Below are 56,946 nucleotides of genomic sequence, written 5' to 3'. Positions count from 1 at the left end.
TGACCCGTGGTTATTCCAGCAGGGAGCGGCGACGCCTGGCCTGGAAGGTCGCGTTGGCGACGCTGGTGTCCAGCGTGCTGCTGTATCTGTTCGGAAGGGTGATCTTCAGCGTGTTCGGCATCACCGTGGATGCCTTCCGCATCGGCGCGGGCAGCGTGCTGTTTATTTCGGCGCTGGGCATGGCCCAGGGTAAATCGGCGGTGCAGACCGATAACCTGCAGCAGGACGTGACTATCGTCCCGCTGACCATCCCGCTGACCGTCGGCCCCGGCACCATCGGTGCCCTGCTGGTCATGGGGGTCAGCCAGCCGCACTGGGACGACAAGCTCTCGGCCATCGTCAGCATTGCGCTGGCGAGCCTGACCGTCGGCGTGGTGCTGTACCTGTCCCACCGGATCGAACGCATCCTCGGCGACCAGGGCCTGCAGATCGTCAGCCGCCTGATGGGGCTGTTCGTCTGCGCCCTGGCGGCGCAGATCATCTTTACCGGGGTGCGTGGGTATCTGGTGCCTTGAAGTCAGCGCTCGGTGCGGTTGCTCTTGAGCCCCTGGAGCAATCCCTCGCTTTCCAGAGCAGCGACGACGCTTTGCTCCTCGACGGCGTAGACCCCTCGTGCCGCGCGCCACACCAGCTTCTTCTCCTGCAACGCCACAAGCGCCTGTTGTACACCGGTGATTTCGGCTTTCGCCACATCAGGAGCAATGCCGGCCGCCAGCAGTGCAACATCGTAAAGCGCCATGGTCTGGCTCTCGAAGGGGGCGTAATCCGACCCTGCAGCCGCCATCACCCGTAACACCGCGGATTGAATCGGTGTGAGGCTATGCACCGCTCGCATCAATTCCTGATTCATACCCTGTGCCTGAATGAGCACTTCCTCGGCAAAGCGCGCCGGCCCGTCCTCATCGCTCAGATCGAACTCGTACTGTAAAACCCCTGCCGCCGCCGCGAGGACCTCGGGACGGCTCGAGGCCTGCCTGAACAATTCAAGAACCGACTTGGGCTCCAGAGCGAAGGGCAAAGCCACATTGGCACAGAACCACTCAATGTAATCAGCGCCCAATGGTGGGAACTTGATCAGGGGCGCGCCGAAGAATGCCTGGTCCTTGCTGTTGCGCAGCATCGCCAGCTTGTCACTGTTGGATCCGGTACAAACCACCCGTAAACCAAAGTGCCGGCTACTGTTGAGCTCGTCGCGGGCGGCCTTGAGGGCAAACATCGTCGCCACGCCCGCCTCGGTGGTGATCGCGTGCTGGGCTTCATCGATGATCAGCACAATCATCTTCCGAGTTTCATCCGAGAGTGCCGCCAGCGCGGCACTCAAGGAAATATCCTTGCCCAGGCCGATACGATCAAGGTCGAACGACAACCCGCCGACCTTGAGCCTGTCCATTCCGACCCCCTTGGCCAGGCGCTGGATAACCCCTTCATTTTTTGCCAGCTCGCCGCGAATGGCGCTCAGGATGACGGTGCCCGGATCGGCCGACATGTTTTCCCAGAGGTCGGCGTATACCACCAGGGTCCCTGCCGCCTCCAGCGCCGGGCGCAAGTCTTCACGCATGAAGGTGGACTTGCCGGTTCGACGTGGCGCGGCAAAAAACAGACCGGAGCTGGCGGCGCTGCCAACAGCCGTGCTGAGGATATTTTTGGTGTATGCCTGGGCCTGACCCGCGCGGTGGAAAAACGGCTGATGGGAGGACATGACAGGCTCCTTTATAGTCAATTATAGATGATTATAGTCAATTATAGATGATTATAGAAAAGCCGTTTTACAGCCAATTACATACGATTATAGAGAATTATAGACGCCGTCCTTTTTGAGCCCGAAGCCCCTCAAGACCGTGGCTTTTCACCGTACCAGCGCGGGGTGTAGACCCATTCGCCACCCTCGGCACGGGGAAAGACACAGGTGGTGGACGAACCGATGATGACCATGGTGCGCATATCCACCTGGTCCGGCGTCAACTCACCCAGGGTGGTCACCCGCAAGGTCTGTCCCGGCCGACCGATATCCCGTCCCAGTACCACCGGCGTCTGTGCCGTGCGGTGTCCGGCGACTATCTCCAGGGCCCGGCCCAACTGCCAGGGCCGCGAGCGCGAGATCGGGTTGTAGAAGGCCAGGGCCAGGTCGGCCCGGGCCGCCAGGTCGAGGCGCGTCTCGATGATGCTCCAGGGCTTGAGGTTGTCCGAGAGCGACATCACACAGAAATCATGCCCCAGCGGCGCACCAGCCTGGGCCGCCGTCGCCAGCGAGGCGGAAACCCCCGGCAGGATTTCCAGATCGACGCTGTGCCAGCGCGGGTCAGTGGACTCATGCAGGGCTTCGAGCACCGCCGCCGCCATGGCGAATACGCCTGGATCACCGGATGACACCACCACCACCGAACGCCCCTCGGCCGCCAGTTCAAAGGCGTGTCGGGCACGCTGCATCTCTTCGCGGTTATCGGTGCAATGCAACACCTGATCCGCACGGAACGGACCGGCCATGCGCACGTAGGTTTCATAACCCAGCACGTCGTTGGCCTTGGCCAATTCGGCCTTCACCGCCGGCACCATCAGTTCGGCGGCACCGGGACCGAGGCCGATCACCGCCAGCCGCCCGCGAGGACGACCGATGCGCTCCGGCTCCAGTGGCTGGCTGGCGACCGCGATCGCCAGGCCCTCGCCAACGGAGATCGGCGGCAGCAACTGCGGTATCGCCTGTTGCGCCATTTCAGCGACAGAACCGGTCGAGGCGACAAACCGCAACGGCACGCCCAGCTCGACAGCCGCTTCTCGCAACGCGGGATTGGCCATCTCGCTGTCCGCCGCCAACAGGCAGGCCAGCGACTGGCGGGCGATGTTTGCGCCGTGCAAGGCATCGCGCACTGCTCTGGCCAGTTCCGGTACACGGGCCGTCACCGCCACCAGCACGCTACGCGGATAAATCAGCAACTCATTGGCCGCCGGCGCACGCTCGGCGCTGCCGACATGAATCGACAGGCGCGCCTGATGGTCTTCCGGCAAATGCGCCTGCGCCAACCAGGGTGCCGCGCCTTCGATGCGCACGCTTTCACCGGCCAGCAGGTCCGAGACAAAACGCTTGCCCAGTTCCAGGTCGCCCAGGGCATAACCGCTCGGCGGGTTCAGCAGGCAGGTGCCGAAACGCAGCTCGCCGCTGGTGGTGATGGCCGCGGCCACACCGAGGCTGGCGGCCATTTCCCGGGCCATGACATTCACCCCGCCCAGTCCGCCCAGCAGCGGCACCACGGCGCTGCCGTCCTCGGCCACGGCCAGCACCGGCGGTTCGGCACCTTTCTCCAAGAGCACCGGGGCCAGCGTGCGGATCACGATACCGGCGGCGCACAGGGCAATGATCGGGGTGTCCTGCTGATAGAGCTGGCGCAGGGTCGCGCCAAACTCCTGATACAGCCGATCCGCGCCATCGACCCGCTCCGCCAGTCCGTAGACCAGCGCATCCGGATAAATCTGTTGCAGCCGTCGGGCCGTCGCCAGGCTGCCATTGCCGAGGATGACAATGGCCGGTTGCGCGCGGCTCATCCCTGCCACCGTTCGCCGGGCACGATAATCAGCGAGAAGTACGGCGAGGACATCGGCTCGACCTTATCGAGCGGGACGATTTTCTGGTTGGCCATGGTCGCGCGTTCCACATAGAGCGCCCGGTCGGCCAGGCCCAACTCTTCCAGCACCTGGCGAACCTTGGGGAAGTTGCGCCCCAGTTTCATGATCACCGCCGCATCGGCGTCGGCCAGGCGGCGCTTGAGTTCGTCATGGGGCAGCACACCGGACAATACCGACAGGCTCTGGTTGCGGTACACCAGCGGCACGCCGAGCACCGAGGCGCCGCCGAGCATCGAGCACACACCGGGAATCACTTCGGTCTCATAACGCTCGGCCAGGCGGTCGTGCAGGTACATGTAGGAACCGTAGAAGAACGGATCGCCTTCGCAGATCACCGCCACATCGCGGCCGGCCTCCAGGTGCGCGGCCACTTCCAGGCTGGCTTCGTCGTAGAAGTCGCTGATCACCTGCTCATAGGACAGGGGCGCGGGCAGTGCCTCGGTGGTCACCGGGTAGACCAGCGGCAGGAGGCCCTGGGCCTCCTGCAGGTGCGCCTCGATAATACCGAACGCGTTGCCTTTCTTGCCCTTGGCGACGAAGTACGCCACCACCGGCGACTCGCGCAGCAGGCGCAGGGCCTTGACCGTAATCAGTTCCGGGTCACCGGGGCCCACGCCGAGGCCGATCAGACGTCCAGGCTGCTGCATCATTCAATCTCCGTAGCGAGGGCATTCACGGCGGCGGCGGCCATGGCGCTGCCACCGAGCCGACCCTGCATGATCACGAACGGCACGCCGCGGCTGTCGGCCGCGAGCATCGCCTTGGATTCGGCGGCGCCGACAAAACCCACCGGGAAACCGAGGATCAACGCCGGTTTCGGCGCGCCGGCATCGAGCATTTCCAACAGGTAGAACAGCGCCGTCGGTGCATTGCCGATCACCACCACACTGCCTTCCAGATGGGGCCGCCACAACTCCAGTGCCGCCGCCGAACGGGTATTGCCCAGCTCCTGGGCCAACTCGGGCACGCGCTCGTCACGCAGGGTGCAGATCACCGGGTTGTTGGCCGGCAGGCGCGCACGGGTCACGCCCTCGCTGACCATCCGCGCATCGCAGAGAATCGCCGCGCCGGCCGCCAGGGCCTCGCGCCCGGCCTTGCCGGCACCTGGGGAAAACTGCAGGCCGTCGATGGCATCGACCATGCCGCAGGCGTGGATCACCCGCACCGCGAGCTTTTCCAGATCCGCGGGAATCCGTGCCAGGTTGGCTTCCGCGCGAATGATCGCGAAGGAGTTGCGATAGATCTCCTGACCGTCGCGGATGTAATCAATCATCGGTGTTGCTCCGTGAGCGGGCTGCCAGCAGGGCGCCCGCCGCATCAATAGTAAGGTGGCGGGCGTGCAGCCGGCCGAAGCCCGGGTGCGCGACATCGCGGAAATAGAGGTCGTAATGGCCGGGCGCAACCGCCAGCAAGGTGGCGGGCGCGACATGGGCCGCCGCGCAGGATCGCGTGCAGCCGGAAAGGTGCACGCCCTGGGGCTGGTCTTGCAGGTGCAGCGCCAGGCGGCGGGCGTCGGCCTTGGTGTCGGCCAGGCCCTTGCCGCAACCGGCCGAGCCGGTGCAGGCGATCAGTTGCGCCAGGGCGTCGGCGGCGTCGCATAACAGGCCGAGGTGTTGCAGCCGGGTGGTAACGGTGAGCGCATCTTCGGCCCGGATATTGGGCAGCAACAGGCTCTGCCAGGGTGTCAGGCGCAGGCTGGCATCGCCGAACTCACTGGCCAGTCGGGCCACGCCGTCGAGCATCGCAGCGTCGAGTCGGCCCAGGGGCGTCGCAGCCCCCACGTACACACGCCCCGGCTGGCGCTGTGGATAAGTGCCGATATGCAGCAGACCGGGAGAGGCTGGTCGGTGCCAGGACGGGACTGCCGCCGGTTCGAAGCCAAGGCGCAGGGTCAACCGAGCAAGAAACTCAGCGGGCACGACTTCAGCCAGCAGATGGCGCATGCGTGTCTGTTCGGGACGGGCCAGGTCGAGGAACAGCTCCAGCACCGCCACCACCAGCGAATGCCCTTCGGCCAGGGGCACGGCGGCCAGGGGCAGGTCATCGGCCGGACAGCCGGCCAGGCCGAATGCCAGGTATGGCTGATCGTCCAGCAGCAACGCCGACAGCCACAGGTCATGGGAATGCTCCAGCATCGCCAGGGCTTCGCCGCCATCCAGTTGCAGCGCGAACTTGGCCGACAGCTCATGAAAGCGTGAATGAGTCTGCAAGCTCGCCAGGATCTGCTCGGCCAGGGGCCGGGTATCGATCAATAACTGACGGTCGATACCCGCGCCCGGACTGAGCATCAGGTTGCGTACATCATCGCCCGCTGGCGTGGTCGGTCCGAGGCCTGCGGCCAGCAATTCGTCGATCAACGCTGCCTGTTGCTCGCCGATACCGCGAATCTGCAGGTTGGCCCGGTTGGTCGCCTCGATCACGCCACCGGCATAACGTGCGGCCGCCCGGGCCACGGCCTGGGCCTGGGCGCTGCCGATCACCCCGCCGGCCAGCTTGATCCGGCAGATACCGCCGTCCAGCGCCGGGACGATGCGCAGCAACCCCGGACAGGCCGAGGGGCGAATAGCAGTGGCGGGCGGGCGTGGGTTCAAGGGGCAACCGGCAGTAAAGGAAAGGTATAGGCTGTTATCGAAGAGCATTTCGCCCTCGAAGGCACGGTATTATGCCTGCTTTGTCCGATGGCATGAAAAGCCTGCCCGTCGGAACCGCTGTGTTTTGAGGATTTTAGATGGTGCCTTGGCTGACAATCGTGGGAATCGGTGAAGACGGCTTCAGTGGCCTGGGTCAGCAGGCCCAGGCAGCTCTGTCGGCAGCTTCGCGGGTATTCGGCGGCCAGCGGCAGCTTGACCTGCTGCCGGACTCCGTCCGCGCCGAGCGTCTGAACTGGCCGAGCCCGTTTTCCCTGGAGCCCGTGCTGGCCCTGCGCGGTGAGCCGACCTGCGTGCTGGCCAGTGGCGACCCGATGCTGTTCGGCGTCGGTGCCAGTCTGGCGCGGCGAGTGACCACCGAGGAAATGCAGGTGCTGTCCGCGCCGTCCTCCTGTTCACTGGCCGCTGCCCGACTGGGTTGGGCCTTGCAGGATGTGGTGACGCTCTCGGTGGTCGCCCGTCCGCTGGCGGCTCTGAATGCCCATCTGCACAGCGGTGTGCGTCTGCTGGTGCTGAGCAATGACGGCCTGAGTCCCGCCGCGATTGCCGCGCAGTTGCGCGAACGGGGTTTCGGTCCGAGCCGGATCAGCGTTCTGGAACACCTCGGAGGCCCCGTGGAACGGCGGATCGACGGACTGGCCGATGACTGGAGCGACCCGCCGGTGGCTGACCTGAACCTGGTGGCCATCGAATGCCTGGCCGCTCCAGGCACGCCACGTCTGTCGCGTATCGGCGGGCTGCCGGACAGCGCCTTCGAGCATGATGGACAACTGACCAAACGCGATGTCCGCGCCATCACCCTGGCCCGCCTTGCCCCGGTGCCCGGTGAACTGTTGTGGGATGTCGGCGCGGGCAGCGGCTCCATCGGTATCGAATGGATGCGCGCCCACCCCAGTTGCCGGGCCATCGCCATCGAGGCCGATACCGGGCGCCAACACTTGATCGAGCGCAACCGGGACAGCCTCGGTGTGCCGGGCCTGCAATTGATTCGCGGCAGTGCGCCCAAGGCCCTGGAAGGACTGGAGCCGCCGGATGCGATCTTTATCGGTGGCGGCGTTACCCGTCCCGGTGTGCTGGACAGTTGCTGGGCGCAGCTCAAGCCGGGAGGCCGACTGGTAGCGAATGCCGTGACCCTGCAAAGTGAAATGCTGCTGATGAACTGGCGCCAGGTCCATGGCGGCGAACTGACCCGCATTCACATCGCCCAGGCCCAGCCGCTGGGGGATTTCGACACCTGGCGCCAGGCCTTGCCGATCACCTTGCTCGACGTGGTCAAGCCTTGAACCCCTCAGACACTGTAGGAGCGAGCTTGCTCGCGATGGGCGTCAACGATAACGCGGGGAGCCTGATACCCAGCGGTGCCTGGACTACCATCGCGAGCAAGCTCGCTCCTACAAAGAGCAATCGTCATGCGCGATGAAACCGCCGAACAGTCCGCCCCTCTGCGCAGCGGCCTGACCACCGGCAGCTGCGCCACCGCCACCGCCCTGGCGGCGGCACGCCTGCTGCTCAGCGGCATCAGCTGCGATGCGGTGCAGATCACCCTGCCCAAGGGCAAGCGTGTGGATATGCGCCTGGAGTTCTGTCGCCGCCATGACGACGGCGCCGAGGCCGGCACTATCAAGGATGCCGGCGACGACCCGGATGTCACCCATGGCGCCCTGCTCTACTCGCAAGTGCGGCTGATCGCCGAACCCGGCGTACGTTTTCATGCCGGAAAAGGCGTCGGCACCGTCACCCGCCCCGGCCTGGTCCTGGCCGTCGGCGAACCGGCTATCAATCCGGTGCCGCGCCGAATGATCACTGACCACCTGCTACAACTGGCCGCTGAACTGGACTACACCGGCGGCTTCTCGGTCACCGTCAATGTCCGCGACGGCGAGACCCTGGCGCTGAAAACCATGAACCCGCGCCTGGGGATTCTCGGCGGGCTGTCGATCCTCGGCACCAGCGGTATCGTCCGGCCGTTTTCCTGCGCGGCCTATATCGCCTCGATCCACCAGGGCATCGATGTCGCCAAGACCAACGGTTACCTGCATATCGCCGCCTGCACCGGCAACGCCAGCGAAGACACCATGCGCCGCGTCTACAACCTGCCGGAAATCGCCCTGATCGAAATGGGCGACTTCGTCGGCGCCGTGCTCAAGCATCTGCGCAAGGTCCCGGTGGACAAACTGAGCCTGTGCGGCGGCTTCGGCAAGATCAGCAAGCTGGCGGCCGGGCATATGGACCTGCACAGCCGGCATTCGAGCATCGACCTGCCGCAACTGGCCGAATGGGCGGCCGAGGTCGGCGCCGACCAGGCCTTGCAGGACGCGATTGTCCAGGCCAATACCAGCCAGCAGGCACTGGCCATGGCCAGCGCGGCGGGTATCGCCCTGGGTGATGCGGTCTGCCGGCGCGCCCGCGACTTCGCCCGCAGCGTGGTCCCCAGGCAAGTGCAAGTGGAAGTCTTCGCCATCGACCGCCAGGGCGGTGTCGTCGGTCATGCCGGAGTGCAGTTATGAAACGCCTGTTGCTGCTTGGCGGCGTCACCGAGGCGCTGGCGATTGCCCGGACCTTGGGCCCCGAGCATATCTACAGCCTGGCGGGAGTCGGGCGGGTACCGACGGACTTGCAGTGCCAGGTCCGGGTCGGCGGTTATGGCGGCGCCGAGGGTCTGGCGCAATTTATTCAGGAAGAAGGCATCGACCTGCTACTGGATGCCACCCATCCCTACGCCGCGCAAATCAGCAGCAACGCCGCCACGGCCGCGCGCTTGAGCGGTATTCCCTGCTGGGCGCTACGGCGTCCGGCCTGGGTTGCGGAGCCTGGCGACGACTGGCGCGAAGTGGCCGACTGGGCCGCACTGGTCGAATCCCTCAAGCCCTTCCAGCGCCCACTGTTCACCCTCGGCCGCGAGCCGCTGCAACATCTGGAAGAAATTCCCTCCGGGCAATTCTGGACCTTGCGTGCCCTCGACGAGTACCCCGGCAATGCCCGCTGCGAAGTGATCGGCGCACGCGGCCCGTTCCTGCTGGAAGACGAGCGCGCCCTGTTCGAACGCCGCGCCATCGACGTGCTGATCAGCAAGAACAGCGGCAGCAGCGCAACCGAACCCAAGTTGCAGGTGGCCCGGGAACTCGGAATTCCGGTGCTGATTCTCCAGCGACCGGCATTGCCGCCGGTGGAGCGGGAGTTCCAGACGCTTGGTGAAACACTCGCGGCGTTGGCAAGCACTGCTCAATAGATCACGATCATCAGCTTGCAAATATAGTAACCTTTAGGTTACCTTGAGAGCACAATGATCGAGGTCGAAGAATATATTCGGGACAACCAGGCCAACCCATTCGAAAAGTGGTTCGCGTCATTGGATGTGCAGGCCGCCACGAAGGTATCCACTGCAATCCTTCGTATGCAGATGGGCAATACCTCCAATATCAAGTGGTTCGACGGCCTGGGTGAATACCGTATCGATTGGGGCCCGGGCTACCGGATCTATCTGCTACAGGAAGGCAAAAAGCTGATCATCCTGTTTGGCGGTGGTCACAAATCCAGCCAGACAAACGACATCAAGCAAGCCAAGGCGCTCATTGCCGAATACCAGCACCGTAAAAAAGCCGCATCGAAAACGAGGTAACACTGAATGGCCCTTACTCGTAGCTTCAAACAGACCATCGCCGAGCGGGCGCAGCGCGACCCGGCGTTCGCCCAGGCACTGCTGGATGAAGCCGCCACCCTGTTTCTCAATGGCGAACCCGAGATTGCACGGGTGATCCTGCGTGATCTGGTCAACGCTACCGTCGGCTTCGAGGGCCTGGCCAAGGAAACCGACAAGCCGAGCAAAAGCCTGCACCGCATGCTTTCGGCCAAGGGGAATCCGAGCATGGACAACCTGGCCGCTATCTTCAGTGTGATTCGCGCCACCCTGGGCGTGAAGATTGAGGTCCATGCCGTTCCGACCCTGTGACGGCATCCTGCTACGCTTGTGCACAAGGATCACCGACAAAGCCTACACAAGCTTGCGACCTTTCACCGCAGCTCGCGCTTTTACTTATGAAGGACGTTCAGGCTAAATAACCCATCTGTTTGAAAACACTCACGGAAATCCTTTCCATGCCCCGACAACGGCTAGCCATTGCCTGGATCGCCTGCTTTGCAGTGCTGTTCAATCTGCTCGCCATGCCGATGTCCGGAGCCATGGCGCAAGCCTCGCAAGACTCGATCGCGGAACAACTGTTGTGGGGCAGTTTCTGCTCGGCCAGTGGCACCCGCCTGGTGGCCATCGACCTCGGCAAGCTGGAACAGCAAACCCCGCAGAACGACGAGCATTCCAATATGCAGCACTGCTGGTGCTGTGCGGGCTTCGCCTCGTTGCTGGCGTTGCCCGGCCATGTTCCACAGTTGCCGGTGGCCCAGGACGAAACCCAGCCGGCACGCCCCGTCACCCAGATCGACCTCCCCACCCCGCGCCAGCAGTGGCCTTCGCTCAATCCCAGGGCTTCTCCGCTAGCCTGATTCACACCCACAGTCTGTGTGCGTCATGAATCGTTATGGAGAACCACCATGTTCAAGAATGCCCTGTTGCTGGCCGCCCTGCTGCTGCCCGCCTGCTTTGCCCATGCCCATGAATTCAAGGTCGGTGACCTGAGCATCACCCATCCCTGGTCCCAGGAACTGCCGCCCAACGCCCCGACGGTAGCGGCCTATTTCGTGATCCACAACCCGGGCACCACGGCCGACCGCCTGACCGGCGTCGACAGTCCCATCGCCGGCAAGGCCGAACTGCATGAACATGTGATGCAGCTCGACCTGATGAAAATGCAGCAAGTCGCCAGTGTCGAAGTACCCGCCGGCGGTGAAGTGAAGTTCGCCCCCATGGCCTTTCATGTGATGTTGCTGGACCTCAAGGACCGTAGCCTCTTGCAGGATGGCAAGCACTTTGCGCTGACGTTGCACTTTGAAAAAGCCGGCGACGTGACCGTCGAGGTATCGGTACAGAAACAGCCGCCTGCCGGGACCAATGAGATGAGCCACATGGATCACGCGCCCGTTCAATAATCGACGACGCCCGTGAACGCCATGCACGCCGCACGCCTCAGGTCACCCCGCTCCCGCGCCCAAGTACGCGGCAGTTGGCTAAGCCTGTTCGCCATGCTGATGATCTTTATCGGACCGCTGATTTCCCAGGCGATGCCGATGGATCACCGCATGCCCATGTCGATGGGCATGGACATGTCGATGGAGATGCCCGGGCAGGCAGGCGAGGCCATGGCGCCCAGCGCCGACGAGCACCACGCCCCCAGCGCCGAGCACCATGCGCTATGGGAAAAATGCGGCTATTGCACCCTGCTGTTCAGTTGCCCGGCCCTGCCGCAGAACCTGAGCTTCGCCGCCCTTGACGGCCCCAGGCCGACGGCCGCCGTCGCTACCCAGACCCGCCTGGGCCATGCCCGGCAAACCACCTTTCCCGGTGCTCGCACCCGCGCCCCGCCCGCGTTCCATTAAGCAGCGACCCACTACCCTCTCACCCGGCCCGCCTGAACTGTAACCCGCAGTTCCAAAGCGGCTGCCGTGTTGTATTCGCTTGAATGATGGAACGCTTATGTCCACTGCAAACACTCGCCTGCGCGCTGCCCGGGCGTCTTCCCCGTTCGCCCTGAACGAGGCCCGCGCCCGCCTGCGCCAGGGCACCGCGCTGATGTGCGGCGCCCTGCTCGCCCCTGCCGTCTTCGCCGCCGACGCGCCAGAGGAATCCGCCCGGGAAATCGCCCCGACAGTCATTACCGCCATCGCCCCCAGCTCGCCGCTGACGGTGATCACCGACCCCAAGGACCCGCGCCAGCCGGTCCCCGCCAGTGACGGCGGCGACTACCTCAAGACCATCCCCGGCTTTGCCCTGATACGCAACGGCGGCACCAACGGCGACCCGGTGCTGCGCGGCATGTTCGGCTCGCGGCTGAATATCCTCACCAATGGCGGCCAGATGCTCGGCGCCTGCCCGGGGCGGATGGACGCACCGACCTCCTACATTTCCCCGGAAACCTACGACAAGCTGACGGTGATCAAGGGACCGCAAACCGTGCTCTGGGGCCCCGGCGCCTCGGCCGGGACCATCCTCTTCGACCGTGAGCCGGAGCACTTCGGCGAACTCGGCACGCGGGTCAACGCCAGCGTGCTGGCCGGCTCCAACGGGCGTTTCGACAAAGTGGTCGATGCCGCCGCTGGCGGTCCGTCGGGCTATGTCCGGGCGATCGGCAACCAGGCCCGTGCGGGCGACTACAAGGACGGCAATGGCGACCGCGTGCCCTCGCGCTACGACAAGTGGAACGGCGACGTCGCCCTGGGCTGGACGCCGGATGCCGACACCCTGCTGGAACTGACCGCCGGCAAGGGCGACGGTGAAGCCCGCTACGCCGGGCGCGGCATGGACGGTTCGCAGTTCAAGCGCGAAAGCCTCGGCCTGCGTTTTGAAAGGTCGAACCTCGGCGAAGTGCTCGACAAGCTCGAGGCCCAGGTCTACTACAACTACGCCGACCATGTGATGGACAACTACAGCCTGCGCCAACCCTCCGGCACCGGGATGATGGCCGGCCCCATGGCCTCCAATGTCGACCGCCGCACCCTCGGCGCGCGACTCAAGGCCACCTGGCGCTGGGCCGACTGGCAACTGATCGGCGGCCTTGATGGGCAAACCGACGAACACCGCCAGCGCAGCAGCATGGGCATCGACACTTACGAGAGCCTGCCACGCAACCGGGATGCCGAGTTCCACAACTACGGCGTCTTCGGCGAACTGACCTGGTACGCCGCCGAGCGTGACCGCCTGATCAGCGGCGCGCGGCTGGACCGCGCCTCGGCCAAGGACTTTCGCCAGCGCATCGGTTCCGGGATGAGCGCCCAGCCCAATCCGACCGCCGGCCAGACCCGTGCAGACAGTCTGCCCAGTGGCTTCATGCGCTACGAGCATGACCTGGCCGACAGCCCGACCACGCTGTACGCCGGCCTCGGTCACGCCGAACGTTTCCCGGACTACTGGGAACTGTTCTCCCCCAACCAGGGCCCGAGTGGTTCGCTCAACGCCTTCGATGCCATCAAGCCGGAGAAGACCACCCAGCTGGATGTCGGCCTGCAGTACAAGACCGAGGACCTGGAGGCCTGGGCCTCGGGCTATGTCGGCCAGGTGCGCGACTTTATCCTGTTCAACTACCAGCCGGGAATGATGGGCACGACCTCCCAGGCGCGCAATATCGACGCGCGGATAATGGGCGGCGAGCTCGGCGCGGCCTATCGGCTGACGACCAACTGGAAAGCCGATGCCAGCCTGGCCTATGCCTGGGGCAAGAACACCAGCGACGGCAAGGCACTGCCGCAGATGCCGCCCCTGGACACCCGCCTGGGCCTCACCTATAGCCGCGACAACTGGAGTGCCGGAGGTCTATGGCGAGTGGTTGCGCGACAGAACCGCATCGATCTGAACGAGGGCAATGTGGTCGGCAAGGACTTTTCCAAAAGCGCCGGCTTCGGCGTGTTCTCCCTCAACGGCGCCTATCGGATCAACAGCCACGTGAAGATCAGCAGCGGCGTCGACAACCTGTTCAACAAGGCATACGCCGAGCACCTGAACCTGGCGGGCAACGCCGGGTTCGGCTACCCGGCCAATGACCCGCAAGCCATCAACGAACCGGGGCGCACGTTCTGGACCAAGGTGGATATGAGTTTCTAACCGTAACTTTGGCGAGCGGCGTCCTGACAAGCCCGCTCGCCGCACTGTCACCGTCTATCCAATGACTGATACCTTGCGGAGCGCTCCTGATGAGCCAACCTAAAATCTCCTTCTACAACCTGGCCTGGCGCTGGCATTTCTATGCCGGGCTGTTCGTTGCGCCGTTCATGGTCCTGCTGGCCCTGACCGGGATCATCTACCTGTTCAAACCGCAACTCGACCCGCTGTTGTACAGCGACCTGATGACGGTCCAGGCCGGTCATCACCGCCTCAACGCCGACGATCAGATGCGCCGCATCGAGATGGCTTATCCACAGGTGCTGATCAAACAGTACCTGCCGCCGATCAACGCCGAACGCAGCGCTCAGTTCGTGCTGATTCGCGACGGTCGCGAGCTCAACGTGTTCCTCGACCCCTATCGCGGCAACATACTCGGCGAGCAGGATGCCAAGCTCAATCTGCAAGCCGTCGCCCGCGCCCTGCACGGCGAACTGATGATCGGCACCCTCGGCGATCGCCTGGTGGAACTGGCCGCCGGCTGGGGCGTGATGCTGGTGGTGTCCGGCCTCTATCTCTGGTGGCCACGGGGCCGTTCCAGTGCCGGCGTGCTCTGGCCACGCCTGAGCCAGCGCGGACGCATCGTCTGGCGCGACCTGCACGCCGTCACTGGGTTCTGGGGCGCCGGGCTGCTGCTGTTCATGCTGCTCAGCGGCATGACCTGGACCGGGGTCTGGGGCAAGCAGTACGCCGAGGTCTGGAACAGATTTCCCGATGCCATGTGGAACAACATGCCCAAGTCCGACCTCAAGGCCCGCAGCCTCAACGACGCGACCCGCCAGACCGTGCCCTGGGCCCTGGAAAACACGCCGATGCCGATGTCCGGCGACCATGCCGAACACATGAACCACGGCGCCACCTCAAGCGGCCCGGCAGCACCGGGCATCAGCCTGCAACAGGTGGTGGACATCGCCGCCACGCGCCAGGTCGAACCCGGCTACAGCATCACCCTGCCGACCACCGCCGAAGGCGTGTTCACCATCGCCGTGTTCGCCGACGACCCGCGCAACGATGCCACCCTGCATGTCGACCAGTACAACGGCAGGGTCCTGGCCGATGTGCGCTGGCAGCACTACGGCAATGTCGCCCGGGCCACGGAAATGGGCGTGATGCTCCATGAAGGCAAGCTGTTCGGGACGATCAACCAGCTGGTCATGTTGCTGGTGTGCCTGATGATCCTGCTCAGTGCCGTCAGCGGCGTGGTGATGTGGTGGAAGCGTCGTCCGCAAGGTGGCCTCGGTGTACCGCCGCTGCGCCACGACCTGCCACGCTGGAAAACCGCCCTGGTGATCATGTTCGCCCTGGCGATCCTGTTTCCCCTGGTCGGGGTCTCGCTGATCGTCGTCTGGCTGCTGGATTGGGCGCTGCTGTCGCGTCTCAAGGGCCAACCTGAATCGGCCTCATCTTCAACCTGAACAGGTTGAGAGGCGCATTCCAGAGGAGTCTGTAGACTTTTGACGAGAATATGTTGCAATTGCATATTGTTATAGTATAACAATATGCAACATCCCTACTCGCAGTCCCTGGCTGCGGGTATCGCCTCTGAAGATAAGCGACTCCCTGTCCCGATGAACAAGTACCTCTTGCCCGGCCTCTGCCTGCTGGCGTTGAACCACGCCCAGGCCGACGGCACCCTGACCCTGCCCACCGGCACCATTACCGCACCCGCCGTCGACGACGAGCGCATCGACCTGAAGACCCCGACCACCGCCGGCTCACGTCTGGGCCTGACGGCACTGGAAACCCCCGCAAGCACCGACAGCCTGAGCGGTGAACAGATTCGCCAGCGCGGCGATATGAGTGTGCAGGATGCCGCATCGCGCAGCGCCGGGATCAGCCGTACCGGCAACCCGGGGGATGGCGGCACTTCGTTGCAGGCGCGGGGCTTTACCGGGCAGAACTCGGTGATGCAGTTGTATGACGGCACCCGGATGTACGCTGGTGCCGGCACCGTGACCTTCCCGGTGGACACCTGGTCGGTGGAGCGCGTCGATGTGCTGCGTGGGCCGGCATCGGTACTGTATGGCGAAGGGGCCACCGGCGCGGTGATCAACACCCTTCCGAAAAAGCCGTTCGAAGGCGAGATCGAAAACCATGTGCGCCTGGGCTATGGCTCCTACGGCAGTCAGCAAGAAGCCCTGGACAGCGGCGGTTCGCTGACGGATACCCTCAGCTATCGCCTCAATCTCAATCGCCTGAGCAGCAACGGCTGGGTCGACCGTGGCGAATCGAGCAGCAACTTCTTCAGCGGCGCCTTGCGCTGGCAGGCCAACGATGACCTGGTGTTCACCCTCTCCAGCGACTACGGCGACCAGGAGCCCACCGATTATTTCGGCGTGCCGCTGATCAACGGCCACTACCAGGAAAACCTGCGCTTCAAGAACTACAACGTCGGCGACGACAAGCTGCACTACAACGACCAGTGGACGCGCCTGCGCACCGACTGGCAGATCTCCGATACCGTCAGTTCCAGCAACGAGCTGTATTACCTCAAGGCCCAGCGTCGCTGGCAGAACGCCGAAAACTACAATTTCGACCCCGCCAGCCAGCAGTTGCTGCGGCAGAGTTTCCTGAGCATCGGGCACAACGAGGAACAGGTAGGCGACCGCCAGACCTTCACCTTCAAGCACAGTCTGTTCGGCCTCGACAGCCAGACCCTGACGGGCGTGGACGTCAACCGCATCCGTTTCAAGGACACCAGCAACTCGCCGTACAACGATGTGTTGCCCGATGGCCAGCCCATCGACATCAGCAATCCGCCCCCCGGGGTCTTTGAAAGCGCCGACCCATACCGTGACCAGTACAAGAGCACGACACGCCAGTTCTCGATTTTCGCGGAAAACCGCACCCAGCTGAATGAGCAGTGGTCGTTGGTAACCGGGGTGCGTCGCGATTATGTGCATCTGGAGCGTGACAACCTGGTCAATGGCAGCCAAACCGAAAAATCCCTGACCGGTAACAACTGGAAGGTCGGTCTGGTCTATGCCCTGACGCCAGACACGTCCTTGTACGGTCAGTACTCCACCAGCACTGATGGCCTCAATGGCCTGATCTCACTGAGCCCGGGCAACCAGCAATTCGGCCTGTCCACAGCCAAGCAGAGCGAACTGGGTCTCAAGCAGATATTCTGGGACCAGCGCGGCGAATGGACCCTGGCGGCCTACCACATCGTTAAAAAGAAGCTGCTCACCGTCGACCCGACCAACTCACAGAACCAACTGCAAGTGGGGCAACAATCGTCCGACGGACTGGAAGCCAGTCTCGACCTGAAGTTGGCCCACGACTGGCAGTTGCAGGCCAATGCGTCGATTGTCCGGGCTCAATACGATGATTTCGACCAAAACGTCGGTAACGCCGTCGTCTCCTACGCGGGCAACCGCCCTACGGATGTCCCGCGTCGCACCGCCAACCTCTGGCTGAGCAAGGCGATCACCGATGACGTGCGCGCCGGGGCGGGCGTACGTTATGTGGATGCGCGTTACGCCGACCTGGCCAATACCGTCGAGCTGCCGAGCTATACCGTGGTGGACGCCAATGTCTCGTGGAAAGCCTTGCGCAATACAACGCTGGGTCTGCAATTGAACAACTTGTTCGATCGCCAATACGCCCTGAGCCAATACAATGACGGCCAGCAATGGATCATGGGGCAGCCGCGGTCGGTCTTTGTGACGGCGGACTACACCTTTTAAAGACAGAACCGAGTGCAACAACAATGAGTAACGAATGACCTCGCTGACCCTCACCGACCTCGCCTGGGTACCTCCCGGCCATGACCGCTGCCAACACCAGTTCCAACTGCGTGATGCCAACCTGCGGGTGGCGGCCGGTGAGTTCGTCGGCCTGATCGGTCCCAACGGCAGCGGCAAGACCAGCCTGCTGCGTTGCGCCTACCGCTTCAGCCAACCGGGACACGGCGAGGTCCTGCTCGCACACCAGAACGTCTGGAAACAATCGCCACGCTGGTGCGCCCAGCGCATCGCCGTGGTGCTCCAGGAATTCCCCGATGCCTTTGGCCTGACCGTTGCCGAAGTGGTCGCCATGGGCCGCACCCCACACAAGAAACTCTTCGACGGCGACACCGAGGCCGACCGCCGACTGATTCGTCAATCCATTGAATCAGTAGGTATGCAGGGCTTCGAAGAGCACGCCTTCGCCACCCTCTCCGGTGGTGAAAAACAACGCGTGATCCTCGCCCGCGCCCTGGCCCAGCAACCGCAACTGCTGATCCTCGACGAACCGACCAACCACCTCGACCCGCGCTTCCAGTTGGAACTGTTGCGCCTGGTCAGGCAACTGAAGATCGGCACCCTGGCGAGCATCCACGACCTCAACCTCGCCGCGGCCTTCTGCGACCGGCTGTATGTGCTCCAGCACGGGCGCATCGTCGCCAGCGGCACACCCGCCGAGGTCCTGACCGTCGAGCTGCTGCGGGAAGTCTTCGGCGTCGAAGCGCTGATCGATACCCACCCACTCTCCGGCTACCCGCGAATCACCTGGATAACCCAACCATGAAGCTACGGCACCTGGCGCTCTGCCTCGGTTCACTGTTCACGTCCATGGCCGCCCTGGCCGAATCGACGCACTACCCGCTGACGGTCCAGAGCTGCAACCGCGAGGTGACCTTCAAGGAGGCGCCGAAACACGCGGTCAGCCATGACATCAACATGACCCAGATGATGCTCGCCCTCGGCCTCAAGCCACGCATGGTCGGCTATAGCGGGATCAGCGGCTGGAAATCAGTCACCCCGGAAATGGCGAAAACCCTCGACGGCCTGCCCGAACTGGCGGCCAAGTACCCGTCGGTGGAAACCCTGCTCAATGCCAACGTCGATTTCTTCTTCGCCGGCTGGGATTACGGCATGACGGTCGGCGGCGCCCTCACCCCGGCGACACTGACGCCCCTGGGCATCAACGTCTACGAGCTGACCGAGTCCTGTGCCTTCGTGATGAAACGCGCGGGTGCCAGCCTCGACGACACCTACAACGACCTGCGCAACCTGGGCAAGATCTTCGACGTGCAGGACCGCGCCAATGCCCTGATCGGCGAGATGCGGGCGCGGGTGGCCACGGTGCAGAAAACCCTGCCGGCCGACCGTCCACGAGTGTTCCTCTATGACAGCGGCGAAGACCGCGCCATGACCTCCGGCCGCCTGGCCATGCCCCAGGCGCTGATCGAAGCCGCTGGCGGGCGCAACGTCCTCGACGACGTCGATGCCAGCTGGACCCGGGTCAACTGGGAAAGCGTGGTGGAGAAAAATCCCCAGGTGATCGTGATCGTCGACTACAGCGAAGTCACCGCCGAGCAGAAGCAGCACTTCCTGGAAACCAACCCGGCGCTGCAGTCGGTGGACGCTATCCGCAACAAGCGCTTCGTGGTCATCCCTTATGTCGAGGCGACGCCGGGCATCGATAACGTCAAGGCCATCGAAACCCTCGCCAAGGCCTTCCACCCGCAATGATGAATCGCCGCTATGGCTCGTTGCTGGCCGCCCTCGGCGCCTTGTTGCTGCTGTCCTGCGTCCTCTCGCTGGGCTTCGGCCCGGCGCGGGTGCCGGTGGATGTCGTGTGGCGGATTCTCTCCTATAAGGCGCTGGGCCTGGGCGAGGTGAACTGGAGCGCCGGGCAGGAGCATATCGTCTGGCTGATCCGCGTACCGCGCATGCTCCTCGGCGTGCTGGTGGGCGCCGGGCTGGCGTTGATCGGCGCGGTCTTGCAGGCGGTCACGCGCAATCCCCTGGCCGACCCGCACCTGCTCGGGGTGACCTCCGGGGCGACTCTCGGCGCGGTGATCGTGGTCCTGCATGTGGGCGAGATCGTCGGCCTGCTGACCTTGCCCATCGCCGCCTTTATCGGTGCCCTGGCCAGTATGCTGGCGGTGCTCGCCATCGCCAGTCGCAACGGTCGGCTGGAGAGCGACCGGCTGCTGCTGTGCGGGGTCGCGGTGTCCTTCGTGATGATGGCGCTGGCCAACCTGCTGCTGTTTCTCGGCGATCATCGGGCCAGCTCCGCGGTGCTGTTCTGGATGCTTGGCGGCCTCGGCCTGGCGCGTTGGGAGCTGCTGCCGATCCCGGCGGCGAGCGTGCTCCTGGGGTTGGTGCTGCTGGTGAGCATGGCCCGGCCGTTGAATGCCCTGATGGCCGGCGAGCAGACTGCCGTGACCCTCGGCCTGAGTGCGCGCAATGTGCGCCTGAAGGTATTCCTGATCGCCTCGCTGATGACCGGCGTGCTGGTTTCCATCAGCGGCTCCATCGGTTTTGTCGGCCTGATGGTGCCGCATATCGCCCGCTACCTGGTGGGCGCGGAACACCGGCGCCTGCTACCGGTGTCGGCTCTGCTGGGGAGCCTGTTCCTGGTCTGGGTCGATGTCGCGGCGCGGACCCTGATCGCCCCGGAAGATCTGCCGATCGGGGTGGCCACGGCGGCCATTGGCGGGTTGTTTTTTATCGGGCTGATGCGGCGCCGGTGAGGGCCTCTTCGCGAGCAAGCTCTGCTCCTGCAGGTTCTGCGTCGTTCACAAATATAGTTGCTCGACACTGACACTGTAGGAGCAGAACTTGTCGGGGCCCCGGACCGTCGCGAAGACGGTATCAGCACCAATCTGGCACTCCCCGCGCACCGCAACGCCGATGTCGCCCCCGCTTGGTGCGACTGTTCAGACCAGTACCGCTCAAACACGACTGTTTAGTGCCTTTCCCCGACTGGGCACAGCCTTTGCAAAAGCCCCTTCAGTGTCTGCATCTGCCAACCAAAAAAACTTTGAACATCTGGAGATCGCACCAATGAAGCGTCGTAGCTTGATCAAGGCTTTCACACTGACGGCATCCATTGCCGCCATGGGCATGACCTGGACCGTCCAGGCCGCCGAGACCATCAAGGTCGGCATCCTGCATTCGCTGTCCGGCACCATGGCCATCTCCGAAACCTCGCTCAAAGACATGGCGCTGATGACCATCGACGAGATCAACGCCAAGGGCGGGGTCAACGGCAAGATGCTCGAACCAGTGGTGGTCGACCCGGCGTCCAACTGGCCGCTGTTCGCCGAAAAAAGCCGGCAGTTGCTGACCCAGGACAAGGTCGCCGTGGTGTTCGGCTGCTGGACCTCGGTGTCGCGCAAATCGGTATTGCCAGTGTTCGAGGAACTCAACGGCCTGCTGTTCTACCCGGTGCAGTATGAAGGCGAGGAAATGTCGCCGAACGTCTTCTACACCGGCGCCGCGCCGAACCAGCAGGCGATCCCGGCGGTGGAATACCTGATGAGCGAAGACGGCGGCGCGGCCAAGCGCTTCTTCCTGCTCGGCACCGACTATGTCTACCCGCGCACCACCAACAAGATCCTGCGTTCGTTCCTGCATTCCAAAGGCGTCGCGGACAAGGATATCGAAGAGGTCTACACCCCGTTCGGCCACGCCGACTACCAGACCATCGTCGCCAACATCAAGAAGTTCTCCGCCGGCGGCAAGACGGCCGTCATCTCCACCGTCAATGGCGACTCCAACGTGCCGTTCTATAAGGAACTGGCCAACCAGGGCCTGAAAGCCACCGACGTACCGGTGGTGGCCTTCTCCGTGGGCGAGGAAGAACTGCGCGGCATCGACACCAAACCACTGGTGGGCAACCTGGCGGCGTGGAACTACTTCGAGTCGGTGGATAACCCGGTGAACAAGAAATTCGTCGCCGACTGGAAAGCCTACACCAAGAAGAAAAACCTCCCGGGCGCCGACAAGGCCGTGACCAACGACCCGATGGAAGCCACCTATGTCGGCATCCACATGTGGGCCCAGGCGGCGGAAAAAGCCAAGTCCACCGATGTCGACAAGGTCCGTGCAGCCCTGGCCGGCCAGACCTTCGCCGCACCGTCGGGCTACACCCTGACCATGGACCCGACCAACCATCACCTGCACAAGCCGGTGATGATCGGCGAGATCCAGGCCGACGGTCAGTTCAACGTGGTCTGGCAGACCAAGGGCCCGATCCGTGCCCAGCCGTGGAGCCCGTTTATCCCGGGCAACGACAAGAAGCCGGATTATGCGGTGAAGAGCAACTGAGTAATCGCTGACGGTCGGCCCGGCAGGTATTCGCGGGCCGCCCCAATCCCCTTGTAGGAGCCGGCTTGCCGGCGATGGCGGCCGGACGGTCGATACAAGACTTGCGGGCCTCATCGCCGGCAAGCCGGCTCCTACAAGGTCTTATGCAAGGCCATTGCTATGCCCACTGCCCTATACCGCTTTCTCCTCGCCCTGGCACTGCTGTTGCCGATGGCCGCCCACGCCGGGGACGCCGAAGACTTCGTCGCCGCCGACTCCAGCCAACAGGCCGCCCTGCTGGAAACCTGGGCCGCGCACCCGGAACCGGCACGCATCGAGCTGATCGACGCCCTGCAAAGCGGCCAGTTGACCCTCAATGGCGAAACCAAGACCCTGCACCTGAACAACCGCCTGCGCGGCCTTATCGACACCGCCGTCGCCGCCCAGCAACTGCTCGCCGCCGATGCCAAGGTGCGCCTGGCCGCCGCCCAGCAACTGCAAAAAAGCGCCAAGCCGGCGCAACTGAAATTCCTCGACCAACAACTGGCCGGCGAAACCAACACCGATGTCCACGCCGCCCTGAGCCTGGCCCTGGCCAATCTGCAATTGGTCGACAACGACCCGGCCGTCCGCCTCGCCGCCGTGCGCCTGCTCGGCGAGAGCGGCGACCCGCTGGCCCGCACCCGCCTCGAAGGCCTGCTGCAACCCGGGGTCGAAGCCGACGCCGGCGTGCACACCGCCGCCGAAACCAGCCTGGCGCAAGTCAAACGCAAGCTGATGATCGGCGAATGGCTCGGCCAGGCCTTCAGCGGCCTGTCCCTCGGTTCGATCCTGCTGCTGGCGGCCCTCGGCCTGGCGATCACCTTCGGCCTGCTCGGGGTGATCAATATGGCCCACGGCGAAATGCTGATGCTCGGCGCCTACGCCACCTATGTCGTGCAGTTGCTGTTCCAGCGTTTCCTGCCCCAGGCCATCGAGTTCTACCCGCTGGTGGCCCTGCCGGTGGCGTTCTTCGTCACCGCCGGGATCGGCATGGCCCTGGAACGCACGATCATCCGCCATCTCTACGGGCGCCCACTGGAAACCCTGCTTGCCACCTGGGGTATCAGCCTGATGCTGATCCAGTTGGTCCGCCTGGTATTCGGTGCGCAGAACGTCGAGGTGGCCAACCCGGCCTGGCTTTCCGGCGGCATCCAGGTGCTGCCCAATCTGGTCCTGCCCTACAACCGCCTGGTGATCATCGCCTTCGCGCTGTTCGTGGTGGTCCTCACCTGGCTGCTGTTGAACAAGACCCGCCTGGGCCTGAACGTCCGCGCCGTCACCCAGAACCGCAATATGGCCGCCTGCTGCGGCGTGCCCACCGGACGGGTGGACATGCTCGCCTTCGGCCTCGGCTCCGGGATCGCCGGTTTGGGCGGCGTCGCCCTGAGCCAGATCGGCAACGTCGGCCCGGACCTGGGCCAGAGCTACATCATCGACTCCTTCCTGGTGGTGGTGCTTGGCGGGGTCGGCCAGTTGGCCGGCAGCGTCATGGCCGCCTTCGGCCTGGGCATCGCCAACAAGATCCTCGAACCGCAGATCGGTGCGGTGCTGGGCAAGATCCTGATCCTCGCGCTGATCATTCTGTTTATCCAGAAACGCCCGCAAGGACTCTTCGCACTGAAAGGACGGGTGATCGACTGATGAACCAGCCCCTGATGCTCACCGCGAGCCAAAAAGCCGGGCCCGGCCTGACGATTGCCGTCGGTGCGATCGTGCTGGCGCTGCTGCTGGCCTTGCCGCTGCTGTCGCTGCTGCCGCCGGAGAACCTGTTCCACGTCTCGGCCTACACCCTGACCCTGGTGGGCAAGATTCTCTGCTACGCCATCGTCGCCCTGGCCCTGGACCTGGTCTGGGGTTATGCCGGCCTGCTGTCCCTCGGCCACGGCCTGTTCTTCGCCCTCGGCGGCTATGCCATGGGCATGTACCTGATGCGCCAGGCGTCCGGCGACGAGCTGCCGGCGTTCATGACCTTCCTGTCCTGGACCGAACTACCCTGGTACTGGACCGGCACCAGCCACTTTCTCTGGGCCCTGTGCCTGGTGGTGCTGGCGCCGGGGCTGCTGGCGCTGGTGTTCGGCTTCTTCGCCTTCCGCTCGCGGATCAAGGGCGTGTACTTCTCGATCATGACCCAGGCCCTGACCTTCGCCGGGATGCTGCTGTTCTTCCGCAACGAAACCGGCTTCGGCGGCAACAACGGCTTTACCAACTTCCGCAGCATCCTCGGTTTCGGCATCACCGAACCGGGCACCCGCGCGGTGCTGTTCTTCGCCACCGTGGTCTTGCTGGTGACCAGCCTCTACAGCGGCTGGCGCCTGGCCAGGAGCAAGTTCGGGCGGGTGCTGACGGCGCTGCGCGATGCGGAAAACCGGCTGATGTTCTGCGGCTACGATCCCCGTGGCTTCAAGCTCTTCGTCTGGGTCTTGAGCGCCGTGTTGTGCGGCCTGGCCGGGGCGCTGTATGTGCCGCAGGTGGGGATCATCAACCCCAGCGAAATGTCGCCGACCAACTCCATCGAGGCCGCCGTGTGGGTGGCCCTGGGCGGGCGCGGCAGCCTGATCGGCCCGCTGCTCGGCGCGGGCATGGTCAACGGCATGAAGAGCTGGTTCACCGTGGCCTTCCCTGAGTACTGGCTGTTCTTCCTCGGCGCACTGTTTATCGTCGTGACCCTGTACCTGCCCAAGGGCGTGATCGGGCTGCTGAAGAAAAGGGGCGAACAATGAGAGTCACCGCGACCGCCGAATTCATGCTCGAACCGATCCTCGAACCCAACAAGGATGCCGGCAGCAGCCGTGACGCCCTGGGTCTCGGCCAGGCCAAGGGCGACGGCCTGGACACCCGCCACGGCACCATCCTGACCCTGGAAGACATCAGCGTCAGCTTCGACGGTTTCAAGGCCCTGAACAACCTGAACCTGTATATCGGCGTCGGCGAACTGCGCTGCATCATCGGCCCCAATGGCGCGGGCAAGACCACCCTGATGGACGTGATCACCGGCAAGACCCGCCCCAGCCATGGCAAGGCCTGGTTCGGCGAAACCCTCGACCTGTCGGCGATGAGCGAAGTGCAGATCGCCCAGGCCGGGATCGGCCGCAAGTTCCAGAAGCCGACGGTGTTCGAGGCGTTGACGGTGTTCGAGAACCTGGAGCTGGCGCAGAAGACCGACAAATCGGTATGGGCCAGCCTGCGGGCGCGTTTGAGCGGTGAGCAGAAGGACGGGATTGCCCAGGTCCTGGAAACCATTCGCCTGACCGGCTCGGTCAATCGCCCGGCCGGTTTGTTGTCCCATGGCCAGAAGCAGTTCCTGGAGATCGGCATGTTGCTGGTGCAGGACCCGCAACTGTTGCTGCTCGACGAACCGGTGGCGGGCATGACCGATGCCGAGACCGAGTTCACCGCCGAGCTGTTCAAGAGCCTGGCCGGCAAGCATTCGCTGATGGTGGTGGAGCACGACATGGGTTTTGTCGGCGCGATTGCCGACCATGTCACCGTGCTGCACCAGGGCAGCGTGCTGGCCGAAGGTTCGCTGGAGCAGGTGCAGGAAAACGAACGAGTGATAGAGGTCTACCTCGGTCGCTGAAGGCACCCCACATATCAGGAACACAACCATGCTCCAAGTCGACAAACTGCACCAGTACTACGGCGGCAGCCACATCCTGCGGGGCCTGTCCTTTGACGTGAAAGTCGGCGAAGTCACCTGCCTGCTGGGCCGCAACGGGGTGGGCAAGACTACCCTGCTCAAATGCCTGATGGGCCTGCTGCCGGCCAAGGAAGGGGCCGTGCAATGGGAAGGCAAACCGATCACGAATTTCAAGCCGCACCAACGGGTCCACGCCGGTATCGCCTACGTGCCCCAGGGCCGGGAAATCTTCGGCCGCCTGAGCGTGGAAGAAAACCTGTTGATGGGCCTGTCGCGTTTTCCAGGCGCCGAAGCCAAGGAAGTACCCGCGTTCATTTACGAACTATTCCCGGTCCTGCTGCAAATGAAGCAACGCCGTGGCGGCGACCTTTCCGGCGGCCAGCAGCAACAGCTGGCCATCGGTCGGGCACTGGCCAGCCGCCCGCGCCTGCTGATCCTCGACGAACCCACCGAAGGCATCCAGCCCTCGGTGATCAAGGAGATCGGCGCGGTGATCAAGAAACTCGCCGCCCGCGGCGATATGGCGATCCTGCTGGTGGAGCAGTTCTACGATTTCGCCGCCGAGTTGGCCGATCAGTACCTGGTGATGTCCCGGGGCGAGATTGTCCAGCAAGGTCGCGGAGAAAATATGGAAGCCGAAGGTGTGCGCGGACTGGTTACGATCTAACCTGTAGCGTCACGACGATAATTAGAAACCATGAATTCAACTGTCACTCACGCCCTGTTCACTCCCAGCTGGCACGCCGAGCTCGAACTCGGCTACGCCCGCTTCGGCGATTGCACGCGCCCGGTCACCCGGCGCCATCTGGGCCCGTTGCGGGTGCAGAAACACCTGTATGCCGAAGGTCCGCAAGTCTGCCAGCACATTATCGTCCACCCGCCCGGGGGGATTGCCGGCGGTGACCGGCTGGCCATCAGCGCCCGCGTCGAAACCGATGCCTGGGCGCAACTGACCAGCCCCGGCGCCGCGAAGTGGTATCGCGCCAACGGGCCGGCCTACCAGACCCTGGACCTGAAGGTCGCCGCCGGCGCGACCCTGGAATGGCTGCCCCAGGAAACCATCGTCTTCAGCGCGGCTCAGGCCGAGTTGAGCACCCGCATTGACCTTGAAGGCGACGCCCGCTTGCTCTACTGGGATATGGTCGCCCTCGGGCGCCCCGCCAGCGGTGAACGCTTTGATCGCGGGCATTTCCAGTCACAGCTGGATATCCGCCGCGACGGCCAACTGCTCTGGCACGAACGCCAACGCATCCAGGGCGACGACGGCCTGCTCGACTCGCCCATCGGCCTCGACGGCCAACCGGTCTTCGCCACCCTGCTGGTGACCGGCGAGATCGACAGCGAGCTGCTCGAACGCTGCCGTTCAGTGCCGACCCGGGTGCGCGGCGACCTCACCCAACTGCCCGGCCTGCTGGTGGCCCGCTGCCTGGCCGGCGAGGCCCTGCATGCCCGTGCCTGGCTGATCGAGCTGTGGCGGCTGTTGCGCCCGGCCCTGCTGGGGCGCGAGGCCGTGCCGCCGAGGATCTGGAACACATGAATATGCCAACCTTCTTTTACTGCCTGCCAACGGACTCCGAACCATGGACCTGACCCCCCGCGAAAAAGACAAACTGCTGATTTTTACCGCTGGTCTGGTGGCCGAACGGCGCCTGGCCCGTGGGGTGAAACTCAACTATCCGGAAGCCATGGCCTATATCTCGGCGGCTCTGCTGGAAGGTGCCCGCGATGGCCGGACCGTGGCCGAGCTGATGCACTTCGGCACCACCCTGCTCAACCGCGAACAAGTGATGGAAGGCATCCCGGAAATGATCCCGGAGATCCAGGTCGAGGCCACCTTCCCCGATGGCACCAAGCTGGTCACCGTCCACCAACCCATCGCCTGAGGCCGAGCATGTCCTACGTAATCCGCGATGCCGTCCACGCCGACCTGCCGGCGATCCGCGACATCTACAACGACGCGGTGCTCAACACCACGGCGATCTGGAACGAACAACCGGTGGACCTTGGCAATCGCCAGGCCTGGTTCAGCACCCGGCAAGGCCAGGCTTACCCGATCCTGGTGATCGTCGACAGTGCTGACACCGTGCTCGGCTATGCCTCCTTCGGCGACTGGCGGCCCTTCGAGGGCTTCCGCCACACCGTCGAACACTCGGTCTATGTGCGCAGCGACCAGCGCGGCAATGGCCTCGGCCCGCAACTGATGGCGGTGCTGATCGAGCGCGCCCGTGACTGCGGCAAACATGTGATGGTCGCCGCCATCGAAAGTGGTAACGCCGCTTCCATTCGCCTGCATGAACGCCAGGGTTTCACCATCACCGGGCAGATGCCCCAGGTGGGGGTGAAGTTCGGCCGCTGGCTGGACCTGACCTTTATGCAACTGACTCTGAATCCGGGTGCCCTGCCGCCCGCCGTCAACCAGGAGTAACCGCCATGAACGCCGCCCAACTGCGTCGTGTGAATAACGAAAGCTTTGCGCACTACCGCCAGGGTTTGATCGATTTGCTGCTGGACGCCGTTCGGCACGGCGCCAGTGTGGGTTTCATGGCCGATCTCGATGCCGGCCAGGCCCGCGACTACTTCGATACGGTGCAAACCGCGCTGCAGGACGGCAGCCTGCTGCTCTGGGTGGTGGTGCGTGACGAACAGGTGCTGGCCAGCGTGCAACTGAGCCTGTGCCAGAAGGCCAACGGCCTGAACCGCGCCGAAATCCAGAAGCTGCTGGTGTACAGCGAGGCCCGCCATCGCGGTCTCGGCCAGCAACTGATCCAGGCTCTGGAGCAGACGGCAAAACAGCACAAGCGTGGCCTGCTGCACCTCGACACCGAGGCCGGCTCCGAAGCCGAAGCCTTCTACAGCGCCCTGGGCTACACCCGGGTCGGCGAACTGCCGAACTACTGCGCGACACCGGATGGTCGCTACAAGGCCACCGCCATTTATTTCAAGACCCTGGGACAACCCGAATGATTCCTGGTGAATATCAGATCCAGCCCGGCGACATCGAACTCAATGTCGGTCGCCGCACCCTCAGCCTGAATGTGGCGAACAGCGGTGACCGACCGATTCAGGTCGGTTCGCACTATCACTTTTTCGAGACCAACGACGCCTTGAGCTTCGATCGCGCCGCCAGCCGTGGCATGCGCCTGAATATCCCCGCCGGCACCGCCGTGCGCTTCGAACCGGGGCAGAGCCGGGACGTTGAATTGGTGGAGTTGGCCGGGTTGCGGCGGGTGTTCGGGTTTGCCGGGCGGGTGATGGGCGACCTGGATTGATGGGTTGCCAGTACTGACGCCTTCGCGGGCAAGCTCCGCTCCCACAGGTTTTGTGTCGTACCCGAGTCCAGGGTTCAACACGGACAGTGTGGGAGCGGAGCTTGCCCGCGAAGAGAGCATCACGGTCTCTTTCCATTGCACCAAGGAATCAGCATGAAGATTTCCAGACAAGCCTACGCCGACATGTTCGGCCCCACCGTCGGCGACAAGGTGCGCCTGGCCGACACCGAACTGTGGATCGAAGTGGAAAAGGACTTCACCACCTACGGTGAAGAAGTGAAATTCGGCGGCGGCAAGGTGATCCGCGATGGTATGGGCCAAGGCCAGCTGTTGGCCGCCGAAGTCGTCGACACCCTGATCACCAATGCCCTGATCATCGACCACTGGGGCATCGTCAAGGCCGACGTCGGCCTCAAGGACGGGCGCATCGCCGCCATCGGCAAGGCCGGCAATCCGGACATCCAGCCCGACGTGACCATCGCCATCGGCGCCAGCACCGAAGTCATCGCTGGCGAAGGCATGATCCTCACCGCCGGCGGCATCGACACCCATATCCACTTCATCTGCCCGCAGCAGATCGAAGAAGCGCTGATGAGCGGCGTCACCACCATGATCGGCGGCGGCACGGGGCCGGCCACCGGCACCAACGCCACCACCTGCACCTCCGGGCCCTGGCACCTGGCGCGCATGCTCCAGGCCGCCGATGCCTTCCCGATGAACATCGGCTTCACCGGCAAGGGCAACGCCAGCCTGCCACAGCCGCTGATCGAGCAGGTCGAGGCCGGCGCCATCGGCCTCAAGCTCCACGAAGACTGGGGCACCACGCCGGCGGCCATCGACAACTGCCTGAGCGTGGCCGACCAGTACGACGTGCAGGTGGCGATCCACACCGACACCCTCAACGAATCCGGTTTTGTCGAAACCACCCTCGGCGCGTTCAAGGGCCGTACCATCCACACCTATCACACCGAAGGCGCGGGCGGCGGCCATGCGCCGGACATCATCAAGGCCTGCGGTTTCCCCAATGTGCTGCCCAGCTCGACCAATCCGACCCGGCCGTTCACTCGCAACACCATCGACGAACATCTGGACATGCTGATGGTCTGCCATCACCTCGACCCGAGCATCGCCGAGGACGTGGCCTTTGCCGAGAGCCGCATCCGCCGGGAAACCATCGCCGCCGAAGACATCCTCCACGACCTCGGCGCGTTCTCGATGATCAGCTCCGACAGCCAGGCCATGGGCCGCGTCGGTGAAGTCATCACCCGCACCTGGCAGACCGCCGACAAGATGAAGAAACAACGCGGCCCGCTGCCGGGCGACGGTGACGGCAACAGCAACTTCCGGGTCAAGCGCTACATCGCCAAATACACCATCAACCCGGCGATCACCCACGGCATCAGCCATGAAGTGGGCTCGATCGAAGTGGGCAAATGGGCCGACCTGGTGCTCTGGCGCCCGGCGTTCTTCGGTGTGAAACCGACGCTGATCCTCAAGGGCGGGGCGATTGCCGCCAGCCTGATGGGCGACGCCAATGCCTCGATCCCGACGCCGCAGCCGGTGCACTACCGGCCGATGTTCGCCAGCTACGGCGGCTCATTGCACGCCACCAGCCTGACCTTTATCAGCCAGGCGGCGCAGGCCGCGGGGATTCCCCAGAGCCTGGGCTTGAAGAAAAAGATTGCGGTGGTCAAAGGCTGCCGCGATGTGCAGAAAACCGACCTGATCCACAACGACTACCTGCCGCAGATCGACGTCGACCCGCAGACCTACCAGGTCAAGGCCGATGGCGTACTGCTATGGTGCGAACCGGCGGACGTGCTGCCGATGGCGCAGCGCTACTTCCTCTTCTGAGCCCAGGCCAGCCATGGATGGCTTGGCCGTCAGGGTTGGATGGCGGCAAAGAAGGTTTTCGACGTATCGACCAGCCCCAACTGCTGCAGGCAGTCATTGATCCCATCCATCATCCCGAGGTCACCCGGATGGGGCTTGCCGTCCAGCACACGATGCAAGGCACACAGGAACAATAATTTGCCGACGGCATTGTCGTTGGCCATATCCTTTTTCCCGTCGGCAATGCTCAGTGCCGCCTGGTTGATCTGGCTTTCGGTGTTGCTCAACAGATCTGCTTTGTTCATGACAGTCGCTCCTTTGAAGAGGTACTGCTTTGAGTGAATACAACACGAATTCACACTAAGCCTGCCGGGAGGTAGCGTCTACTGTCAGAAATGACAGGTATAGATGAGTCAGGCCACCTGAAACCCACCCCTCAAAAGGGACTGAAAAGCGCTAAGCTAGCCCTCATAAAGAGCGATCCTCCCTTCGAGGCAACAAGCATGCACCTATCAACCTTTATCGTGCAGCAGGTCGACAGCATCGTCGATGAGTGGGAACAGTTCGCCAAGACCCTGACCCCGGCGGCGGACACCATGGGCCGGGTCGCCTTGCGTGACCACGCCAAATCGATCCTGCTGGCCGCCGCCCGGGATATGGAAACCAGCCAGAGCACCAGCCAACAGACCGCTAAGTCCAAGGGCGACAGCCTGGACAGCAGCCCCGGCCTGGACATCGCGGCGGCCAGCCACGGCGAACTGCGCCACACCGCTGGTTTCGACCTGATGCAGATGACCTCGGAGTTCCGTCACCTGCGCGCCTGCGTGATTCGCCGCTGGGTCAATAGCCTGGTGTCGCCGGAGCTGACACATTTCCAGGAGATGATTCGCTTCAACGAAGCCATCGACGAAGCCCTGACCGAATCCACCGCCGCCTACGCCGAGCAGGTCAACCGTTCACGGGATATTTTCCTCGCCATCCTCGGCCATGACCTGCGAGCGCCCTTGCAGGCCGTGACCATGTCCACCGAAATGCTGGTGCGCAAGACCCGCCTCGATACCGACGGCCTGGTCTATGTCGCCAATATCAAAAGTGGCACCCGTCATATGAGCAGCATGATCAGCGACTTGCTGGAGTTTGTCCGCAGCCGCCTGGGCAGCAGCCTGCCCATCGACCCGGCACCGATGGACCTGAGCAGTGCGGCGAAAGCCGCCATCAATGAAGCCTGGGCCGGGCAGCCGGATTGCCTGCCGTTGCTGAAGGTGGAAGGTGATGTCCATGGGGTCTGGGATCGCGGGCGCATCGAGCAACTGCTGCAAAACCTGATCGGCAATGCCTTGCAGCACGGTGCCAACCATCGGCCACTGACCCTGAGCCTGGACGGCGGCACGGACAGGGTTCGCCTGACCATGCACAACTTCGGCACGCCGATCCCCCAGGAAGCCCTGGCGACGATCTTCGATCCGTTGGTGCGCGGCGCTGATGAAGAGATCGGCCAGCCGGGTACCGCCACCAGCCTGGGGTTGGGGCTGTATATCGCCAAGGAAGTGGTGACGGCCCATCAGGGTACGATAGAGGTCAGCTCCAGCGCCGAAGACGGCACACGTTTTACCGTGGTCCTGCCCAGAATCTCTCGGGCCTAGGGCCCAGGCCTGTATTCACTCGTGCACAAAGCGCCCCAGGCGCTGGCGCAGCATCTGGTTCTCCGCCCGCAGCAGCTGCACTTCCGCCAGCAGGTCCAGCGCCAGGGCGACGCCTTCCCACTCCAGCTCAAGATCCCGATGCAGCTTCACCGCGCGGCGGGCAATACCCGGCGCTTCATCGCCAAAACGCCAGGCCTCGGGCGAGCGCCCCTGAGGTTCAAGAATGCCGTGTTCGACGATTTCGATCACGTAGGCAACCGGCAATTGGGTCACCTCACAAAAAGCCTGCATATCCAGTTGAACGTTCAAGGGGCTGCTCATGATTAGCTACTCCATTGCTCTCTCGGGTCGAAGGCGGCCTTTTTCGCCAGTTCCTGCCACAACGCCTTGACGGCATCGTCGTTCTGCCGTGGCATCACCGCCTTGAGCTGCACGAACAGATAACCGCGCTGCCCGGCCTTGTTCAGCAGGCCGTGGCCCTTGGCCCGCATGCGCTGGCCGTTCTGGCTGCCCGCCGGGACCTTGAGGTTGATCTTGCCGGTCAGGGTCGGCACCGCGATCTCCGCCCCCAGCGCCAATTCCCAGGGCGCCAGCGGCAGGGTGATGATCAGGTTCTCTCCTTCGACATCGAATTTGGGGTGAGGTGCAAAACGAATCGTCAGGTACAGGTCGCCATTTGCCCCACCGCCGACACCCGGCGCGCCCTGGCCCTTGAGGCGGATACGCTCGCCGTCGGTGACACCGGCCGGAATCTTCACGTTCAGGCTTTTGCTGGTGTTGCTGACATGCTGCCCGGCGGCATTGTGCTGCGGAATCTGGAAGCTGACCTTCTTCGACTCGTTCGAGAGGCTTTCCTCCAGGAAGATCGGTAGTTCCAGTTCCACGTCCTGCCCTCGCCGGCCGGCGCTGCGGCCTGGTTGTCCACCGCCAAAACCATTGCCGCGCGAGCCGAAGATCGAACTGAAGAAGTCCGAGAAGTCGCCTGTGTCCGCGCCGCCACCACCGAAACCGCCACGGCCCTGCCAACCCGGCGGGCCCTGAAACGGCTGGCCGTGCTGGCCGTATTTGCGCAAGTCGTCGTATTCGGCGCGCTTGTCGGCGCTTTTCAGCGCTTCATAGGCTTCCGACGCGTCCTTGAACTTCGCTTCGGCGTCCTTTTCCTTGCTGACATCCGGGTGATACTTGCGCGCCAGCTTGCGGTACGCGGCCTTGATGGTCTTGTCGTCCGCCGTCGGCTCCACACCCAGGATCTTGTAATAGTCTTTGAAGTCCATCTAAGGATCACCATCCGTTATCGATATCGCGCCGCTCGGCAAGACACAGCATGCGCGCATCGGCGCGACAAAGATTGACCGATCTCAAGGCTGTGACTCAGGGGCGCTGCAGAAGTTTATCGGCCGTTGCCGGAATTTCTTGTCATCGATGGCAACAGGCAGAACCAATGAGTGCAAGTTTGGGGACGATTGCCCACCTTTCAAGTCCAATCCGTTACAAGAAGCGCTATTTAACGGATCGCCGGCCTTCGAATCCGTGCGCGACTGGCATACACTGCGCGGCCGTTTTGCAACCGGAACCCGAACACCATGAACAACGCCTCTCCAGCCCGTGCCTGCGGTATCGACTTCGGCACCTCCAACTCCACCGTCGGCTGGATACGCCCCGGCCTGGAAACGCTGATCGCGCTGGAAGACGACAAGATCACCCTGCCGTCGGTGCTCTTCTTCAATTTCGAGGAGCGCCGTCCGGTCTATGGCCGGCTGGCCCTGCACGAGTACCTGGAAGGCTACGAAGGCCGGCTGATGCGCTCGCTCAAGAGCCTGCTGGGCTCCAAGCTGATCAAGCACGACACCAGCGTGCTCGGCACGGCGATGCCGTTCAAGGACCTGCTGGGGCTGTTTATCGGCCAGTTGAAGCAACGCGCTGAAACCACCGCCGGACGTGAGTTCGAGCAGGTGGTGCTGGGCCGCCCGGTGTTCTTCGTCGACGAAGACCCGGCCGCCGACCAGGAAGCCGAAGACACCCTGGCGGAAGTAGCGAAGAAGCTCGGTTTCAAGGAAGTGTCCTTCCAGTACGAACCGATCGCCGCCGCCTTCGACTACGAGTCGACCCTGGACCGTGAGGAGCTGGTGCTGATCGTCGACATCGGCGGCGGTACCTCGGACTTCTCCCTGGTGCGCCTGTCGCCGGAGCGCCGGGGCCTGGACAACCGTCACGACGATATCCTCGCCACCGGCGGCGTGCACATCGGCGGGACCGACTTCGACAAGCAGCTGAGTTTGCAAGGCGTGATGCCGCTGTTCGGCTACGGTAGCCGGATGAAAAGCGGCGCCTATATGCCCACCAGCCATCACATGAACCTGGCGACCTGGCACACCATCAACTCGGTGTACTCGCAGAAAACCCAGCTGGCCCTGGGCAGCATGCGCTACGACATCGAGGACACCGGCGGCATCGATCGCCTGTTCAAGCTGATCGAACAGCGTGCCGGCCACTGGCTGGCGATGGAAATCGAAGAAACCAAGATCGAGCTGACCCATGCCCCACTGCGCCATGTGCCGCTGGATCGCATCGAGCCGGGCTTGAGCGTGGAGTTGAGCCGGGCCCTGTTCGAGTCGGCCATCGACAACCTGCTGGAGCGCATCCGCACCAGCGTCACCCAGTTGCTCGGCGATGCCGGGGTGGGTGTCGCGCAGGTCGACACGGTGTTCTTCACCGGCGGCTCCAGCGCCATTCCGGCACTGCGCCAGAGCGTCTCGGCGATGCTGCCCAATGCCCGCCATGTGGAAGGCAATATCTTCGGCAGCATTGGTAGCGGTCTGGCGATCGAAGCGAAGAAGCGCTACGGCTGAAACAGCGAGGACTGTGGTGCAACGCGGTCCTTCGGCGCCCGTCCACGGCGCCATCGCCGGCAAGCCTGACGGGATGACGCCAGTCGCGTCAGACCAGCTCCGCCAGCTTCAGCTCGCTCTTGATGTACGCATAATAGATCGGCCCCGCCACCACGCCCGGCAGGCCGAATGCGGCCTCGAACACCAGCATCGCCATGAGCAACTCCCAGGACTTGGCACTGATCTGCCCGCCGACGATCCGCGCGTTGAGGAAGTATTCCAGCTTGTGGATAAACATCAGGTAACCCAACGCCGCCGCCGCGACCCAGATCGACAGCGACAGGCCGACGATGGTGATCAGGGTGTTGGACATCAGGTTGCCGATCACCGGCAACAGCCCGAGCAGGAAGGTCAGCACGATCAGGGTCTTGGTCAGCGGCAGCTTGATCCCGCACAGCGGCAGGATCACCGCCAGGAAGATCGCGGTGAACGCGGTGTTCAGCGCCGAGATCTTGATCTGCGCGAAGACGATATTGCGGAACGCCTGCACCAGCAGCCGCAGGCGGTCGAACAGCGCCGCCGCCAGGGGCTTGCGCAGGGTGATGTCGGAGGCATGCTGCAAGGCCACGATCGCTCCCAGCACCATGCCGATCAGCAGGGTCACGAACATATGCGCCGCGTCCTTGCCCACCAGCTGCAACTCGCTCAGGTGCTTGGTCAGCCACTCGCCGATAGCGACCTGGAACTCCGCCGCACTGGCCGGCAGGTAGGCGTCGATAAACGGCGGCAACTGCCCGCGCGCCTTGTCCACCACCACCATGAATTTGCCGAGGGATGCGCCGGGGTTTTCCGCTTCGTGCAGCAGAAAACTGATGGCCCCGGCAAAGATCAGGCTCAGCACACTGACGATCAAGGTGCCCAGCAACGCCACCGCCAGCCAGCGCGCACGCCGTCCGGCAATCAGGTGCTCAAGCTTGGGCGTGAGCATATTGACCAGCTCGAAGACCAACAAACCGGCCAACAGACTGGGCAACAGCCGCAACGGCAATGCCAGCAACAACCCACCGAAAACAAGGATCAAACTGGCCAGGACTACGTAACGCTGGGAAAACGCTGACATACAGCCTCAAAAAGAACGGCGCTAAAAGACAGGCAGTCTGCCAGCCTTCTCTTGGGAGGACCAGCGGCAGGCGCCAGAAGGACGGTGGCCTGGCATCTTAATGAAGAGTTGTGACAGGCAGGCGACGCAGCATCATGAAATTTCGCGGCAGCAGGGCTTGCCCGGATCACGAGCAAGCCCTGCTCCGGTAGAGCGTCAAAACTACTTCTTCTTCAGGCAATTGCTGATGTAGGTCTTGTACGCATCGCCCTTGAGCCCCTGGGGCCGGTTGGCGTTGCAGTCCTTCATTTTCTGCTGCTGTGGGGTCAGCACCTTGGCCGGTGCCGCCGTGGTCGCCGCCTTACTCGCGGGCATGGCCGGTGTGGCGGCAGGGGTGACCGCGGGAGTGGCGGCAGGCGCGGCTTTCAGGCAATTACTCATAAAGGCCTTGCGCGCGTCACCCGCAAGATTCTGGGTCTTGGCGTCCGCGTTGCAAGTGCTCATCTTGCTTTGCTGAGCCGTCGCCGCAAACCCCTGCGAGCAAAGTAACAAGCCGATCAACAACAATGGGATACGGAGCATCTTCATGGAGTGTTCTCCTTGTTACCGTACCGAAGGGCACGGCATGCTTTCAGTGTAGACAAACGCTGTTACACATCCAGCGAGGCCAGGCTAGGCCATGCGCGCCTGACGCCGGTATTGCTCCGGTGAACAACCGGCCTGGCGCTGAAACATGGCGATAAACGCCGAGGCCGTGCTGTAACCCAGGTCGAAGGCGATCTCCTGCACGCCGCGACTGGTTTCCAAGGCCTGCAGCGCGCCGATAAAGCGCAGGCGCTGGCGCCATTCACCAAAGCCGATCCCCAACTCGCGGACAAACAGGCGGGCCAGGGTTCGCTCACTGACGTGCAACTGCTCGGCCCACTGCACAAGCGGGCGGTTGTCCGCCGGGTCCTGCTGCAAGCCCTCCAGCACCTTGAGCAAGGCCGGGTCATCGGAATACGGCAGGTAACAGTGCTGCACCCTGGCCTGGTGCAACTGGTCCACCAACACCTGCGCCAGGCGCACATCCGCCGGGGTGTCGGGGATTTTCACATCGCGCCGGGCGAAGTCATTGAGGATCGACTTGAGAATATCGCTGATGGCCAGGGTGCTCGCCTCGGCGGGCAGATCGCGGCAATGCTCCTCGGCCAGGTACACCGAACGGTAGACAATCGCCTGGGCGTTATGGGAGCTGTGCACGGTGTTCGGCGGTATCCACAAGGCATAGCGCGACGGCGACATGAAGCGCCGGCCGGCCACTTCGTAGTGGATGACGCCGTGGGACACATAGTCGAGCGAACCCCAGGGATGACAATGGGCTGCCGCATGGCGATCGGGGCCGAATTCGGCATAGCGGAAGTACACCGAGGCCGGCAAAGAGGGAAAATCGGGGATGTCGATGTAGTGCTTGCCCATGCTGTCCGGATTCCAACGCAAATTGACCGGATCGAAGTATAGGCTTTCATCCAGACACGAGGATAATCCCTCCTCATTGACGATTCTGGTTGTAACCCTTATGCAATACGCGTTTCCCCTGCTGGCAATCTTTATCTGGGCCGGCAACACCGTGGTCAACAAGATGGCGGTCGGCGCAATCTTCCCGGCGGAGATCGGCTTCTACCGCTGGTTGCTGGCGGGCCTGCTGTTCACTCCGTTCATGTTTCGCCAGGTGCAGGCCCACTGGAGCCAGATCCGCCCGAACCTGGGCCGGATCTTCGTGCTAGGAGTACTCGGCATGGCGGTCTACCAGAGCCTGGCGTACTTCGCCGCGACCCTGACCTCGGCCACCAACATGGGCATCATCCTGTCGTTGATGCCCTTGATGTCCTTGACCCTGGCGATCCTCAGCCTCGGCCAGCGCCTGACCGCCGGAGCCTTGGCCGGAGCGGTGCTGTCGTTTGCCGGGGTGCTGGTGGTGGTGTCGACCGGCAGCCTGACGGCGCTGCTGAGCCACGGTGTGAATCTGGGTGACGCAATGATGCTGATCGCCACCCTGGCCTATGCGGTCTACAGCACCCTGCTGAAAAAATGGCAACTGCGCCTGCCACCTCTGGTGTTGCTGTACCTGCAGGTGCTGGTGGCGGTGGTGGTGCTGTTCCCGCTGTTCTGGCTGTCGCCGAAGGTCGGGCCGAACCTGCACAACGCCGGGCTGGTGCTGTATGCCTGCCTGCTGGCGTCGATGCTGGCGCCGCTGGCGTGGATGCGCTCGGTGGCCACCCTCGGGCCGAGCCGGACCACGCTGTTCTTCAACCTGCTGCCACTGATCACCGCGCTGATTGCCGCCGCGGTGCTGCACGAAAAATTGGCGTGGTATCACCTGCTGGGCGGGGCACTGACCCTCGGCGGGGTGATCCTCTCGGAACGCTGGACCACCGCGTTGCGTCGCGCCTGAACGGGCTGCGGCACTCGCCGTGCCTACTGTTCCTCGGCCGTTATCTGTAGATCCGGATCCAGGCTTTGCAAGGTAATGCCCTTGGCCACCGCGCCGAAGACCCGGTGCAGCAACGGGTTGCGATGCCGGCAATAGCAGTCCAGCGCGACCAGTTGATGACCGAGTTCGCGCTTGACTCGGTAGCCGGTCTGGCCGCTGTCCAGGCGCGTGGCCCCGACACTGTAGGACCACTTCACCGCCTGCTCCCAGAGCTGGAAATACAAGTGCGCCTGTTTGCCCACCTGGTAGTCGATGCCGATGAACTTGTTGATGGCCTTGTCACCGAGCAGAAAGCAGAGCATGAACGCCACCATCTTGCCGGTCTTTTCATCGCTCAACAGGATGAAATGCGACTCTGGCTTGAGGGCGATCTGGCGAAAGAACTCGAAGGTGAGCTTTTCGAATTTGGTCTTGCCCTTCTCGTAGGTTTGCAGAAAGAGGCTGTACAGCTCTTGCAGCGTTGCTTCATCCGGTTGCTGCACGACCTGGACCGTCAGGGCTCCTGGCACCAGACCGTGTTTGAGCTTCTTTTTCAGCAGATAACGGTGACGGCTCTTGAGGGTCTTGAGATAGCCCTCGAAACCACCCGGGGCCAGTTCGACCGCCGTGCCCGGAAAACTCACCATGGGAAACAGCCCGCGGGTTGCGCACAGCCCTTCAAACGCCGCTTTCTGCGCTTCGCCAAAATCCTTCCAGACAGTCATCGCCGCGTTCTTGGCTTTCGCCCGCAGGCTCAGCGCGTCTTGCAGCGGCCCGAGGATATCCGCCAGCGAATACCCCGGCAGCAAACCGATGGTGCCCTCGTCGGAACAGGGTGAACCGACGAACAGGGTGCGCTGGTAACGCAGTGCCGGGATCACCCGGAGCATCTTGGCAATCACCGGCGGAACGACCAATTCCATGGGCACGTTCATGATGAACGTGGGCGCCAAGCCGATCGGCTGCCCATCTTTCTCCAGAATGGCATAGGCAAATTCGAACTGGTCTTCAAGCCCGCCCTCTTCCAGGGCTTCATACCACCAACGACCTTCGACGCCGCTAAAACAGCTTTCCCACAGTGTGGCGGGAACAGACGCAGCGTGGCTGGCCCATTGAACTTGAAGCATTAAAACATCCTCTCAGTCGACTCCCTCCTGAGAGGGCCCATCCTTATACCCCCATGCAGGTGCATCGAGAAAGGATGGAAGCCAATTATTTCAGCCGCTATAGCGCGGTTCGCCACGTTGCCAAAGGCCGTGCCCGGGCAACGCTCACGCGACTTGCGGCACTCAGTCGGCAATCACCACAATCGACACCCGGCGGTTCTCGGTACGTCCCTCTGCCGTGTCATTGCTGGCCACCGGCACGCGACTGCCGAGACCGCGCACCTGAATGTTCTGGTGTTGCATACCGGTCTGCTCCAGCACCGTCGCCACACTGTTGGCCCGACGCACAGAGAGCTGTTCGTTATAGGCGTCCTTGCCCGACGCATCGGTATGCCCGTCCACCCGCACCCGCTGGATACCCACGCCCAACAGGGCCTTGGCGATGCGCTCGACAATGTCGTGGCTTTCCTTGTTCAGCACTTCCAGGTCACTGCCGAACAGCACCTTGCCCGACAGGCCGAAAGCCCAGCCCTCGTCCGTCAGTTCGAAACCCTGTTGCTTGAGCACGGCGATCTGCGCCGCGCTCAGGCCTTTGGGCGGCGCGGTCTGGCAGCCGGCCAGCGCCAGCAGCGCGGTAAACAGGGCCAGGGTGAAAAAACGCAGGGTCCGACGGGTCAATGTGTACAAGGGTTCAACTCCTGGTCTGAACAATGGCGGCGGAGTGCTCCGACCCCGCCGTGTGCTGCCCGCCTCGGGCGAGGCGCTTGGCATGGTACATGGCCGCATCGGCGGCGTTGAGCAAGGTGCCCGGGGTGGCGCCATGATCGGGATAAACCGCGATGCCGATGCTCAGCGAGGTCAGCACCTGGGCTTCGCCGGGCACCGGGATGGGGGCGTCCATGCTGGCAATGATCTTGTCGGCAATGCGCTGGGCGTCTTCGATTTTGTGCACCGGAGTGAGCAGGACAGCGAACTCGTCGCCGCCCAGGCGCGCCACCAGGTCCTCTTCGCGCAACTGCGCCCGCACCCGCGTGGCCACGGCGACCAGCACCGCATCGCCCGCCGCATGACCGAAGTTGTCGTTGATCTGCTTGAAACGATCACTGTCGAGAAACAGCACGCCGACCCGCTCGCCCTGCTTGGCGGCATTGCGCAGCGCGCGCATCAACCGGCCTTCGAAGAAGGCCCGATTCGGCAGGCCGGTCAGGCTGTCGTGACTGGCCTGGTGGGCCAGGGATTCGTTTTCACTTCGCAGGTGGGTCTGCCAGGACTCCAATTCGTCGAGCAGGGCATTGAAGTCGGAGCCCAGGTTGTCCAGCTCGGCAATCTGCGCCGGCGGCACACGTCGGTCGAAGGCACGCTCGACGCGCGCGGCGTGGGCCACGTCGGCGAGGCTGCGCAACGGACCGATAATACCGCGCAACAAGCGCCGGGCCAGGTACAGCCCGAGCCACGCCGCCAGGGCACTGCACACGACGATACCGAGCAGACCGCTGATCAGGAAACGCAACAGGCTACCGCCATGGCCGGTCAGGCGAATGCTGCCGACCTCGCGATCCTGATGGACAATCGGCAGGCGGATCGGTTGTTCCAGCAGGGCCCGCGCCAATTGCATTTCCACTTCAGAGAGCAGGCCGGTTTCCGGCCGCTGCCAGCGCGCCAGCAATTGACCGCGGGCATCGAAGACTTCGGCATCGGCCACCTCCTCCGTCTCGGCGATCAGGGCCAGGGCCTCGGTAGCCGCACTGCTGTCGTTGAACACCACCGCCGCTTCCACGGTGTAACTGATGGAACGGGCGATCAGCTGCAGATTGTGGTCGGCGTAGACCCGCAGGGCCAGCACACCGAGAAAGGTCAACGAAACACTCACCAGGCCAACGGCGGCCATGGCCGCCAGCAGATGCCCACGCCCGAGCACCGAACGCAGGCTGGGGCGCGTGCCGGACCTGAGCCAGCCGATCATGGCTGGGGACTCCGGCGCCGCGAGAGTTGCAACACGCTGGGGTGAATACGCACGCCACTGCGGGCGACCGAGTCGAGGTTGACCTCGAACGACACCTGGCTATCGGCGACCCGCAGGCAGAACAGGCTGCCCACGGTGCACTGATCGCCGCCTTCGCTGATGCTCAGCACCGCGTGGCCGTTCAGGGCACTGAAGAGTTGGCTGCGTTCTTCGCTGCTCAGCTTGCCGATATACACGGCATCACAGGCACTGCCGAGGGTCGGGCTGCTCGCCAGCAGGCGCTGGACCAATACCGGTCGCCCGGACGCCTGGGTGGTGCCCTTGACCAGATCGTCGGTGTACTCGGTGGGGCCGACAATACACAGGCGCAGTTGCGCAGGCTCCACCGGCCAGCGCGCATAACTGAGAATCCCCAGCACCACCTGGGTGACCGCCTGGGCACGCTGATCGGCCGCGGCGCTGGGCACGGCGTCCTGGGCAAAGCTGATGTGCGTCGACAAACAGAGAAGGGCAGACAGGCAGAACTGTCTCCAACCCCAAAACCGCCCTGTCGTCGAGACAGCCACGCCCATGAAGGAATTCTCTTAAAGCAACGTAGGAATAGTGCCGCAACGATAGCACACCCCTTGGATCGTCAGAATGGGTCTGCAGCACTAGATAGCCAACTATTGGTTTATAAATCTCTGAAGTATGGATTTGAGCTTTCCTATTCTTCTGCGTGCCATGGGCTGCCTAAGATCGACACCACGCTCCTGCAGGGGAGAAGGCTCTCCCCTGATCTGATGTCAGACCGGCTCCGCAGAGAACTGGCTAGACGAACGCCCTCTGTTACTGCCGTAACCGCTCGTCCCGGCCCCACACCGTGACGCGCATCGAACCGCTCAAGGCTTCGTTGAGGCGCACCGATGAAACTGGAGATTTTCCGTACCCTTTGGGGTTATACCGCGAGCAAGGCCCAGGCCCTTGAAGAACTGCTGGCCGCCGGCTTCGACGGCCTGGAGGCGCGGCTGCCGCTGGACGCCGCTGAACGCCGCGAGTTCGCCGCCTTTCTGCGGGCCAACCACCTGGGCTATATCAGCACCGTTTTCACCGCCTACGACGTGCTCCCCCAACAGGCCGCCGCGCCCGCCGAACACCTGCAGGACCTGGACCGCAAACTGGCCTGGGCCGCCGAGCTGCAACCGCGTTTCGTCAATGTGCTGGCCGGCAACGACCGCTGGCCCCTGGCGCAACAGGTGGAGTTTTTCGGCCAGGCCATGGCCCTGGCGAAACGTCACGGTCAGTTCTGCACCTTTGAAACCCATCGCTCGCGCTCGCTGTTCAATCCCTGGGTCACCCTGGAACTGATCCGGCAACTGCCCGACCTGCGCTTCACCAGCGACATCAGCCACTGGATCGTCACCTGCGAACGCCTGCTGGACGATCCCGCCGATGACCTCAGCGCCTTTGTCGAGCGCGTCCACCATATCCAGGCGCGGGTCGGCTACGACCAGGGCCCGCAGGTACCGCACCCCGGCGCCCCGGAATACGCCCGCGAACTGGCCTTCCACCAGGCCCACTGGGAAAGCATCTGGCGGGCCCAGCAGGCACGCGGCTACACGGTCACCACCTTGACCCCCGAGTTCGGCGCCGACGGCTACCTGCATCACCTGCCCTTCACCAATGTGCCGGTCGCCGACCTGTGGTCGCTGAACGTCTGGATGGCCCGGACCGAACGCGAACATTTCCAGCGTTTCAGCCAATCAACCCAACCCTGAGGTGCTTGCGTCATGCCCGAGAACACACCCAACAGCCCGGCCCAGGCCAACTTCAAGAGCATTCCGCAGGTAAACATCGCCGGGCTGTTCAGCGTCGAGCTCGAACACCGGCTGGCGGTGGCCGAGCAACTGGGGGCCGCCGCCAGCGAAGTGGGCTTCCTCTACATCACCGGGCACGGGATCGATCCGCAGTTGATCGACAACCTGCGCCAGGCGGCCAAGGACTATTTCGCCCAGCCGTTCGAAACCAAGATGCGGCATTACATCGGCACCTCGGAATCCCACAAGGGCTTTGTCCCGGAAGGCGAAGAGGTGTACGCCAAGGGCAAACCGGACCACAAGGAAGCCTTCGACATCGGCTTCGAAGTACCGGCGGACGATCCGCTGGTACTGGCCGGCACACCGCTGCTGGGACCGAATGACTGGCCGACCCTGCCCGGTTTCAAGGACGCGGTGCAGGCTTATTACGCGGCGGTCTTCGCCCTCGGTCGCAAGCTGTTCCGCGGTTTTGCCCTGGCCCTGGGCCTGGAAGAGAACACCTTCGATGCGCTGGTCACCCGGCCGCCATCGAAGCTGCGACTGATCCACTACCCCTTCGACGGTGCCGCCCAGGATGCCCCTGGCATCGGCGCCCACACCGACTACGAGTGCTTCACCATTCTGCTGGCGGATAAACCGGGCCTGGAAGTGATGAACGACCAGGGCCAGTGGATCGATGCGCCGCCCCTGCCGGGAGCCTTCGTGGTGAATATCGGCGACATGCTCGAAGTAATGAGCGCCGGGGCCTTTGTCGCCACCGCGCACCGGGTGCGCACGGTGAGCGAGGAGCGTTATTCCTTCCCGCTGTTCTATGCCTGCGACTTCCACACCCTGATCCAGCCGCTGCCGGGTTTCGCCCAGGCCGGCCAGGACTATGAGCAGATCGCCATTGGCGAGCACATGTACAGCCAGGCCTTGCAGACCTACCAGTACCTGCGCAAGCGCGTGGAAAACGGCGAGATCGCCCTGCCGGAAAAAGCTCGCAAGCCGTCGAGTTTCGGCCATTTGAAAAACCAGGCGCAGCCGTCCTGACCCAGCCCTCACACCCCCAGCCTTCACATCGGAGCCACCCAACATGTATAAGAAAACAACCAGCCTGACCCTGATCGCCGCCGGCCTGCTGTGCAGCAGCGCCGCCTTCGCCTCGACGGCCACCCCCGGCCAATTGAAGGTCGGGATGGAAATCACCTACCCGCCCTTCGAGTCCTATGACGCCGACAAGAACGTGGTCGGTTCCGATCCCGAGTTGTCCCAGGCCCTGGCCAAGCACCTGGACGCCAAGGCGCAGTTCGTCGACACCAAGTTCCCGAGCCTGATCCTCGGTCTCAATGCCGGGCACTACGACGCAATCATTTCCGGCATGTACATCACCCCCGAGCGCCAGACCCAGGCCATGACCATTGCCTATGCCAAGACCGGCGCGGCGATCATGGTGCCCAGCTCCAGCACTCTGAAACCGGGCACGCCGGAGGACCTCTGCGGGCTGAAGATCGGCCTTGAACAGGGCACCACCTGGGTCGCGCAGTTCCAGAAGCTGTCGACCGATTACTGTGTACCCAAGGGCAAGGGCGCGATCACGGTGAACGAGTATCCCTCGGCACCGGAAGTGACCCAGGCGCTGCTGTCCAACAACGTTCAGGCGCAAGTGGAAATTGCCGGTGCGGCCAAGCTGATCGCCGAGAAGACCAAGGGCCGGGTGGTGGTGACCAGCGAACACCTGATCTATGCGCAGACCCTCGGGATCTTTGTGAAGAAGGGCAATGACGCGACGTACCAGGCGCTGCTCAAGGCATTCGAGGAGACGAAGAAGAGCGGCGAATACGCGGCCATACTGAGCAAGTACAGCCTGGAAGCGGCGGAGTAAGGTCCACTACAGGGCTTGAGTCCTGTGGGGTTTTTAATGTGGGAGCGGTGCTTGCCCGCGAAGAACGATGACGCGGTATGCCTGGACGACCGCAGCGACTTCTTCGCGGGCAAGCTCCGCTCCCACAGGAGCGTCGTTCTTCGTCGGAACGCCGCCCGGACCAAGCACCGCGCCCACAAGGATGTCATCGCTCAGTAATCGCTCCATTGCAACACCGAGGTATCTATGCAATTCGATTGGCCCTATTTCTTTTCGCTGTTCTCGATGCCGGCCTTCTGGCAAGCCTGCGTCACAGTGGTCGAGCTCAGCGCCCTGGCCTGGTTTATCGGCATGCTGCTGGGCTTCTTCCTGGCCTCGGCCAAGCTCTCCACTGCGGCCTGGTTACGCCTCCCGGCGGCGGCCTATATCTGGTTCTTTCGCAGCATTCCGCTGCTGGTGCTGGTGGTGTTCGTCTACAACCTGCCACAACTGTTCCCGAGCACCGGCGGCGTACTCTCAGACCCATTCTATTCCGGGTTGCTCGCGCTGGTGGTCACAGAAGCCGCTTACATGGCCGAGATCCATCGCGGCGGGCTGATCTCGGTCGCCAGGGGCCAGAAGGAAGCCGGCCGCGCCCTGGGCATCGGCGTGCTCGGGTTGCAACGGCTGATTGTGATTCCCCAGGCGTTTCGTATCTCGCTGCCAACCCTGATCAACGAATACATCACGGTGGTGAAACTGACCTCGCTGGTCTCGGTGATCTCCCTCACCGAGCTGCTCACCGTCGGTCAGCGCCTCTATGCGCAGAACTTCCTGGTGATGGAAACCCTTGGCGCGGTGGCGGTGTACTACGTGTTGATCGTGAGCCTGTTCGGTTGGCTCCTGCAACGCCTGGAGCGGCATCTCGACCTGGGTCAGCGCAAGCCGCAGACCCTCGATGAGACCGCCATCGCCGGACTCAGGGCCGCGCAGCCGACGCTGACCCCGCCACCTCGCACGCCGTCGGTCAGCGGTGCTCCGCTGGCGCTGGACCTGCAGAATATCCACAAGTGCTATGGCAGCCACGAAGTGCTCAAGGGCATTGATCTGGCGGTCGGCAGTGGCCAGGTGATTTCCATTATCGGCCCGTCCGGCTCGGGCAAGACCTCGCTGATCCGCACCGTCAATGGCCTGGAAAGTATCGACCAGGGCAAGATCGTGCTCTTCGGCGAGGGCTTTATCAGCGCCGCCAATCCCCCGAACAACCCGCAGATTCGTCGGGGTGTGCGGCGCATCGGCATGGTGTTCCAGAACTTCAACCTGTTTCCCCATCGCTGCATTCTCGACAACATCACCCTGGCGTCACGCTACCACGGCGTGGCCCGCGAACTGAGCGAACAGCGGGCACTCGCCTTGCTCGACAAGGTCGGCCTGCTGGCCCATGCCCGCAAGTACCCGCACCAGTTGTCCGGCGGTCAGCAGCAGCGGGTGGCGATTGCCCGGGCGCTGGCGATGGAACCGCAGATCATGCTGTTCGACGAGCCGACTTCGGCACTGGACCCGGAGCTGGTCGGGGAAGTGCTGAAGGTGATTCGCGAGTTGGCGGATGAAGGGATGACAATGTTGATCGTCACCCATGAGATGGATTTCGCCATGTCGATTTCCGATCGGGTGGTGTTTATGGAGAACGGGGTGGTGCAGTTGGACGCCAGCCCGCAGGCGATTCGCGAGGAGGCGGCGGGTGAGCGGGTGCGGCGGTTCATGGGGATTGAAGCCGCTACCACAGCGAGCGTGGCGCAGGCCAGCTGAAGCGAACGCCGTCCCTGTAGGAGCTGGCTTGCCAGCGATGGCGGCCGGATAGTCGAGGCAAGACTTTCGGGCCTCATCGCTGGCAAGCCAGCTCCTACAAGGTTCGTGGCGCTCTCAAAGTCCCGTTTCAGCGCCCAACTCCAGCATCAATCCACTGAGCCGCTTGACCTTGCGCCCCACCGCCTCTTCGAACACCTCGCCACGGGGTTCGATCAAACTGAACCAATCCTTGGCCCGGGTGATACCGGTGTAGATCAATTCCTTGGTCAACACCGGGTTCAACACCTGCGGCAGGATCAAGGCGGTATGGGCGAACTCCGAGCCCTGGGACTTGTGCACCGTCATGGCGTACACCGTCTCCACATCGTTCAACCGGCTGGGCAGGACAAAACGCACCCCGCCCTGCCCGTCATTACGCGGGAAGGCCACCCTCAACACCGGCTGGCCGGCTTCGGGTCCGTCGCGCTCCGGCAGTTTCAAGGCAATGCCGATATCGCCGTTCATCAAACCCAGGCCGTAATCGTTGCGGGTCATCAGCACCGGGCGCCCTTCGTACCAATGCTGGTCGCTGTCGATCAGCCGATGGGCAAACAACGCCGAGGTAATCCGCTGGTTCAACCCTTCGACGCCCCAGGGCCCCTTGCGCACGGCACAGAGCAACTGGAACTCGTCGAAAGCCTGGAGCACCGTGCGCGCCCAATCGGTCCAGCGCGCATCCGCCAGATCGGTGCCGGCATCCGGACGCCGACTACGCAGTACCCCCAGGTAGTGCCGGTAACCTTTCGGGCCGGTGCCCTGGCCGTCCAGCACCAAACGCTCGAACTGCCTGTCCTGCTCGCCCTTGAGCGACAGTGCAAACAGGTCCGCGTGACTGCCGGCCGCCAGCAGCGCCCGCGCCTCGTCCGCCGACTGGCGATTGACCAGGCGGGCCAGTTGGCCGATACCGCTGCCTTCGCCGAAGCGCCGGGAGTGCCGCAACATCACCACCTGCTGGGCCAGTGGATGGCTGTCGTCCAGGTCTTCCTGCAAACCGCTGCCGCTCAAGTCCTCGCCGCTGACCGCTTGCAGCCAGCCACGGGTCCCCGCGCCGTACCAACCCTCCTCGGCATCCCGACACAGATCCCCCAGTACCGCACCGGCTTCCACCGAGGCCAACTGGTCCTTGTCGCCCAGCAGCACCAGCCGGGCATGATCCGGCAAGGCATCGAGCAGATTGGCCATCATTTCCAGGTCGATCATCGACGCCTCGTCCACCACCAGTACATCCAGCGGCAGGCGGTTGCCCGCATTGTGGCGGAAGTGCCGGGTGCCCGGCCGGCTACCCAGCAGACGGTGCACGGTGGTGACGTCGCTGGGGATCTTGCCGCGCACGCCATCGTCGATCTCCAGCGAGCGCACCTGGGCACTGATGGATTCGGTCAGCCGCGCGGCGGCCTTGCCGGTGGGTGCCGCCAGGCGGATGCGCAGGGGTTTTCCCGCCGCCACCGCCGGCGCCTGGAGCAAGGCCAGCAGGCGCACCACGGTGGTGGTCTTGCCCGTGCCGGGGCCACCGGTAACGATGCTGAATGCTCCCCGGGTAGCCAGGGCACAAGCGAGTTTCTGCCAATCGATAAGCGCACCGGGCTGCGCCGCGCCGAACAGTGCGGTCAGGCGTTGCGCCAGGTCATCCGGGGTCTCTTCCTGTTCCGCCAGGCGCCGGCGCAGGGCCTCATCGATACGCCGTTCGTAAGACCAGTAGCGACGCAGGTACAGGCGTCGCCCGCTGAGTACCAGTGGACGCTGGGCCGCCTCGATGCCCGCATCGTCCGCCAGCGCCACCAGCGAACTTGTTTGCAGTGCCCGACACCAGTGCTCGCCATCCAGGGCCACCAGCAACTGCGACGGCAGCAGCAATGCCCCACTCTGAACATCACCTTCCGGCGGCAAGGACAGGGCGAAGTCCGGCTCCTGCAAGGTGGCGAACAGATCGAGGCAGACATGCCCATGGCCCAACTGGTGGCTGGTCAGCGCTGCCGCCAGCAGCACCAGCGGATCGGCCTCGGGATCGAGTTCATGGAGAAAGGCCACGAAGGCCTTGTCCAGCGCCCGCAACCAACCCCGTTCGACCCAGCGCTCCAACAGCAACAACAAGTCCGCCGCGCGGCTCAGGGGCGTCAGTTCAGCCAGGCTGTCGTCGCTCAGCGCCGTCGGCAGGATTTCCGAAAAAGAACGTTTCATAACAGACTCCCCTGCTCCCAGACGGGCTCGCCGCGAGGCACCGGTTTACCCTGGAACAGCAGGTCCAGGTGCTCGATCAGCTCCCGCGGCGGGCGGGTGAAAAACACCCCCTGGCTCGGCGCCCGGGTACCCCGCAGGAACAGGTACAAGGCCCCGCCCATATGCAGGTCGTAGTCGTAATCCGGCAGCCGCACCTTGAGCTGGCGATGCAGGGCCAGCAGGTAGAGCACGTATTGCAGGTCGTAGCGGTTGTCGAGGATCGACAGGTTCATGGCCTGCTCGGTATAGGCCGCGTCATCGGCGCCCAGCCAGTTGGATTTATAGTCGGCCACGTAGTAGCGCCCCTGGTGCTCGAACGTCAGGTCGATAAAGCCCTTGAACATGCCATTGAGCAGGACCGGCTCGGCCTTGGCCCGGGCGACGCCGCCATGGGTATGGCGGCGCACCAGCTCGTCGACCTTGAGCACATCCACCGTGTGGCTGGCGAACCAGAACTCCATCTCCACCCGGTAGGCCTTCAGGTCCTGGAAGACCACCGGCGGTTGATCGTTGCCCAGGCGCAAAGGGGTTTGCAGCAGATCGGCGAGCCAATCGCTCAGGGCTGTGATCCAGCCTTTCCAGCCCCGCAGATTGCAGCGTGGCGCAACGGCCTTTTCGATCAATGTGCGATCGGCATCAAAGCCTTCGTCACCGGCCCATTCGAGCAGGCCGTGGAGAAAGGTGCCGGGGTTCGGGCCACGGGGGAAACGGTGAATATCGCTACCGCTCGGCACCAGGTCGCGGGGTGCGGCCGGATCGAGACGTTCGTCGTCGAAGAGTTTTTGCGCCTGGGGGCTTTCCGGTGCTTCGTCGGTGTCAGCACTCTGCGCCTCACCGATGCGCAAGGCGCTGTAGGAGGCGATCCACCAGTACTCGGAGGCATTGCGCTTGGGCAGGCGCGGGGCGAGCAAGAGGGCTTCATTGCGCGGCGGCTGGAAGGCTTCGACGGTGGCCGCCGGCAGCGATTCGCAAGCCAGCGCCGGGCAACCTTCCCGCAGGTCCAGCAACCAGCGTTCAAGGCCCGTGGACTCGCCCAACACAGCGCCGCCACCGAGCAGATAACCGAGGGCCGAGAGGTGCAGCACCGAGGCATTGTGGTTGCCACGCTTGAGGTCGGCCACTCCCAGCCAGCAAGCATGCCGGGCCCGGGTCAGGGCCACGTACAACAGGCGCAAGTCTTCAGCCAGGCGCTCGTCGTCGGCCTGGGCGATCAACTCGGCGGTAGGCTTCAGGCTGACCTGGGCCCTGCGCTCGGCATCGTGGTAATGCAACGGCAGGCGACTGCCGTCCACCGGTTTGACCGAGCAGATAAACGGCAGGAACACCAAGGGGTATTCCAGGCCCTTGGACTTGTGGATGGTCACCACCTTGACCAGTTGCTCGTCGCTTTCCAGGCGCAGGATCTGTTCTTCACCGGCCTGGCCGGAAGACGCCAGGTGCTCGCCGAGATGACGGATCAGCGCCTGTTCGCCGTCCAGCTCGGCGGCCGCCTGTTGCAGCAGTTCGGACAGGTGCAGCAAGTTGGTCAGCACCCGTTCGCCATCGCTGCGGGTCATCAGCGCCTGGGGCAGGTGGAAGTCATGGATCAGCCGACGGAGCATCGGCAACACGCCTTGTTTGCGCCAGATCTCGCGGTAGCGGCGGAACTGCATGACCCGCTCCTCCCACGCCAGCTCGTCCTGGTTGAGGCGCTCCAGTTCAGCCAGCGACAGGTTCAAGGTGATGCAGGCCAGGGCCGCCCGCAGCGGACGTTCGACATCCGGCTCGGCGCAAGCCTTGAGCCAGGCCAGCAGGTCATGGGCCTCCTGGGCGGCGAACACCGAATCCTTGTCCGAGAGGTAAACGCTGCGTACACCGCGACTGGCCAGCTCGCCACGGACCGCCTGGGCCTCCTTGCCGTCACGCACCAGGATCGCGATATCGGAGGGCAGCACGCCCTTGAGGACGCCGTCGCGGACGAAACCGCTACGCTGCTGTTGACCACCGTTGAGCAACTCGACAATGCGCGTGGCACAGGCCGCGGCCAACTGCTGGCGATACAACGCGCCGGACACCGGCTGCTCGGTTGCCAACTGCCAGAGATTGAGCGCCGCCACGGGCTGGCCGTCAATCTGCAAGACCTCCTTGCGCCCCTGGGCAGCCACCGGCAGAAACGGTACCGGGTTCTCATCGCCTTCGCGAAACAGGAATGCACCACGTCCTTGCTCGCGCTGCTCGGCACGCTCGAAGACATGGTTGACCGCCGTGACCATCGCCTGGCTGGAACGGAAGTTGGTACCCAGGGTATGCAGGCGACCGTGGGTGGCCTGGCGCGCTCGCAGGTAGGTGTAGATATCGGCACCACGGAAGGCGTAGATCGCCTGCTTCGGGTCGCCGATCAGGAACAGGCCGCACTCGGGACTGTTGTCCTCGATGCGGTAGATACTCTCGAAGATCCGGTACTGCACCGGGTCGGTGTCCTGGAATTCGTCGATCAGGGCCACCGGGAATTGCTCACGGATCAAGCTCGCCAGGCGCTCGCCACCGTCGGCCTGGAGCGCCGCATCGAGACGCAGGAGCATATCGTCGAAGCCCATCTCGGCGCGCCGGCGCTTCTCTTCCTCGAAGCGCGCACCGGCCCAGCGGGCGGCGTGTTCGAGCACGGCGGCGTCCGGGGTGGGCAAGGCATCGAGGCTGGTTTTCAAGCCGGCCATGGCGTCGAGGCCCGGGTGGCTCGGCGGCTCACCCTTCCAGGCTTCGGCCAGGCCCGCGGCGGTCAGACGGCTGAAGCCGGTGCCGATATCCAGTTGCTCCTGGGTCTCGTCCTCGGCCCAGGCGCTGAGCTTCTCGAACCAGGGCTCGAAGTAGCGCGCCTGCATCTTGCGACCGTCGACGGTCTTGTTCGCCACGCCTTGCAGGCAGATATCCCGCAGTTCAGCGGCCCATTGTCGCCAGGGCGCCTTGAGTTGCACCAGGGCCTGGCGACGTTCCTGAATACAGGCCTCGATCAGCTCGGCCGGCTCTTGCAGGTTGTCGTTGCGTCGCTCGCTGCCGAACAGGGCCCGCACCCGGGGCAACAGTGTCGCCGGGCCGCCCCAATTGGCCCGGACCCAGTTCAACGCATCGCCGTGCATCTTGTAGCAGAACAGCCGCCAGTAATCGCGCAGCACTTCGCCCAGCAGTTCGCTGTGGTCGGTTTCCAGGGTCTGGGTAAACAGGCTGCCGCTGTCGAAGGCGTGTTCGCGCAGCATGCGCTGGCACCAGCCGTGGATCGTCGATACCGCCGCTTCGTCCATCCATTGGGCGGCGATATCCAGGCGATTGGCACAGGCCGGCCAGTGTTCGACCGGGTATTCGTCACGCAGTTGGGCGATCAATGCATCGGTGGCCGGGATCTCGTCGCGGAAGAACCGTGCGGCTTCCGCCAGGCGGGTGCGGATGCGGTCGCGCAGTTCCTGGGTGGCGGCATCGGTAAAGGTCACCACGAGGATTTGCGGCGGCAGCAATTCGCGGCCGAACCCCGAGTCCTCGCCGCCATGGCCGAGGACCAGGCGCAGGTAGAGCGCGGAGATGGTGAAGGTCTTGCCGGTGCCGGCACTGGCTTCGATCAGTTGGCTGCCGCGCAGCGGAAAGGCCAGCGCCAGGGGGGTCTTGTTGTCGGTCATGAGCGCGCCTCCTCGGCAGCGAGGGAACGCCACGGCGCTTCGAACAGCGGCCGATAGAGTGCATCGCACCAACCTTCGAATTCCTCGCTGGCAATCAGCGCGTTGTAGTCGGCGAACTGGCGGGCCAGGGCCGCGCTTTCCCGACGCTCGCCTTCGCTGTTCACACCGTCGCCGTCATAGGCCTTGCGCGCCGCGTCCTGCGCCTTGAGCGGGTCCGGCTGGGAGAGCCAGGCAAAGGCGGTCTTCACCGCGACCGGCAGCGGACGGCGCATGCCGGACTGCCAGGCCAGCAGCAGGTTGCCGAGGATCTCGGCGGCACGCGGCGCTTCGAACGGCGGCAGCAGCAGGGTGTCGTCGCTGGCCACCAGGGCCGTGGTCATCGACAGTCCGCAGGCACAGGCCACCAGGTGCTCGACCCAGGGCTTGGTCAGACGGTGCCATTTGCGCGTCTTGATCGAGCCGATGCTGTTGGGGATGGTGGTCACGGCGAGCAGGCCGCCGTCACTGCGTTGATGCAAACCGCTCAGCCAGCCTTCCACCCGGGTGGCGCTGGTGTCAAAGGCGACGGGCACGGCACTGGTCAGTGGGGTCGGCCAGAGGCTGAGCAGTTGTTGATAACGTTGCAGCAAATCCGGCAGCGGTTCGATCAGTTCGTGTTGCAGCAATTCGCCGAAACCGGCCATGGGCAGCAGGCCGCTGGCTTGTAACCGCCGGGCCTGGTGCTGCAGGGCCTCGTCCGGGTTGTCCGCCTGGAGCAGCGCCGCTTGCAGCAGGCTGTCGCTGAGGCTGTAGCGTTGCAGGGCATCGAGCACGAACGGTTCCTCGTCGGCCAAGGGTGCCTGGGCCGCTTCGAAGAAGACTTTCAGGCGCTGGCTGAAAAAGTGCCGGACGGGATTGCGCAGGAAATCCTGGAGCTGGGCCAGGGTCAGTGGCTCGTCCTGTTGGTAGGCGTCGAGTTCGGCACTGATTTCGTTCGGGCCCTGGGTCTCGTGCAATTGCTGCCATTCGCGGGCATAGCTGAACAATTCGGCATGGCTGTCGTGGAAATAACGGGCGCTGAAGGGTTGCAGCGGATGTGCCTGGGTCAGGGCTTGCAGCAGTTGCTCACCGTCGCCGTCCGGCAATCGCCAGCCCGCGGCGAGATGGTCGCGTAGCTGGCCGATCAGGACCGAGGCCGGACGCTCGCTGTTGTCGCGGATGCTGTGACCGACCCAGCTGATATAGAGCTGATGCCGGGCCGAGAGCAGGGCTTCGAGCAACAGGTAGCGATCGTCTTCCCGTCGCGAGCGATCACCGGGGCGGTAGTCGCTGCCCATCAGGTCGAAGTCCAGGGGTGGCTGCGCACGGGGGTAGTCGCCGTCGTTCATGCCCAGCAGGCAGACCAGCTTGAACGGGATCGCACGCATCGGCATCAGGGTACAGAAGTTCACCGCGCCGGCGAGGAAGCGCTGGGACAGCCGGCCCTGGTCGAGGCCGGCCAGCCAGGCTTCGCGGACCACGGTCAGCGGCAGGATTTCTTGCAGGTTGACGGCTTCGCAGGTTTCCAGCCAGTCGGCGCGCAGCTGTTCGAGCTGGATCAGCAGATAGTCGTCGTGTTCGGTGCTGGCGAGGAAAAACAACTGGATCAGTGCATGCAGGCGCTCGCCCCATTGCTGGGGAAGTGCCGGCTCGGAGAGTTCCTGATGGGCGATTTCCAGGGCGTCGAGCAGGGCCACCAATGGGCCGATCAAGGCGGCGTCAAGGCCGCCGATTTCGTCGTAGGGTTCGATACCTTCGCAGGCTTCGCCACTGCCGACTGCATAGCCCAACAGCATGCGGCGCAAGCCGAACTGCCAGCTGTTCTGTTCCAGAGCATCGGGCAGGCCGAGGCCGGCGCGTTGTTCGGCGTTCATGCCCCAGCGCACGCCGGCGCCTTCAATCCAGCGATGCAGGGTCGGCAGGTCACGTTCCTGCACATTGAAGCGCGCGCGCAAGGCCGGGACATCCAGCAGGTCGAGGATCTCGCTGACCGGGAAACGACTATCGGGCAGCTTGAGCAGATGTTCGACGGCAATCAGCAACGGGTCGCGACCACGCTGGCCCTGGTCGGCCAGGGTGAAGGGGATAAAACGTGGATCGTTGCGTTCGAGCTGGCCGAACACCGCGCGGATATGCGGCGCATAGCTGTCGATATCCGGGACCATGACAATGATGTCACGCGGTCGCAGGTCCGGCTCGGCACTGAAGCGTTCGAGCAGTTGGTCGTGGAGGATCTCCACTTCACGCTGGGCGCTGTGGGCGATATGGAAACGGATCGACGGGTCGTGCTCGAGGTCGATCGCCGGCCAGTGCTCGCGGGTTTCGTTGAGCGGGCGCAGCTCGAGGATATCGTCCTGCAATTGATTGAGCAGGGTTGTCGGCGTGCTGTCGCTGAACAGGTCGATACGACCATCGCGGAAAGCCGCGCGGTAGCTGGCGGGATCGTCGTAGCTGTCCAGCAGGTTGATATAGTCGCGGCCCTGCTTGCCCCACGCGGCCAGCAGCGGGTGCGCGTGCTGGTGCAGGGTTTGCGGGTCGAGGGCCAGGGGCATCCCGGCTTTGCGGGTCTGGCGTTTGTATTGGTTACGCAGCAGGTCCTTGTCGGCGACGATATCGGACCAGTGATGGCGACAGGGGTTGTGCACGCAGAGCAGCACCTGGCTGAAACGGGCCAGTCCGGCGAGGGCTTCGAGGGCCTGGGCGGGCAGCGAGGAGATACCGAATACGATGACTCGCGGCGGCAGGCCTGGTGGTGCGCTTTGCAGCTGGTTGATCCGTTCGATAAAGCGCTGGTGCACGCCGGCGCGGCTTTGGGCCATCCCCGACTCACCGACGTCCAGCAGCAATGCGCGCCAGAGCTCGGCTTGCCAGCAATTGGCGGGCGGCAGCGGTTTGATCTCGCCGCGACCGCTGCGCAGTTGATGGCGGCCGGCAGCCCAGTCTTCCAGCCAGTCAGCGCGGTAGACCTGGTATTGGTCGAACAGGTCGGCGAGGCGCTCGGCCAGCTGGTAGCGCTTGCGCAGGTCGGTGTCGTGGGTGAGGAAGCGTTGCAGCGGCTCGAAGTGCGGCTGGTCGATCAGTTCCGGCAGCAGGCGCATCAGGCGCCAGGTCAGCGGGCCCTTGTCGAGCAGGGATTTGGCCGGGATCTCGTCGCGCCCCAGGACCCTGCGGTAGAGCTGCCACATAAAGCTGCCGGGCAGTTGCACGTCGATGGCGGCGGCGATGCCGCAGCCGCCCTGGTCGTCGCCTTCCGGGTCTTCGGCCAGGGCGAGTTTCAGCCACTGGGCGATGCCGTTGCTCTGCACCAGGGCGATTTCGTTCTCCAGGGGCGCCAGGGGATAACGTCGCATCACGTTGATCACCAGGCTGCGCAGTTCCTCGGGGCTGTTGCTCTGCACCACCATGAAGGCGGGGTTGAGTGAGGTGGCGTCCGGCATGCCGACTTCCTTGGAGAATTCAAAACGAAAGCAGGACTTTAACACCTCCGGCGCAGGCGATCCCTCTTGAGCCTTGCAGCGCCTATTCGGCCGTCTTCGCGGGCAAGCCCAGCTCCTACAGTCCTGTGCCGTACACAAGATCGGTGAACGACGACGTACTGTAGGAGCCGGGCTTGCCCGCGAAGAGGCCCTCGAGTCTTGCGACATTTTCGCGCCCGAAAAACAAAACCCCAACTGCTT

Annotated in this window: 51 protein-coding genes (1 of these 51 only partly in view); 33 read left to right on the top strand and 18 right to left on the bottom strand. The window is 63.8% G+C overall.

Features of this window, described 5'->3' with window-relative positions; all coding sequences use genetic code 11:
- Nucleotides 1-515 carry the 3' portion of a MarC family protein gene (locus HX830_RS16665; RefSeq protein ID WP_152741591.1) on the top strand. 82 nt of this gene lie to the left of the window's left edge, so 515 of the gene's 597 nt are visible here — the last part of the coding sequence; its start codon lies beyond the left edge, outside the window; the stop codon is at nucleotides 513-515.
- Between the two features lie 2 nt (nucleotides 516-517).
- Here HX830_RS16665 and HX830_RS16660 read toward each other — a convergent pair whose 3' ends face one another.
- From HX830_RS16660 to cobG, 5 genes are all read right to left on the bottom strand, one after another.
- A complete protein-coding gene (locus tag HX830_RS16660) occupies nucleotides 518-1,699 on the bottom strand; it encodes an ATP-binding protein (RefSeq protein WP_177101310.1) in 1,182 nt (393 codons plus the stop codon).
- 131 nt (nucleotides 1,700-1,830) lie between these two features.
- Nucleotides 1,831-3,537, bottom strand: a complete 1,707-nt coding sequence (gene cobJ, locus HX830_RS16655) for a precorrin-3B C(17)-methyltransferase (RefSeq protein ID WP_177101308.1) — start codon at nucleotides 3,535-3,537, stop codon at nucleotides 1,831-1,833.
- Nucleotides 3,534-4,265, bottom strand: coding sequence for a precorrin-2 C(20)-methyltransferase (locus tag HX830_RS16650; protein WP_177101377.1), 732 nt, complete (start codon nucleotides 4,263-4,265; stop codon nucleotides 3,534-3,536). Before HX830_RS16650 ends, cobJ begins: the two co-directional genes overlap by 4 nt.
- Nucleotides 4,265-4,891, bottom strand: coding sequence for a precorrin-8X methylmutase (locus tag HX830_RS16645; protein ID WP_100944274.1), 627 nt, complete (start codon nucleotides 4,889-4,891; stop codon nucleotides 4,265-4,267). Before HX830_RS16645 ends, HX830_RS16650 begins: the two co-directional genes overlap by 1 nt.
- Entirely contained in the window at nucleotides 4,884-6,209 is a 1,326-nt protein-coding gene (gene cobG / locus HX830_RS16640) for a precorrin-3B synthase (RefSeq protein ID WP_256350533.1), read from the bottom strand. The genes HX830_RS16645 and cobG overlap by 8 nt, the downstream gene beginning before the upstream one ends.
- Before the next feature lie 137 nt (nucleotides 6,210-6,346).
- Between cobG and cbiE the strand changes: the two genes are divergently transcribed.
- From cbiE to ureC, 25 genes are all read left to right on the top strand, one after another.
- Entirely contained in the window at nucleotides 6,347-7,549 is a 1,203-nt protein-coding gene (gene cbiE, locus HX830_RS16635) for a precorrin-6y C5,15-methyltransferase (decarboxylating) subunit CbiE (RefSeq protein WP_177101304.1), read from the top strand.
- A gap of 126 nt (nucleotides 7,550-7,675) precedes the next feature.
- The gene (locus HX830_RS16630; protein ID WP_177101302.1) at nucleotides 7,676-8,773 is read left to right on the top strand and encodes a cobalt-precorrin-5B (C(1))-methyltransferase; all 1,098 of its coding nucleotides are present in this window, start codon (nucleotides 7,676-7,678) and stop codon (nucleotides 8,771-8,773) included.
- Entirely contained in the window at nucleotides 8,770-9,495 is a 726-nt protein-coding gene (locus tag HX830_RS16625; protein WP_177101300.1) for a cobalt-precorrin-6A reductase, read from the top strand. The genes HX830_RS16630 and HX830_RS16625 overlap by 4 nt, the downstream gene beginning before the upstream one ends.
- A gap of 54 nt (nucleotides 9,496-9,549) precedes the next feature.
- The gene (locus HX830_RS16620; RefSeq protein WP_177101298.1) at nucleotides 9,550-9,885 is read left to right on the top strand and encodes a type II toxin-antitoxin system RelE/ParE family toxin; all 336 of its coding nucleotides are present in this window, start codon (nucleotides 9,550-9,552) and stop codon (nucleotides 9,883-9,885) included.
- Nucleotides 9,886-9,891: 6 nt separating this feature from the next.
- Complete coding sequence (locus HX830_RS16615; protein WP_100944269.1) at nucleotides 9,892-10,215, top strand: helix-turn-helix domain-containing transcriptional regulator; 324 nt, start codon at nucleotides 9,892-9,894, stop codon at nucleotides 10,213-10,215.
- A 146-nt stretch (nucleotides 10,216-10,361) separates the two neighbouring features.
- The gene (locus tag HX830_RS16610) at nucleotides 10,362-10,763 is read left to right on the top strand and encodes a DUF2946 domain-containing protein (RefSeq protein WP_177101296.1); all 402 of its coding nucleotides are present in this window, start codon (nucleotides 10,362-10,364) and stop codon (nucleotides 10,761-10,763) included.
- A 48-nt stretch (nucleotides 10,764-10,811) separates the two neighbouring features.
- The gene (locus tag HX830_RS16605) at nucleotides 10,812-11,306 is read left to right on the top strand and encodes a copper chaperone PCu(A)C (RefSeq protein WP_177101294.1); all 495 of its coding nucleotides are present in this window, start codon (nucleotides 10,812-10,814) and stop codon (nucleotides 11,304-11,306) included.
- A 21-nt stretch (nucleotides 11,307-11,327) separates the two neighbouring features.
- The gene (locus HX830_RS16600; protein WP_177101292.1) at nucleotides 11,328-11,753 is read left to right on the top strand and encodes a DUF2946 domain-containing protein; all 426 of its coding nucleotides are present in this window, start codon (nucleotides 11,328-11,330) and stop codon (nucleotides 11,751-11,753) included.
- A gap of 97 nt (nucleotides 11,754-11,850) precedes the next feature.
- Complete coding sequence (locus HX830_RS16595) at nucleotides 11,851-13,971, top strand: TonB-dependent copper receptor (protein ID WP_177101290.1); 2,121 nt, start codon at nucleotides 11,851-11,853, stop codon at nucleotides 13,969-13,971.
- Nucleotides 13,972-14,060: 89 nt separating this feature from the next.
- Nucleotides 14,061-15,443 (top strand): PepSY-associated TM helix domain-containing protein, encoded by a 1,383-nt coding sequence (locus HX830_RS16590; RefSeq protein WP_177101288.1) that lies wholly within the window; start codon nucleotides 14,061-14,063, stop codon nucleotides 15,441-15,443.
- Nucleotides 15,444-15,596: 153 nt separating this feature from the next.
- Nucleotides 15,597-17,717: a TonB-dependent receptor gene (locus HX830_RS16585; protein WP_177101286.1), complete on the top strand. Its 2,121-nt coding sequence runs from the start codon at nucleotides 15,597-15,599 to the stop codon at nucleotides 17,715-17,717.
- A 34-nt stretch (nucleotides 17,718-17,751) separates the two neighbouring features.
- The gene (locus HX830_RS16580; protein ID WP_177101284.1) at nucleotides 17,752-18,540 is read left to right on the top strand and encodes an ABC transporter ATP-binding protein; all 789 of its coding nucleotides are present in this window, start codon (nucleotides 17,752-17,754) and stop codon (nucleotides 18,538-18,540) included.
- Nucleotides 18,537-19,487 (top strand): ABC transporter substrate-binding protein, encoded by a 951-nt coding sequence (locus HX830_RS16575; RefSeq protein ID WP_177101282.1) that lies wholly within the window; start codon nucleotides 18,537-18,539, stop codon nucleotides 19,485-19,487. The genes HX830_RS16580 and HX830_RS16575 overlap by 4 nt, the downstream gene beginning before the upstream one ends.
- A complete protein-coding gene (locus tag HX830_RS16570) occupies nucleotides 19,484-20,494 on the top strand; it encodes a FecCD family ABC transporter permease (protein ID WP_152741568.1) in 1,011 nt (336 codons plus the stop codon). Before HX830_RS16575 ends, HX830_RS16570 begins: the two co-directional genes overlap by 4 nt.
- Before the next feature lie 313 nt (nucleotides 20,495-20,807).
- Nucleotides 20,808-22,073: an urea ABC transporter substrate-binding protein gene (gene urtA, locus HX830_RS16565; RefSeq protein WP_177101280.1), complete on the top strand. Its 1,266-nt coding sequence runs from the start codon at nucleotides 20,808-20,810 to the stop codon at nucleotides 22,071-22,073.
- 159 nt (nucleotides 22,074-22,232) lie between these two features.
- The gene (gene urtB / locus HX830_RS16560; RefSeq protein WP_177101278.1) at nucleotides 22,233-23,735 is read left to right on the top strand and encodes an urea ABC transporter permease subunit UrtB; all 1,503 of its coding nucleotides are present in this window, start codon (nucleotides 22,233-22,235) and stop codon (nucleotides 23,733-23,735) included.
- Nucleotides 23,735-24,814, top strand: coding sequence for an urea ABC transporter permease subunit UrtC (gene urtC, locus HX830_RS16555; protein ID WP_103495226.1), 1,080 nt, complete (start codon nucleotides 23,735-23,737; stop codon nucleotides 24,812-24,814). Before urtB ends, urtC begins: the two co-directional genes overlap by 1 nt.
- A complete protein-coding gene (urtD, locus tag HX830_RS16550; RefSeq protein ID WP_103495227.1) occupies nucleotides 24,811-25,671 on the top strand; it encodes an urea ABC transporter ATP-binding protein UrtD in 861 nt (286 codons plus the stop codon). The genes urtC and urtD overlap by 4 nt, the downstream gene beginning before the upstream one ends.
- A gap of 28 nt (nucleotides 25,672-25,699) precedes the next feature.
- A complete protein-coding gene (gene urtE / locus HX830_RS16545) occupies nucleotides 25,700-26,398 on the top strand; it encodes an urea ABC transporter ATP-binding subunit UrtE (protein WP_177101276.1) in 699 nt (232 codons plus the stop codon).
- A gap of 30 nt (nucleotides 26,399-26,428) precedes the next feature.
- Nucleotides 26,429-27,268 (top strand): urease accessory protein UreD, encoded by an 840-nt coding sequence (locus HX830_RS16540; protein ID WP_152741563.1) that lies wholly within the window; start codon nucleotides 26,429-26,431, stop codon nucleotides 27,266-27,268.
- Between the two features lie 43 nt (nucleotides 27,269-27,311).
- Nucleotides 27,312-27,614, top strand: a complete 303-nt coding sequence (gene ureA, locus HX830_RS16535; protein WP_103495230.1) for an urease subunit gamma — start codon at nucleotides 27,312-27,314, stop codon at nucleotides 27,612-27,614.
- 8 nt (nucleotides 27,615-27,622) lie between these two features.
- Nucleotides 27,623-28,156 (top strand): GNAT family N-acetyltransferase, encoded by a 534-nt coding sequence (locus HX830_RS16530; protein ID WP_152741562.1) that lies wholly within the window; start codon nucleotides 27,623-27,625, stop codon nucleotides 28,154-28,156.
- A 5-nt stretch (nucleotides 28,157-28,161) separates the two neighbouring features.
- On the top strand, nucleotides 28,162-28,695 hold the full coding sequence (locus HX830_RS16525) for a GNAT family N-acetyltransferase (RefSeq protein WP_103495232.1): 534 nt from the start codon (nucleotides 28,162-28,164) through the stop codon (nucleotides 28,693-28,695).
- Nucleotides 28,692-29,000: an urease subunit beta gene (locus HX830_RS16520; RefSeq protein WP_100944249.1), complete on the top strand. Its 309-nt coding sequence runs from the start codon at nucleotides 28,692-28,694 to the stop codon at nucleotides 28,998-29,000. Before HX830_RS16525 ends, HX830_RS16520 begins: the two co-directional genes overlap by 4 nt.
- Nucleotides 29,001-29,153: 153 nt before the next feature.
- Nucleotides 29,154-30,854, top strand: a complete 1,701-nt coding sequence (gene ureC / locus HX830_RS16515) for an urease subunit alpha (protein WP_152741561.1) — start codon at nucleotides 29,154-29,156, stop codon at nucleotides 30,852-30,854.
- Nucleotides 30,855-30,883: 29 nt separating this feature from the next.
- Here ureC and HX830_RS16510 read toward each other — a convergent pair whose 3' ends face one another.
- Nucleotides 30,884-31,138 (bottom strand): hypothetical protein, encoded by a 255-nt coding sequence (locus HX830_RS16510; RefSeq protein WP_152741560.1) that lies wholly within the window; start codon nucleotides 31,136-31,138, stop codon nucleotides 30,884-30,886.
- A 198-nt stretch (nucleotides 31,139-31,336) separates the two neighbouring features.
- On the opposite strand from HX830_RS16510, the gene HX830_RS16505 reads away from it, so the two are divergent.
- Entirely contained in the window at nucleotides 31,337-32,476 is a 1,140-nt protein-coding gene (locus HX830_RS16505) for a sensor histidine kinase (protein ID WP_177101274.1), read from the top strand.
- A 15-nt stretch (nucleotides 32,477-32,491) separates the two neighbouring features.
- Here HX830_RS16505 and HX830_RS16500 read toward each other — a convergent pair whose 3' ends face one another.
- Nucleotides 32,492-32,797 (bottom strand): chaperone modulator CbpM, encoded by a 306-nt coding sequence (locus HX830_RS16500; protein WP_103495236.1) that lies wholly within the window; start codon nucleotides 32,795-32,797, stop codon nucleotides 32,492-32,494.
- A gap of 2 nt (nucleotides 32,798-32,799) precedes the next feature.
- Nucleotides 32,800-33,750 (bottom strand): DnaJ C-terminal domain-containing protein, encoded by a 951-nt coding sequence (locus tag HX830_RS16495; protein ID WP_103495237.1) that lies wholly within the window; start codon nucleotides 33,748-33,750, stop codon nucleotides 32,800-32,802.
- Nucleotides 33,751-34,059: 309 nt separating this feature from the next.
- Between HX830_RS16495 and HX830_RS16490 the strand changes: the two genes are divergently transcribed.
- The gene (locus HX830_RS16490; protein WP_177101272.1) at nucleotides 34,060-35,325 is read left to right on the top strand and encodes an Hsp70 family protein; all 1,266 of its coding nucleotides are present in this window, start codon (nucleotides 34,060-34,062) and stop codon (nucleotides 35,323-35,325) included.
- Between the two features lie 88 nt (nucleotides 35,326-35,413).
- On the opposite strand, the gene HX830_RS16485 is transcribed toward HX830_RS16490, so the two are convergent.
- The 3 genes from HX830_RS16485 to HX830_RS16475 form a co-directional block, all read right to left on the bottom strand.
- A complete protein-coding gene (locus HX830_RS16485) occupies nucleotides 35,414-36,424 on the bottom strand; it encodes an AI-2E family transporter (protein ID WP_177101270.1) in 1,011 nt (336 codons plus the stop codon).
- A gap of 201 nt (nucleotides 36,425-36,625) precedes the next feature.
- A complete protein-coding gene (locus tag HX830_RS16480) occupies nucleotides 36,626-36,991 on the bottom strand; it encodes a PsiF family protein (RefSeq protein ID WP_177101268.1) in 366 nt (121 codons plus the stop codon).
- Nucleotides 36,992-37,075: 84 nt separating this feature from the next.
- Nucleotides 37,076-37,861, bottom strand: coding sequence for an AraC family transcriptional regulator (locus HX830_RS16475; RefSeq protein WP_177101266.1), 786 nt, complete (start codon nucleotides 37,859-37,861; stop codon nucleotides 37,076-37,078).
- A gap of 100 nt (nucleotides 37,862-37,961) precedes the next feature.
- On the opposite strand from HX830_RS16475, the gene HX830_RS16470 reads away from it, so the two are divergent.
- Nucleotides 37,962-38,837: a DMT family transporter gene (locus HX830_RS16470; protein ID WP_177101264.1), complete on the top strand. Its 876-nt coding sequence runs from the start codon at nucleotides 37,962-37,964 to the stop codon at nucleotides 38,835-38,837.
- Between the two features lie 23 nt (nucleotides 38,838-38,860).
- On the opposite strand, the gene HX830_RS16465 is transcribed toward HX830_RS16470, so the two are convergent.
- The 4 genes from HX830_RS16465 to HX830_RS16450 form a co-directional block, all read right to left on the bottom strand.
- Nucleotides 38,861-39,982 (bottom strand): GNAT family N-acetyltransferase, encoded by a 1,122-nt coding sequence (locus HX830_RS16465; protein WP_177101262.1) that lies wholly within the window; start codon nucleotides 39,980-39,982, stop codon nucleotides 38,861-38,863.
- 162 nt (nucleotides 39,983-40,144) lie between these two features.
- Nucleotides 40,145-40,648 carry an OmpA family protein gene (locus HX830_RS16460; protein WP_177101260.1) on the bottom strand — a complete coding sequence of 168 codons (504 nt, stop codon included), beginning with the start codon at nucleotides 40,646-40,648 and terminating at the stop codon, nucleotides 40,145-40,147.
- A 4-nt stretch (nucleotides 40,649-40,652) separates the two neighbouring features.
- A complete protein-coding gene (locus tag HX830_RS16455; RefSeq protein WP_152741552.1) occupies nucleotides 40,653-41,924 on the bottom strand; it encodes a diguanylate cyclase domain-containing protein in 1,272 nt (423 codons plus the stop codon).
- Nucleotides 41,921-42,496, bottom strand: coding sequence for a YfiR family protein (locus tag HX830_RS16450; RefSeq protein ID WP_177101258.1), 576 nt, complete (start codon nucleotides 42,494-42,496; stop codon nucleotides 41,921-41,923). Before HX830_RS16450 ends, HX830_RS16455 begins: the two co-directional genes overlap by 4 nt.
- A 333-nt stretch (nucleotides 42,497-42,829) precedes the next feature.
- Between HX830_RS16450 and HX830_RS16445 the strand changes: the two genes are divergently transcribed.
- The 4 genes from HX830_RS16445 to HX830_RS16430 all read left to right on the top strand — a co-directional run bounded on the left by HX830_RS16445 (nucleotide 42,830) and on the right by HX830_RS16430 (nucleotide 47,351).
- Nucleotides 42,830-43,681 carry a sugar phosphate isomerase/epimerase family protein gene (locus tag HX830_RS16445; RefSeq protein WP_177101256.1) on the top strand — a complete coding sequence of 284 codons (852 nt, stop codon included), beginning with the start codon at nucleotides 42,830-42,832 and terminating at the stop codon, nucleotides 43,679-43,681.
- A 12-nt stretch (nucleotides 43,682-43,693) separates the two neighbouring features.
- Nucleotides 43,694-44,752 (top strand): isopenicillin N synthase family dioxygenase, encoded by a 1,059-nt coding sequence (locus HX830_RS16440; RefSeq protein WP_177101254.1) that lies wholly within the window; start codon nucleotides 43,694-43,696, stop codon nucleotides 44,750-44,752.
- 43 nt (nucleotides 44,753-44,795) lie between these two features.
- Nucleotides 44,796-45,584 (top strand): ABC transporter substrate-binding protein, encoded by a 789-nt coding sequence (locus tag HX830_RS16435; protein WP_152741548.1) that lies wholly within the window; start codon nucleotides 44,796-44,798, stop codon nucleotides 45,582-45,584.
- 225 nt (nucleotides 45,585-45,809) lie between these two features.
- On the top strand, nucleotides 45,810-47,351 hold the full coding sequence (locus HX830_RS16430; RefSeq protein ID WP_177101252.1) for an amino acid ABC transporter permease/ATP-binding protein: 1,542 nt from the start codon (nucleotides 45,810-45,812) through the stop codon (nucleotides 47,349-47,351).
- Between the two features lie 114 nt (nucleotides 47,352-47,465).
- Here the strand turns inward: HX830_RS16430 and recD are convergent, their stop codons facing one another.
- Genes recD through recC form a run of 3 tightly spaced genes read right to left on the bottom strand, consistent with a single transcriptional unit; the run spans nucleotide 47,466 to nucleotide 56,706 of the window.
- Nucleotides 47,466-49,568 (bottom strand): exodeoxyribonuclease V subunit alpha, encoded by a 2,103-nt coding sequence (gene recD / locus HX830_RS16425; RefSeq protein WP_177101250.1) that lies wholly within the window; start codon nucleotides 49,566-49,568, stop codon nucleotides 47,466-47,468.
- Complete coding sequence (gene recB, locus HX830_RS16420) at nucleotides 49,565-53,251, bottom strand: exodeoxyribonuclease V subunit beta (RefSeq protein ID WP_177101248.1); 3,687 nt, start codon at nucleotides 53,249-53,251, stop codon at nucleotides 49,565-49,567. The genes recD and recB overlap by 4 nt, the downstream gene beginning before the upstream one ends.
- The gene (recC, locus tag HX830_RS16415) at nucleotides 53,248-56,706 is read right to left on the bottom strand and encodes an exodeoxyribonuclease V subunit gamma (RefSeq protein ID WP_177101246.1); all 3,459 of its coding nucleotides are present in this window, start codon (nucleotides 56,704-56,706) and stop codon (nucleotides 53,248-53,250) included. The genes recB and recC overlap by 4 nt, the downstream gene beginning before the upstream one ends.
- Nucleotides 56,707-56,946 lie beyond the last annotated feature (240 nt).

It is taken from the genome of Pseudomonas gingeri (assembly GCF_013385425.1).
In the GTDB taxonomy this organism is placed as follows: domain Bacteria; phylum Pseudomonadota; class Gammaproteobacteria; order Pseudomonadales; family Pseudomonadaceae; genus Aquipseudomonas; species Aquipseudomonas gingeri_D.
Note: the sequence above shows the minus strand (reverse complement) of the source record. Positions and strands in the feature narration are given on the sequence as shown.

Excerpts from the sequence above, each read along its gene's own strand:
- HX830_RS16475 (WP_177101266.1), bottom strand. The coding sequence starts at position 37,861 with ATGGGCAAGCACTACATCGACATCCCCGATTTTCCCTCTTTGCCGGCC.
- HX830_RS16580 (WP_177101284.1), top strand. The coding sequence starts at position 17,752 with ATGACCTCGCTGACCCTCACCGACCTCGCCTGGGTACCTCCCGGCCAT.
- urtD (WP_103495227.1), top strand. The coding sequence starts at position 24,811 with ATGAGAGTCACCGCGACCGCCGAATTCATGCTCGAACCGATCCTCGAA.
- HX830_RS16660 (WP_177101310.1), bottom strand. The coding sequence starts at position 1,699 with ATGTCCTCCCATCAGCCGTTTTTCCACCGCGCGGGTCAGGCCCAGGCA.
- HX830_RS16510 (WP_152741560.1), bottom strand. The coding sequence starts at position 31,138 with ATGAACAAAGCAGATCTGTTGAGCAACACCGAAAGCCAGATCAACCAG.
- HX830_RS16645 (WP_100944274.1), bottom strand. The coding sequence starts at position 4,891 with ATGATTGATTACATCCGCGACGGTCAGGAGATCTATCGCAACTCCTTC.
- HX830_RS16605 (WP_177101294.1), top strand. The coding sequence starts at position 10,812 with ATGTTCAAGAATGCCCTGTTGCTGGCCGCCCTGCTGCTGCCCGCCTGC.
- HX830_RS16650 (WP_177101377.1), bottom strand. The coding sequence starts at position 4,265 with ATGCAGCAGCCTGGACGTCTGATCGGCCTCGGCGTGGGCCCCGGTGAC.
- HX830_RS16505 (WP_177101274.1), top strand. The coding sequence starts at position 31,337 with ATGCACCTATCAACCTTTATCGTGCAGCAGGTCGACAGCATCGTCGAT.
- HX830_RS16480 (WP_177101268.1), bottom strand. The coding sequence starts at position 36,991 with ATGAAGATGCTCCGTATCCCATTGTTGTTGATCGGCTTGTTACTTTGC.
- urtB (WP_177101278.1), top strand. The coding sequence starts at position 22,233 with ATGCCCACTGCCCTATACCGCTTTCTCCTCGCCCTGGCACTGCTGTTG.
- HX830_RS16430 (WP_177101252.1), top strand. The coding sequence starts at position 45,810 with ATGCAATTCGATTGGCCCTATTTCTTTTCGCTGTTCTCGATGCCGGCC.
- HX830_RS16525 (WP_103495232.1), top strand. The coding sequence starts at position 28,162 with ATGAACGCCGCCCAACTGCGTCGTGTGAATAACGAAAGCTTTGCGCAC.
- HX830_RS16610 (WP_177101296.1), top strand. The coding sequence starts at position 10,362 with ATGCCCCGACAACGGCTAGCCATTGCCTGGATCGCCTGCTTTGCAGTG.
- HX830_RS16630 (WP_177101302.1), top strand. The coding sequence starts at position 7,676 with ATGCGCGATGAAACCGCCGAACAGTCCGCCCCTCTGCGCAGCGGCCTG.
- HX830_RS16595 (WP_177101290.1), top strand. The coding sequence starts at position 11,851 with ATGTCCACTGCAAACACTCGCCTGCGCGCTGCCCGGGCGTCTTCCCCG.
- HX830_RS16625 (WP_177101300.1), top strand. The coding sequence starts at position 8,770 with ATGAAACGCCTGTTGCTGCTTGGCGGCGTCACCGAGGCGCTGGCGATT.
- recB (WP_177101248.1), bottom strand. The coding sequence starts at position 53,251 with ATGACCGACAACAAGACCCCCCTGGCGCTGGCCTTTCCGCTGCGCGGC.
- HX830_RS16500 (WP_103495236.1), bottom strand. The coding sequence starts at position 32,797 with ATGAGCAGCCCCTTGAACGTTCAACTGGATATGCAGGCTTTTTGTGAG.
- HX830_RS16470 (WP_177101264.1), top strand. The coding sequence starts at position 37,962 with ATGCAATACGCGTTTCCCCTGCTGGCAATCTTTATCTGGGCCGGCAAC.
- HX830_RS16615 (WP_100944269.1), top strand. The coding sequence starts at position 9,892 with ATGGCCCTTACTCGTAGCTTCAAACAGACCATCGCCGAGCGGGCGCAG.
- urtC (WP_103495226.1), top strand. The coding sequence starts at position 23,735 with ATGAACCAGCCCCTGATGCTCACCGCGAGCCAAAAAGCCGGGCCCGGC.
- ureC (WP_152741561.1), top strand. The coding sequence starts at position 29,154 with ATGAAGATTTCCAGACAAGCCTACGCCGACATGTTCGGCCCCACCGTC.
- HX830_RS16455 (WP_152741552.1), bottom strand. The coding sequence starts at position 41,924 with ATGATCGGCTGGCTCAGGTCCGGCACGCGCCCCAGCCTGCGTTCGGTG.
- cobJ (WP_177101308.1), bottom strand. The coding sequence starts at position 3,537 with ATGAGCCGCGCGCAACCGGCCATTGTCATCCTCGGCAATGGCAGCCTG.
- HX830_RS16540 (WP_152741563.1), top strand. The coding sequence starts at position 26,429 with ATGAATTCAACTGTCACTCACGCCCTGTTCACTCCCAGCTGGCACGCC.
- HX830_RS16600 (WP_177101292.1), top strand. The coding sequence starts at position 11,328 with ATGCACGCCGCACGCCTCAGGTCACCCCGCTCCCGCGCCCAAGTACGC.
- HX830_RS16495 (WP_103495237.1), bottom strand. The coding sequence starts at position 33,750 with ATGGACTTCAAAGACTATTACAAGATCCTGGGTGTGGAGCCGACGGCG.
- HX830_RS16435 (WP_152741548.1), top strand. The coding sequence starts at position 44,796 with ATGTATAAGAAAACAACCAGCCTGACCCTGATCGCCGCCGGCCTGCTG.
- HX830_RS16620 (WP_177101298.1), top strand. The coding sequence starts at position 9,550 with ATGATCGAGGTCGAAGAATATATTCGGGACAACCAGGCCAACCCATTC.
- urtA (WP_177101280.1), top strand. The coding sequence starts at position 20,808 with ATGAAGCGTCGTAGCTTGATCAAGGCTTTCACACTGACGGCATCCATT.
- ureA (WP_103495230.1), top strand. The coding sequence starts at position 27,312 with ATGGACCTGACCCCCCGCGAAAAAGACAAACTGCTGATTTTTACCGCT.
- HX830_RS16590 (WP_177101288.1), top strand. The coding sequence starts at position 14,061 with ATGAGCCAACCTAAAATCTCCTTCTACAACCTGGCCTGGCGCTGGCAT.
- recC (WP_177101246.1), bottom strand. The coding sequence starts at position 56,706 with ATGCCGGACGCCACCTCACTCAACCCCGCCTTCATGGTGGTGCAGAGC.
- HX830_RS16585 (WP_177101286.1), top strand. The coding sequence starts at position 15,597 with ATGAACAAGTACCTCTTGCCCGGCCTCTGCCTGCTGGCGTTGAACCAC.
- cbiE (WP_177101304.1), top strand. The coding sequence starts at position 6,347 with ATGGTGCCTTGGCTGACAATCGTGGGAATCGGTGAAGACGGCTTCAGT.
- HX830_RS16465 (WP_177101262.1), bottom strand. The coding sequence starts at position 39,982 with ATGCTTCAAGTTCAATGGGCCAGCCACGCTGCGTCTGTTCCCGCCACA.
- HX830_RS16445 (WP_177101256.1), top strand. The coding sequence starts at position 42,830 with ATGAAACTGGAGATTTTCCGTACCCTTTGGGGTTATACCGCGAGCAAG.
- HX830_RS16570 (WP_152741568.1), top strand. The coding sequence starts at position 19,484 with ATGATGAATCGCCGCTATGGCTCGTTGCTGGCCGCCCTCGGCGCCTTG.
- HX830_RS16440 (WP_177101254.1), top strand. The coding sequence starts at position 43,694 with ATGCCCGAGAACACACCCAACAGCCCGGCCCAGGCCAACTTCAAGAGC.
- HX830_RS16520 (WP_100944249.1), top strand. The coding sequence starts at position 28,692 with ATGATTCCTGGTGAATATCAGATCCAGCCCGGCGACATCGAACTCAAT.
- HX830_RS16450 (WP_177101258.1), bottom strand. The coding sequence starts at position 42,496 with ATGGGCGTGGCTGTCTCGACGACAGGGCGGTTTTGGGGTTGGAGACAG.
- urtE (WP_177101276.1), top strand. The coding sequence starts at position 25,700 with ATGCTCCAAGTCGACAAACTGCACCAGTACTACGGCGGCAGCCACATC.
- HX830_RS16485 (WP_177101270.1), bottom strand. The coding sequence starts at position 36,424 with ATGTCAGCGTTTTCCCAGCGTTACGTAGTCCTGGCCAGTTTGATCCTT.
- HX830_RS16530 (WP_152741562.1), top strand. The coding sequence starts at position 27,623 with ATGTCCTACGTAATCCGCGATGCCGTCCACGCCGACCTGCCGGCGATC.
- recD (WP_177101250.1), bottom strand. The coding sequence starts at position 49,568 with ATGAAACGTTCTTTTTCGGAAATCCTGCCGACGGCGCTGAGCGACGAC.
- HX830_RS16575 (WP_177101282.1), top strand. The coding sequence starts at position 18,537 with ATGAAGCTACGGCACCTGGCGCTCTGCCTCGGTTCACTGTTCACGTCC.
- HX830_RS16490 (WP_177101272.1), top strand. The coding sequence starts at position 34,060 with ATGAACAACGCCTCTCCAGCCCGTGCCTGCGGTATCGACTTCGGCACC.